The organism is Ruegeria sp. R14_0 (assembly GCF_017743975.1).
GTDB lineage: Bacteria > Pseudomonadota > Alphaproteobacteria > Rhodobacterales > Rhodobacteraceae > Ruegeria.
Genome location: NZ_JAGHRC010000011.1, coordinates 57,672 through 115,342 on the forward strand (window position 1 = coordinate 57,672; position 57,671 = coordinate 115,342).

General features: G+C 56.3%; 49 protein-coding genes and 1 tRNA gene (2 of these 50 cut by a window edge). 23 read left to right on the forward strand and 27 right to left on the reverse strand.

The features are described from left to right. Positions 1–1,294, reverse strand: the 5' portion of a protein-coding gene (locus J7416_RS21145) for a hypothetical protein (protein WP_209227600.1). 74 nt of this gene lie to the left of the window's left edge; only the first 1,294 of its 1,368 coding nucleotides appear in the window; its start codon is at positions 1,292–1,294; its stop codon lies beyond the left edge, outside the window. Positions 1,295–1,361: 67 nt separating this feature from the next. On the opposite strand from J7416_RS21145, the gene J7416_RS21150 reads away from it, so the two are divergent. Beyond that, positions 1,362–1,736, forward strand: a complete 375-nt coding sequence (locus tag J7416_RS21150) for a hypothetical protein (RefSeq protein ID WP_209227602.1) — start codon at positions 1,362–1,364, stop codon at positions 1,734–1,736. A gap of 372 nt (positions 1,737–2,108) precedes the next feature. On the opposite strand, the gene J7416_RS21155 is transcribed toward J7416_RS21150, so the two are convergent. After that, positions 2,109–3,119: a LacI family DNA-binding transcriptional regulator gene (locus tag J7416_RS21155; protein WP_209227604.1), complete on the reverse strand. Its 1,011-nt coding sequence runs from the start codon at positions 3,117–3,119 to the stop codon at positions 2,109–2,111. A gap of 338 nt (positions 3,120–3,457) precedes the next feature. Between J7416_RS21155 and J7416_RS21160 the strand changes: the two genes are divergently transcribed. From J7416_RS21160 to J7416_RS21175, 4 genes are read left to right on the forward strand one after another with little or no spacing between them, the layout of a single operon-like run. Next, entirely contained in the window at positions 3,458–5,548 is a 2,091-nt protein-coding gene (locus J7416_RS21160; protein WP_348540298.1) for a DUF1989 domain-containing protein, read from the forward strand. 35 nt (positions 5,549–5,583) lie between these two features. Further along, positions 5,584–6,552 (forward strand): glycine betaine ABC transporter substrate-binding protein, encoded by a 969-nt coding sequence (locus tag J7416_RS21165; protein ID WP_209227608.1) that lies wholly within the window; start codon positions 5,584–5,586, stop codon positions 6,550–6,552. Between the two features lie 59 nt (positions 6,553–6,611). Then, the gene (locus tag J7416_RS21170; RefSeq protein ID WP_209227610.1) at positions 6,612–7,661 is read left to right on the forward strand and encodes a betaine/proline/choline family ABC transporter ATP-binding protein; all 1,050 of its coding nucleotides are present in this window, start codon (positions 6,612–6,614) and stop codon (positions 7,659–7,661) included. Between the two features lie 10 nt (positions 7,662–7,671). Beyond that, positions 7,672–9,189, forward strand: a complete 1,518-nt coding sequence (locus tag J7416_RS21175; protein WP_209227613.1) for an ABC transporter permease subunit — start codon at positions 7,672–7,674, stop codon at positions 9,187–9,189. Between the two features lie 474 nt (positions 9,190–9,663). Here J7416_RS21175 and J7416_RS21180 read toward each other — a convergent pair whose 3' ends face one another. The 5 genes from J7416_RS21180 to J7416_RS21200 are packed head-to-tail and all read right to left on the reverse strand — an operon-like array spanning position 9,664 to position 15,968. Continuing rightward, complete coding sequence (locus J7416_RS21180; RefSeq protein ID WP_209227615.1) at positions 9,664–10,518, reverse strand: crotonase/enoyl-CoA hydratase family protein; 855 nt, start codon at positions 10,516–10,518, stop codon at positions 9,664–9,666. 2 nt (positions 10,519–10,520) lie between these two features. After that, positions 10,521–11,954 carry an aldehyde dehydrogenase family protein gene (locus J7416_RS21185; protein WP_209227617.1) on the reverse strand — a complete coding sequence of 478 codons (1,434 nt, stop codon included), beginning with the start codon at positions 11,952–11,954 and terminating at the stop codon, positions 10,521–10,523. 15 nt (positions 11,955–11,969) lie between these two features. Continuing rightward, the gene (locus J7416_RS21190) at positions 11,970–13,574 is read right to left on the reverse strand and encodes an AMP-binding protein (RefSeq protein ID WP_209227619.1); all 1,605 of its coding nucleotides are present in this window, start codon (positions 13,572–13,574) and stop codon (positions 11,970–11,972) included. After that, entirely contained in the window at positions 13,567–14,358 is a 792-nt protein-coding gene (locus J7416_RS21195) for a crotonase/enoyl-CoA hydratase family protein (protein ID WP_209227621.1), read from the reverse strand. Before J7416_RS21195 ends, J7416_RS21190 begins: the two co-directional genes overlap by 8 nt. Further along, entirely contained in the window at positions 14,355–15,968 is a 1,614-nt protein-coding gene (locus J7416_RS21200) for an AMP-binding protein (protein ID WP_209227623.1), read from the reverse strand. The genes J7416_RS21195 and J7416_RS21200 overlap by 4 nt, the downstream gene beginning before the upstream one ends. 92 nt (positions 15,969–16,060) lie before the next feature. Between J7416_RS21200 and J7416_RS21205 the strand changes: the two genes are divergently transcribed. Then, complete coding sequence (locus tag J7416_RS21205) at positions 16,061–16,957, forward strand: LysR family transcriptional regulator (RefSeq protein WP_209227625.1); 897 nt, start codon at positions 16,061–16,063, stop codon at positions 16,955–16,957. Here the strand turns inward: J7416_RS21205 and J7416_RS21210 are convergent. Both J7416_RS21210 and J7416_RS21215 read right to left on the reverse strand, forming a co-directional pair. After that, positions 16,912–17,934 (reverse strand): GlxA family transcriptional regulator, encoded by a 1,023-nt coding sequence (locus J7416_RS21210; protein WP_209227627.1) that lies wholly within the window; start codon positions 17,932–17,934, stop codon positions 16,912–16,914. The genes J7416_RS21205 and J7416_RS21210 overlap by 46 nt on opposite strands. Before the next feature lie 8 nt (positions 17,935–17,942). Continuing rightward, positions 17,943–19,151 carry an aminomethyltransferase family protein gene (locus J7416_RS21215; protein ID WP_209227629.1) on the reverse strand — a complete coding sequence of 403 codons (1,209 nt, stop codon included), beginning with the start codon at positions 19,149–19,151 and terminating at the stop codon, positions 17,943–17,945. 150 nt (positions 19,152–19,301) lie between these two features. On the opposite strand from J7416_RS21215, the gene J7416_RS21220 reads away from it, so the two are divergent. Further along, entirely contained in the window at positions 19,302–20,228 is a 927-nt protein-coding gene (locus J7416_RS21220) for a LysR substrate-binding domain-containing protein (RefSeq protein WP_209227631.1), read from the forward strand. A gap of 222 nt (positions 20,229–20,450) precedes the next feature. Here the strand turns inward: J7416_RS21220 and J7416_RS21225 are convergent, their stop codons facing one another. The 5 genes from J7416_RS21225 to J7416_RS21245 form a co-directional block, all read right to left on the reverse strand. Then, entirely contained in the window at positions 20,451–20,801 is a 351-nt protein-coding gene (locus J7416_RS21225) for a hypothetical protein (protein WP_209227633.1), read from the reverse strand. An 88-nt stretch (positions 20,802–20,889) separates the two neighbouring features. Beyond that, a complete protein-coding gene (locus J7416_RS21230) occupies positions 20,890–22,731 on the reverse strand; it encodes a TniQ family protein (protein WP_247744422.1) in 1,842 nt (613 codons plus the stop codon). Positions 22,732–22,766: 35 nt separating this feature from the next. Next, positions 22,767–23,759, reverse strand: coding sequence for an ATP-binding protein (locus tag J7416_RS21235; protein ID WP_209227637.1), 993 nt, complete (start codon positions 23,757–23,759; stop codon positions 22,767–22,769). Next, positions 23,752–25,890 carry a Mu transposase C-terminal domain-containing protein gene (locus tag J7416_RS21240; protein ID WP_209227639.1) on the reverse strand — a complete coding sequence of 713 codons (2,139 nt, stop codon included), beginning with the start codon at positions 25,888–25,890 and terminating at the stop codon, positions 23,752–23,754. The genes J7416_RS21235 and J7416_RS21240 overlap by 8 nt, the downstream gene beginning before the upstream one ends. Beyond that, entirely contained in the window at positions 25,887–26,474 is a 588-nt protein-coding gene (locus tag J7416_RS21245; RefSeq protein WP_209227641.1) for a TnsA endonuclease N-terminal domain-containing protein, read from the reverse strand. The genes J7416_RS21240 and J7416_RS21245 overlap by 4 nt, the downstream gene beginning before the upstream one ends. Positions 26,475–27,322: 848 nt before the next feature. Between J7416_RS21245 and J7416_RS21255 the strand changes: the two genes are divergently transcribed. Further along, a complete protein-coding gene (locus J7416_RS21255) occupies positions 27,323–27,790 on the forward strand; it encodes a hypothetical protein (RefSeq protein WP_209227645.1) in 468 nt (155 codons plus the stop codon). A gap of 177 nt (positions 27,791–27,967) precedes the next feature. Here J7416_RS21255 and J7416_RS21260 read toward each other — a convergent pair whose 3' ends face one another. After that, on the reverse strand, positions 27,968–29,338 hold the full coding sequence (locus J7416_RS21260) for a HEPN domain-containing protein (RefSeq protein WP_209227647.1): 1,371 nt from the start codon (positions 29,336–29,338) through the stop codon (positions 27,968–27,970). A 244-nt stretch (positions 29,339–29,582) separates the two neighbouring features. On the opposite strand from J7416_RS21260, the gene J7416_RS21265 reads away from it, so the two are divergent. After that, positions 29,583–30,188: a hypothetical protein gene (locus J7416_RS21265; RefSeq protein WP_209227649.1), complete on the forward strand. Its 606-nt coding sequence runs from the start codon at positions 29,583–29,585 to the stop codon at positions 30,186–30,188. Between the two features lie 119 nt (positions 30,189–30,307). Here J7416_RS21265 and J7416_RS21270 read toward each other — a convergent pair whose 3' ends face one another. The 6 genes from J7416_RS21270 to J7416_RS21295 all read right to left on the reverse strand — a co-directional run bounded on the left by J7416_RS21270 (position 30,308) and on the right by J7416_RS21295 (position 39,037). Beyond that, positions 30,308–32,647: a hypothetical protein gene (locus J7416_RS21270; RefSeq protein WP_209227650.1), complete on the reverse strand. Its 2,340-nt coding sequence runs from the start codon at positions 32,645–32,647 to the stop codon at positions 30,308–30,310. A gap of 72 nt (positions 32,648–32,719) precedes the next feature. Further along, the gene (locus J7416_RS21275) at positions 32,720–34,636 is read right to left on the reverse strand and encodes an AAA family ATPase (protein ID WP_209227652.1); all 1,917 of its coding nucleotides are present in this window, start codon (positions 34,634–34,636) and stop codon (positions 32,720–32,722) included. 704 nt (positions 34,637–35,340) lie between these two features. Next, positions 35,341–35,417: transfer RNA gene (locus tag J7416_RS21280), tRNA-Arg, on the reverse strand. 64 nt (positions 35,418–35,481) lie between these two features. Further along, entirely contained in the window at positions 35,482–36,864 is a 1,383-nt protein-coding gene (locus J7416_RS21285) for a HAMP domain-containing sensor histidine kinase (RefSeq protein ID WP_247744415.1), read from the reverse strand. Positions 36,865–36,882: 18 nt separating this feature from the next. Then, positions 36,883–38,301, reverse strand: coding sequence for an FAD-dependent oxidoreductase (locus J7416_RS21290; protein WP_209227661.1), 1,419 nt, complete (start codon positions 38,299–38,301; stop codon positions 36,883–36,885). 4 nt (positions 38,302–38,305) lie between these two features. Beyond that, a complete protein-coding gene (locus J7416_RS21295; RefSeq protein WP_209227663.1) occupies positions 38,306–39,037 on the reverse strand; it encodes a TVP38/TMEM64 family protein in 732 nt (243 codons plus the stop codon). 297 nt (positions 39,038–39,334) lie between these two features. Between J7416_RS21295 and rpmH the strand changes: the two genes are divergently transcribed. From rpmH to J7416_RS21365, 14 genes are all read left to right on the forward strand, one after another. Further along, positions 39,335–39,469 (forward strand): 50S ribosomal protein L34, encoded by a 135-nt coding sequence (gene rpmH, locus J7416_RS21300; protein WP_005980833.1) that lies wholly within the window; start codon positions 39,335–39,337, stop codon positions 39,467–39,469. Positions 39,470–39,494: 25 nt separating this feature from the next. Beyond that, positions 39,495–39,926 carry a ribonuclease P protein component gene (rnpA, locus tag J7416_RS21305; protein WP_209227665.1) on the forward strand — a complete coding sequence of 144 codons (432 nt, stop codon included), beginning with the start codon at positions 39,495–39,497 and terminating at the stop codon, positions 39,924–39,926. After that, positions 39,923–40,171 (forward strand): membrane protein insertion efficiency factor YidD, encoded by a 249-nt coding sequence (gene yidD, locus J7416_RS21310; protein ID WP_209227667.1) that lies wholly within the window; start codon positions 39,923–39,925, stop codon positions 40,169–40,171. Before rnpA ends, yidD begins: the two co-directional genes overlap by 4 nt. A gap of 66 nt (positions 40,172–40,237) precedes the next feature. Further along, entirely contained in the window at positions 40,238–41,854 is a 1,617-nt protein-coding gene (locus tag J7416_RS21315; protein ID WP_209227669.1) for an acyl-CoA dehydrogenase family protein, read from the forward strand. Positions 41,855–41,898: 44 nt separating this feature from the next. After that, a complete protein-coding gene (gene ttcA / locus J7416_RS21320) occupies positions 41,899–42,792 on the forward strand; it encodes a tRNA 2-thiocytidine(32) synthetase TtcA (protein ID WP_209227671.1) in 894 nt (297 codons plus the stop codon). A 71-nt stretch (positions 42,793–42,863) separates the two neighbouring features. Continuing rightward, a complete protein-coding gene (locus J7416_RS21325) occupies positions 42,864–44,396 on the forward strand; it encodes a bifunctional diguanylate cyclase/phosphodiesterase (protein ID WP_209227673.1) in 1,533 nt (510 codons plus the stop codon). A 122-nt stretch (positions 44,397–44,518) separates the two neighbouring features. Continuing rightward, complete coding sequence (yidC, locus tag J7416_RS21330) at positions 44,519–46,348, forward strand: membrane protein insertase YidC (RefSeq protein WP_209227675.1); 1,830 nt, start codon at positions 44,519–44,521, stop codon at positions 46,346–46,348. Then, positions 46,345–47,082 carry an MOSC N-terminal beta barrel domain-containing protein gene (locus J7416_RS21335; protein ID WP_209227677.1) on the forward strand — a complete coding sequence of 246 codons (738 nt, stop codon included), beginning with the start codon at positions 46,345–46,347 and terminating at the stop codon, positions 47,080–47,082. The genes yidC and J7416_RS21335 overlap by 4 nt, the downstream gene beginning before the upstream one ends. Then, entirely contained in the window at positions 47,079–47,732 is a 654-nt protein-coding gene (gene yihA, locus J7416_RS21340) for a ribosome biogenesis GTP-binding protein YihA/YsxC (protein WP_209227684.1), read from the forward strand. Before J7416_RS21335 ends, yihA begins: the two co-directional genes overlap by 4 nt. Then, entirely contained in the window at positions 47,729–48,097 is a 369-nt protein-coding gene (locus J7416_RS21345; protein ID WP_247744416.1) for a DUF2946 domain-containing protein, read from the forward strand. The genes yihA and J7416_RS21345 overlap by 4 nt, the downstream gene beginning before the upstream one ends. Positions 48,098–48,163: 66 nt before the next feature. Continuing rightward, positions 48,164–49,567: a PepSY domain-containing protein gene (locus J7416_RS21350; RefSeq protein ID WP_209227686.1), complete on the forward strand. Its 1,404-nt coding sequence runs from the start codon at positions 48,164–48,166 to the stop codon at positions 49,565–49,567. A 104-nt stretch (positions 49,568–49,671) separates the two neighbouring features. Beyond that, positions 49,672–50,535 carry an acetylglutamate kinase gene (gene argB / locus J7416_RS21355; RefSeq protein WP_170467614.1) on the forward strand — a complete coding sequence of 288 codons (864 nt, stop codon included), beginning with the start codon at positions 49,672–49,674 and terminating at the stop codon, positions 50,533–50,535. Positions 50,536–50,553: 18 nt separating this feature from the next. Further along, positions 50,554–51,240 (forward strand): ferredoxin, encoded by a 687-nt coding sequence (locus J7416_RS21360; protein WP_209227688.1) that lies wholly within the window; start codon positions 50,554–50,556, stop codon positions 51,238–51,240. Continuing rightward, entirely contained in the window at positions 51,237–51,734 is a 498-nt protein-coding gene (locus J7416_RS21365) for a histidine phosphatase family protein (protein WP_209227690.1), read from the forward strand. Before J7416_RS21360 ends, J7416_RS21365 begins: the two co-directional genes overlap by 4 nt. A 48-nt stretch (positions 51,735–51,782) precedes the next feature. On the opposite strand, the gene J7416_RS21370 is transcribed toward J7416_RS21365, so the two are convergent. The 6 genes from J7416_RS21370 to J7416_RS21395 all read right to left on the reverse strand — a co-directional run. Continuing rightward, positions 51,783–52,574, reverse strand: a complete 792-nt coding sequence (locus tag J7416_RS21370; RefSeq protein WP_280636880.1) for an amino acid ABC transporter ATP-binding protein — start codon at positions 52,572–52,574, stop codon at positions 51,783–51,785. Positions 52,575–52,586: 12 nt separating this feature from the next. Further along, on the reverse strand, positions 52,587–53,885 hold the full coding sequence (locus J7416_RS21375) for an amino acid ABC transporter permease (protein ID WP_209227692.1): 1,299 nt from the start codon (positions 53,883–53,885) through the stop codon (positions 52,587–52,589). Positions 53,886–53,888: 3 nt separating this feature from the next. Continuing rightward, positions 53,889–55,121 (reverse strand): ABC transporter permease subunit, encoded by a 1,233-nt coding sequence (locus J7416_RS21380; RefSeq protein WP_209227694.1) that lies wholly within the window; start codon positions 55,119–55,121, stop codon positions 53,889–53,891. 126 nt (positions 55,122–55,247) lie between these two features. Further along, entirely contained in the window at positions 55,248–56,264 is a 1,017-nt protein-coding gene (locus J7416_RS21385; protein ID WP_209227696.1) for an amino acid ABC transporter substrate-binding protein, read from the reverse strand. A 207-nt stretch (positions 56,265–56,471) separates the two neighbouring features. Beyond that, a complete protein-coding gene (locus J7416_RS21390) occupies positions 56,472–57,179 on the reverse strand; it encodes an ATP12 family protein (RefSeq protein WP_209227698.1) in 708 nt (235 codons plus the stop codon). Positions 57,180–57,183: 4 nt separating this feature from the next. Continuing rightward, positions 57,184–57,671 carry the 3' portion of an HAD-IA family hydrolase gene (locus J7416_RS21395; RefSeq protein ID WP_209227700.1) on the reverse strand. It continues 184 nt past the right edge of the window, so only the last 488 of its 672 coding nucleotides appear in the window; its start codon lies off the right edge, out of view; the stop codon is at positions 57,184–57,186.

Sequence of the window (57,671 nt, forward strand, 5' to 3'; positions counted from 1 at the left end):
ACTCAGATGGAAACTCCGGCCATGTCCTGCGCATCTCGGTAACCAGTCGTTGTGCTTCTTCCGAGTTGCCCAACTGATCCTGCGCAACGGCTTGGAACAAGAGCGAGGGTGCACTAACAGGCGCACCAGCAGCGGGCGCGCCTTGAAAAGCCTCGACAACCTTATCGTATTTCCCGAGCATGAGTTGCGACACACCCCAAATATTTCGTGCGCCAAAGCGGCCCGATCCTGATCTGAGGCGCTCTGGATCACTAACCTCGGCCGCAAGTTCGGGCGCGCTGGCCAAGATCGCCGTGATACCGACAAGGTCCAGAATATGGCCATCCTTCGGTGCAAGCTCGACGGAAAGTCTGGCGTATTTCAATGCCTGGACCGGGTTGTTTTGGGTGGCCAATACCCAACCATTTGCGCCGTTTGCCCAGGCATCTGTGGGCGATAGATCAAGCGCTCTGCCGGACATCTGCAAAGCTTGTCCAAACAGGTCATCTCTTTGTGCTTGATCCGGAGACAGCATAGCCAACGTCGCCAGGACCTGTGCCGATCCGGCATAACCATCGGAAAGTGCTGGGTCGAGCTCGGTGGCATGCCGAAACATCCCCAATGCTATTTGCTGGCGCTTGGCATCAAATACAGGAAAGAACATGCCTCGGGCTTGATCCGCCAGGTTCACCGCCTGAAGTCTCGTCAAAGAATGCTCGCCAAGTGCTGCACGCTCAGCTTGCTCGATGGATTGAGTCGCTGGCAAAACCATCCTGTTTTCCTGACTCATCCAGAGTCCAAGTGCGGCAACAACTGCAAGGACACCTAATCCTGCCGGCAGCAGTTGCAGCGAACGCCGACGCGCGCCCAGATCACCCTCGTTCCACGAACTTGCTTGCCGGTCTTCAATTGTGGGTTCGTAGGAAAACCGAGGCTTGTAACCGCCCGGATCAACAAATATGCGGACACCTTCGCCGTCCCATTGATCTTCGTAAAACGTGCGTAGCAGACGACGTAGCCGCCTGGCTTCGACGCGAACCAGATTTTGACCGCCAGTGCCGTCAATGCGCCGCTCATAGACCTCTACAGCGATAGCTTTGCCGCGAATCTGGGAACCGCGGCCTGCCAGCGTCTCTTCGACAATGTATGTAAGAAACTGCTGGAGACGGGGCGAAGCTTGAAACTCATCGCTTGATAGAACGCGCCTGAGTGCGTCCCGGACAAGATCTGGCGACACTTGCCCAACATGTTGATCTATCGGCAATTCACTAGCTTTGTTCAAGACAAACCCACTCCCCAACTCACGGTGACTCACTTGGCCTTTGCGGTCAACCGCACTTATATCGATGTAAGAATAGGTAGCGGGAACCGTGATTTATCCAGTGATCGTGGACCCGAATGATGAAATTCCACAGCTTCTGGATGCGTTGTCAGAGCGTGCCGAAGTGAACGCGTTTTTGAACGGCGCCATCGAAGACCTTAACAAAACCAGTGCTCTGTTGGAAAACGCGTCGATCACGGCTGCCGAGCGCGCGGAATGGACCCACATCCGATCTGAACTTGCGAACGAGCTTCGCCGGATGGCGAAGCACAAACCCCGAAACACAGTGGAATACGCGCCCGCTGAACAACGGCAAGAGGCTGGAAGAAATCTCTTCCCTTCTGGCTCCTGCACCATTGTCCGGACTCAGAAGTTCGCCAAGAAGGAAGTAGCTGATAAAGCACGGCAAATGCTCAACGCACGTAAAGTCGCCTGATCAAAAAGACATGGCTCAGCATCAAGTTACTATACAGCCAACGGCACTCAAAGCACCGCATAAATCACTGATTTCGTTGGATTGTGGGGCGACGCATAGGTTTGCCATTGCAGCACGGATAAGTCATTGTTTTTGCTGCGGTCGATTTTCCAAGGGCACACGGAATCTGCCATTTTCGACTCAGACCTTTTCCATCAAATCAGCATCTTTCCTGAAACTCATCAGGTATTCGCTGCGTTTCGATGAATGAGCAAACGTACTTCTCGCAGACATCCCCTACGGCTAGCACCGATTGACGATCAAAGCCTGCACGAGGCCTTCGGCATCATCCATTGTCTCGCTCGTGTCGCAAATCGTAAAGGCCCCGTTATCTCAAAATCGTTTTGTGGAGTTGCGAACAATGAGACGTGTACCAAGTTCTTCAGATTTGGGTGTCTGATTAGTTTCGATCCAATTGGCTAGCGCGTCTGCTGCTCGTTCACCCATTTGAGAAACGGGTAGATGTACGCTTGTCAGTGGTGGAACGGTCACGGACGAAATTGGCAGGTCGTCAACGCCCACCATAGAAATTTGGTCCGGGACGCTGATGTTTTGAGCCTGAAGACCAAGCAAAACCCCCAGGGCAACGACGTCGGATAGACATAGAATTGCCTCGGGTTTGGCGCTCAGACCGCCCAGATGCTGTGCAACGTCTACCCCGCCCTGATGGCTAATCTCAGTTTCGAAGGTTGAAAGCTTTCCAGCGAAGGGAAAGGTTGTAATGCCGGCAAGGCGAGCTCGTGTGCGGTCATTGTCGTGAACTGGGCCATGCACGACAGCAATGTTGCGATGTCCGAGCTCGACCAGATGCTGCAAGCCAAGTTGCGCTGCGGCTGCGTTGTCATATCCGATGGTCGGCAACGGGTTTTTGGGATCAAAGAAAGACGTAATGATTGTTGGCAACATGGTGCGCTCGATCAGATCGATGAGCGTAGGATTGTGCGTGGCTCCGGTGATAATAAGACCCTCGGCTCCGATATCCAGCAGGCTTTGGGCTTTCTCGGCTTCGATATCCAGACTTGCCTCGGTGGTCGCTACGATCAGCGACAATTGGTGGTCCGACAACTTACGCTCTAACGCCGCAAGAAAGCGGGCAAAGATTGCGTTGTCCAGAGTTGGGACCAATGCGCCGACAAATCTGGTACGTCCGGAGTTGATCGCGCGTGCGGCGGCACTTGGGACAAATTTCAAGTCAGCGATGGCAGCCTGAACTTTTTCCAGAGTGTCCTTCTTAACCACCTTTGGTTCGTTCAACACCCGCGACACTGTCGCAACGGACACGCCCGCAGCTTTTGCGACATCTCTCAGATTTGCGCGTTTTTTAGGCTCGGGGGCTTTTCTCATCTTAGGTTTTGGCGTCCGTTTCGCAGGTTTATGAGTAAAGAGTTGACATATGTAACTAGTTTCATCAACCTCTGTAACTAGTTACATTGTGAGAATTCAGCGGCGATATGCAGGGGTCATCTGTCTTACATGCGTTTACCAATTTGGGGTTCGACGGCCCTGGCCGTCTGTTCCCCGGGTTTCAAAAAGCGTCTGTCGCTCGCACGCACAAAATCGTCCCGCGCGAGGCTGTTCAACTGCTCGTAAAGCCCGGTGATTTGCTTTCAATAGAAGGGGTTGGGCCAGACCAAGCGCTAAATGTTGTGGCATTCACCAATGACGGGAAATCGGGACTTTCCGTGCTGAATTTGGCGGAAACAGGTCTTGTTGAATGGGACGAATTTGACAGCACAGAACTCCTTGCTTGGGTCACGACGCACGGCGGGAATCGGCAGGTTCCCTGCCACAGATTGGACCATGCGCCTGAGGCGCTGATTCTCCGCGCGGACCACACAGTTACGGTCTGGGTCATCCATACAACGGGGGTTGCGGGGGTGATCGAAGGCAGTGCGACCGGGAACATCACAGTTCTGCACAAACCAGCAACGATCGAAGGGCCGCATTTGCCACCCTTGCTGGGCGATACGCGGGACGAATTTACCGTACCACGCGGTACTGCGCTGGCGTATGAGCTAAAGGCCGGCGAATTTGTTCAGATCATTGATGTTGAGGGCCAGCAGTGTTCTGACTTCATGGCGCTTCGGGCGGCTGGATTGGACCAAGGGCAAGAGTGGATGATCGACTCGACCGCCACACGGTCGATGGTACGCCGCGCATATCCCGGGCCCGGTCTGCTGGACAAATTCTTTGATCGTGAGATGCGCCCGCTGCTGAACGTTGTGCAAGATACATGTGGTCGGCACGATACATTCGGGCTGGCCTGCACCGCCCGCGGCTATGAGGAGCGGGGATTCCCCGGCCATCTGAACTGTTCGGACAATATGTCGAACAGCTTGGCCCCCTACGGAGTGGGGCGGAGAGCGGCTTGGCCTGCGATCAACTTCTTCTGGAACACGTGGATCGACCCCACGAACCATCACATTCTGACCGAGGAATCTCATTCGCGCCCCGGTGACTATGTCGCCATGCGCGCGCTGGAGGATCTGGTCTGCGTCTCGACCGCCTGTCCGGACGATATCGATCCCATAAATGGCTGGAACCCGACCGATGTGCATGTGCGCATCTACCGTCCCGAAACGCCCATCCGCCGAGCGGTTGCCTATCGCGAAAAGGAAGACGCGCCCATGTCGATCAGTCAGGAGTCCGCCTTTCATGACCGTCTATCGCCGCTGACGCAGCATTTCGCCCCAGCGCGCGATCTGTGGGCACCGGTCAGCTATCCGGCCTATGGCACATTGGGCGAATATTGGGCCTGCCGTCAGGCCGTGACTGTTCAGGACATGAGCGGGTTGCGCAAATTCGACATCGTCGGCCCGGATGCAGAGGCTTTGATGCAATTGGCGACCACGCGTAACGTGGCGAAACTGCCGGTCTGGCGTGGCTCTTACACCCTGATGTGCGACGAGAGCGGTTCGGTCATCGACGATGGTACCCTGTTCCGACTTGCGCCCGAGATCTTCCGATGGTGTTGCGGCACCGAGGAAAGCGGGCGGGCATTGCAGGAACTGGCTAATGCGCGCGGCCTGCAGGTGCGGGTCCATGCCTTGCGCGGAGCGATGCCGAACCTCGCCATTCAAGGGCCAAAGTCTCGCGACCTGCTTCGCAAGATCGCCTTTACGCAACCGCATGTGCCCGGCTTGGATCATCTGAAATGGTTCGGCGTCACTGTCGCGCGACTATACGACCGCGAGGGCGCGCCGTTCATGCTGTCACGCTCGGGATATACCGGCGAGTTGGGGTATGAAGTCTTCTGTTCCAAGTCAGACGCTGTTGCCATCTGGGATGCAGTAATGGCGGCTGGCGAAGAGTTCGGGATAACCCCAATGGGCTCAGCCGCCCTGGACATCATCCGGGTTGAGGCAGGACTGGCCGCGGCCAATGCCGAGTTTGCACCAGGTGTCGATGCGTTTGAGGCCGGTCTGGGCTTTGCTGTCGATCTGACCAAAACCGAATTCACTGGAAAAGCCGCACTGGAACGCAACGCACGCGAGCCACGTCGCGTGCTCAAGGGGCTTTTGGTCGGCTGCGATGATGTGCCAGCGCACGGCGCCCCCGTCTACGCGGGTGAACGGCAAGTGGGAGTGGTAACGTCTGCCACCCGCTCACCGATGCTGGAACACGCAATCGCGCTGGTACGGTTATCCATCGAACACGCCGAAAACGGCACTCAACTCGAGATCGGCCAACTCGACGGGCGGATGAAACGCCTGCGTGCCACCGTCTCGGACATTCCATTCATAGACCCGCAACGTAAGCGGGCACGCGCCTGACGGCGCATGCAACTCAACACAACGGGAGAAAAGATATGAGAAAACTGACGCTTACAGCAACCTTGGCTCTGGCTTTGGGCGCAACAACGGCGATGGCACAGGAAAAGGTCATGGTGGGTGAACCCAGCTGGCCCGGAGCCAAGATCATGAGCCGGGTGATCGGTCAAGTCATCGAAACCCGTCTGGGTGGCGAGGTCGGCTATGCGCCCGGGGCCAACGCTGTGATTTTTGCCTCGATGGATGGCGGGCGCGGAGATATTGACGTGCACCCGGATGTCTGGCTGCCGAACCAATCGTCCTTCACCGACGAATACGTGGATCAGAAAGGCACTGTAGCGCTGTCTTCGGGCAGCTATGAAGGGCGCGCTGGGATTTGCGTGCCAAACTACATGGTCGAGGATCACAACATCCGCTCGATCTATGATCTGGCCACGCCGGTCGCGCAAGAACTGTTCGACTCGGATGGTGACGGCATGGGTGAGGTCTGGGTTGGTGCCTCGGGCTGGGCCTCGACCAACACGTTCAAAGTGCGGGTTCGGGACTATGGAATCGAGACCTTCCTGACGCCGACCACCGAAGACGAAACCGTGTTTTATTCGCGTTTGAAGGATCAGATCGACCAGAAGAAAGGCGCAGCGTTCTACTGTTATGCGCCGCATTACGTCCATGCGCTTTATGACGTGACCATTCTGGAAGAGCCCGAGCATGACGCGACCACTTACAAAATGGTTCAGCCCGATCAGGACGCCGATTGGTTCAACAAATCCCATGTCAGCACAGGTGAGCCGGTCAAAACCGTGACGGTGGCGCATTCCAAATCGCTGGATCAGCGCAACCCGGCGGCGGCCTCGTTCCTCGCCAATATCGACATGGATGCGGGTGAGCTGAGCGCGCTGACCTACGAGGTCGTGGTCAAAGGTCGGGACACCGATGAGGTCGTGGCCGAATGGATCGCCGCTAATGGCGATACCGTCGACAGCTGGCTGGGTCTGACCACCAACTAAAACCTGAGCGCCCCCGGTCTGTTGGGGGCGCAAACCAACACAAGTCCAATGGGGCCAATATGACAGCGGAAATCGCAATCGACGCAAAAGGCGTGTGGAAAGTGTTCGGCGCGCGCTCGCAAGAGGCTTTGAACGCTATCCACAGCGAGGGGCTGAGCAAGGCCGAAGTGCTGGAACGCTTCAACTGCGTGGTCGGCGTGGCCGATGCCAGTTTTGAGATCGAACGGGGCGAGTTGTTCTGCGTCATGGGCCTGTCGGGCTCGGGTAAGTCGACCCTCGTGCGGCATGTGAACCGTCTATTGGAACCTACCGACGGCCATATCTATCTGGATGGCGACGATGTGATGGGCCTGAACGATGAAGGCCTGCGCGACCTGCGCAACCGCCGCGTCGCCATGGTGTTCCAGAACTTCGGCCTGATGCCCCACCGGACCGTACGCGACAACGTAGCAATGCCGCTGGAAATCCGCGGCACCGGCAAGGCCCGCCGTTGGGAAGAGGCCGACCGGGTGCTGGAACTGGTCGAGCTGAACGGCTGGGAAGACAAATACGCCCATGAGCTGTCGGGTGGGATGCAGCAACGCGTGGGTCTGGCCCGCGCCATCGCTGCTGACCCCGAGATTTTGTTGATGGATGAACCGTTCTCGGCCCTCGACCCGCTGATCCGCAAGCAGCTGCAGGATCAGTTCATGGATTTGAGCCATAAGCTGAACAAGACTACGATGTTCATCACCCATGACCTGGATGAAGCGATCCGCATTGGTCATCGCATCGCGATCATGAAGGACGGGCGCATCGTGCAGATCGGCACACCGGAGGAGATCATCCTGAACCCAGCAGACGACTATGTGGCAGATTTCGTGGCCGGGATATCCAAACTCAACATGATCTTCGCCCATGCGGTGATGAAACCGGTCGACGAGTTCGAAGCGCATCACGGCGAAGTTCCGGATGACGCGAAAGAAGCGCATCCGGATATGGATTTGGCCGACCTGATGAACCTCTGCGTGGACGGCCACGGTGTCGTCGCGGTGACTCAGGATGGCAAAACCGTAGGCGTGATCAACCGTGCGGGTCTGATCCGCGCGATTCAGGACAGTCAGGCATAAGGGGACCGCTATGAAACATGTTGATTTGCAACAGATCCAACCGGAAACCGCCGACCGCCTGAATGGCCTGATCGGAGATTTCGTGGGGCAAGGACAGTCCTATTACCAGAAGACCTTCGCCTATATGATGCAGGCCCCCGGTTATCGCTTTACGCTGAACAAGGCAGCGGCGGTCCTTGGGCCTATCTGGTTCGGGGCACGGGGTCTTTGGTCGTGGTTCCTCGGGTTTTTGGTGCTGGAAACGCTGGCCTACATCCAGATCGGTCTGGGTTTGTTCGGCGATCTTGGGCGCGAGTTCCGCGAGCGGGCAGTTCAGATCGAGCAAACGCTGGAGCTGCGCAGACAGCAGATTGCTGCGGCGGAGCAATCCGGGTCGACAACGTTGGAATCTTTGAAACGTGCAGCGGAGTCGCTCGAAGGAGCTTTGGCGGGCGCGCAAGAGGCCGCGCGGACGGCGGATTCCACCGGCCTCACCTATCTGGTGATCGGGATCGTCCTTCTGCTGGCGGTTAAGTTTCTGGCTGCCTCGCTGGCCAACTGGACCTTGGAAGGGCAGTTCGCGCGCTGGCGTTCGGACCCCAGCGTTGCCCATGGCTGGTCGATCCCTCGGCTGATCGTAGCAACAGCGTTGACAGCTGTGGTGGTGATCCTGTCGATGATCAAATTTGCACAGCCGGACGCGGTGGCAGTGCTCAAAACTTTCCCCACCAACCGCGACTGGCGGCTGAACGTAGGTGACGGGGTGCAGGCGGTGTTCGAGTGGACCAAGACTGCAGGGCGTGGCTTCTTCGACGGGCTGACCTATGGGATGCGCACCCTGCTGGACTGGATCGAGGTCGTGCTGGTCGATACCCCATGGCCGGTTGTGGCTTTGGTGATCATCATGCTGGCTTACCTGTCGGCTGGTCCTCGTGTGGCGATCTTCACAGGTGCTGCGCTTGCCTATCTGGGCCTGCTGGATTTCTGGGAAAAGGCGATGACCACAATTGCCTTGTTGGGCGCGGCGGCTCTGATCTCGATCACGCTGGGTATTCCTCTGGGCATTTACTGCGCCCGCCGCCCGCGCGCCTTTGCCATCGTCAGGCCCATTCTGGATTTCATGCAGTCGATGCCGTCCTTCGTTTACCTGATCCCGGTTGTCGCGTTTATCGGATCGGGCAAGCCAGCAGGCGTGGTTGCGACCATGATCTTCGGCAGCCCACCGGTGATCCGTTTTACCGTTCTCGGCCTGCAACAGGTGCCCGAAACCGTGCGCGAGGCCGCCTTGGCCTTCGGTGCAACGCCCCGCTACCTGCTGTGGCGCGTGGACCTGCCTCTGGCACATAAGACCATCATGGCGGGTGTGAACCAAACCATCCTGATGTCGCTGGCCATGGTCGTTGTCGCCTCGCTGATCGGAGCCAAAGGGTTGGGCGAGGATGTGCTGGAAGCGCTGCAATACGCAGCGGCGGGCCAAGGCATTCTGGCAGGTTTGGCAATCTTGTTCTGCGCATTAATCCTGGATCGGATAGTGGCCGGAAGAAAATAACAATTACAGTAATCGCACGGTCATCCGCCTGAAGTTCGAGGTGTGTTTCCAAAGCCAGTTGTTGGTGGGCACTGCCCTCTTCATTGCCCCAACTTGTGTGCAACTTTTTTGGGAGTTTCGCTGCGCCAGCGAAACTCTGGATTGCGATTGTCACCAAACAGAATCTCAAATGGCGCGTTACTGCAACCAAGGGATGATTGGGCAGATCACAAAGAACCGAGAACATCTCTGAAGCGGTTTTATGTGAAGCGATCTCTGGTTGAGTGGCGGCCATTCAGTGGGACGAGTACAAAAGGCTGCCTCGCGGGACAAAGAGTGAGTACGCCGCGACCAAATCAATGGCTGCTTGCGACGCTTCGCGAACTCAGGTTAGAGCGCAACGGGCTGAAAGCTGACTTTCTTTACGTTTGCTATTAGGGCCTGCTTTTGAGGCGGAATAACTGTGATTACGCCTTCGGCCTGAAGGTGTACATCTCAATCGCCCAATACAAAGGGCTGGTTTCCCGTCCAGTCGAACGAACCCTGATCCCTTTCCTCTACCGCTTTTTTCCAGCCGACCTTTTCGACACGGGCCTTGAAGTTCATTCCCTCCGGGGAATGGCGCGTAATGCCGTCGAATACAGTCGCCAGACGTTGAGTCTGGTTGATCTTCTCCTCGACGGCGGAATTGATCACCATCTTCTGCATGGCCAGCTGGTTGATCGGCACAGTTGCCATACGCCCGGCCAAGGCCTCGACAGCTTCATCCAATTGATCATCCGGGACCGATTTCAGTATCAGCCCCATCTCCGCGGCCTCAACGCCAGAGATAATATCACCGGTGAACATCATCCGCTTCGCCTTCTCCGGGCCCAGGCGATGTACCCACATCGCTGTGGTCGGGCATCCCCAGACCCGAGTCGGCATGTAACCGATCTGTGCGGTATCTCCCATGATTGTCAGATCTGCGCAGAGCGCAATATCCGACCCGCCAGCGACAGCGAAGCCATGTACTTTGCACACGACTGGCTTCATCGCTCGGAACAGCGACATGAAGTTCTGAGTGTTCGCCCACATGAACTGGAAGTCCTGCATCGGATCCCAGGGCATCTCCTGCACAACTTTATTGGGGCCGTTGCCTTCGGCGTAGTGCGCCAGATCGTAGCCGGAGCAAAAAGCTTTCCCCGCTCCGGACAGTACCATCACATGCACGCCATGATCAGCATCAGCCCGCCCGACAGCGGCGGCAAGTTCGCGCGGCAGATCATCGTCAATCGCGTTCATCACTTCAGGGCGGTTCAGGGTGATCCGCCCAATACGGCCGTCTTTTTCATAAAGAACTTTGGGCATGTTCACCCCCAATCGCTGACAGCTTTGACCTCAAGGAACTCTTCCAACCCCCAGGGGCCGCCTTCACGGCCATTACCGGACTGTTTCATTCCGCCAAAGGGGGATCCGGCGCCGCCAAATTTGCCATTCATTTCAACCATGCCAGAACGGAGTTGCCGCGCCACCCGGCGTGCACGGGTCTTATCAGAGGTCTGAACGTAGTTGGTCAGGCCATAGGGAGTATCGTTGGCCAATTCGATGGCCTCTTCTTCAGTGTCAAACGGGGTCATGATCAGAACCGGGCCAAAGACTTCCTCCTTCCAAAGTGTCATGTCCGGTGTGACGTCGGCAAAGACAGTAGGTCTGACAAAGTAGCCTTGCTCCAACCCCTCAGGCAGACCCAGTCCGCCTGCAACCCATCTTGCTCGCTCATCAAAACCGCGCTTGATCAGGAATTGGATCTTGTCGAACTGGGTTTTTGAAACAACCGGGCCGATCTGTCGGCCTTCAACGTTTGCCGGTCCCACTTCGGTTTTCTCTGCAACTGAACGCGCGGTTTCGACGGCTTGTTCATAGATTGAGCGTTCAACAAGCATCCGTGTCGGTGCGTTGCAGGACTGGCCGGAATTATTGAAGCAATGGCGCACGCCACGTGTGACCGCCTTTTCATCGGCATCGGCAAAGATGATATTGGCGCCTTTGCCGCCCAGCTCAAGACTGACGCGTTTGACAGTGTCGGCCGCCGATTTGCTGATCGCCACACCTGCACGTGTCGAGCCGGTGAAGCTGACCATATCCACGTCCGGATGCGCGGTGAGGGCGCTGCCCACGCCTGCGCCATCTCCATTGACCAGATTGAAGACACCTGGCGGAAAACCTGCTTCGTCAATCATTTCGGCCAGCAGCATCGCGCTGAGCGGCGCCTGTTCCGCGGGTTTCAGAACCATCGTGCAACCTGCTGCCAATGCAGGCGCGACTTTGAGCATCACCTGGTTCATCGGCCAGTTCCAGGGGGTGATCAGTGCGCAGACCCCGACCGGTTCATGGAAGATCATGTCACCCGGTGCGTGATCCCCCAAGGGGTGCTCAAAAGCAAATGACCTGGCTGCACGGATGGTGTTCTTGAGATGCCCGGCCCCGGCGCCCACCTGTGCCGTACTTGCCAACGCTATGGGAGCGCCCATCTCCTGGCTGATTGCTTGCGCCATTTCCTTCGCGCGCCTTTTGTAAGCTTCCATCAGCCGTTCCAACGCGGCGATACGCTCCTGGGGCTCGGTCGCTGCCCAGCCCGGAAAGGCAGCTTTGGCAGCTGAAACAGCCGCATCTGTATCTGCGGCACCACCCAGCGAGATTTTGGCGATCTGTACTTCGGTCGAGGGGTTCACCACGGCCATCCCGCTCCCGTCGACCGAAGCAACCCAATCTCCATTGATGTAGTGTTTTGTCATGATGTTCATGGCGTTCCCTTTCGGTCAGAGTTCATGGAAATCTCCAGCGACAAAGTGGTCGCGGAGAATAAATTTCTGGATCTTGCCGGAACCGGTCAGGGGAAACTCTTCCAACTGCACCCAGACATTCGGGGTTTTCTGCGGTGACATGTTTGCGCGGCAATGTGTGTGAAGTTCTGCCTTTGCGAGCGGTTTGTTGCTGCGGATGAACGCGCCGATCAGCTCACCCCATTTAGGATCCGGCAAGCCGACGACTGCAACCTCGGCAACGTCAGGGTGCTCCAGCAGACAGTTCTCGATCTCTGCAGGGAAATGGTTTTCGCCGCCCCGGATGATCATCTCTTTGACACGGCCGGTGACGGTCACATACCCGCGCGCGTCCATCCGGCCCAGATCGCCGGTGTGCAGCCAGCCATCCGCATCCAACGTCTCGGATGTGGCCTTGGGATTGTCGTTGTATTCCAGCATGACGCAGGGGCCGCGGGCGCAGATCTCTCCGACTTCCCCTATGGCGACTGCACGGTTATCATCGACACTGCGGATCGAGACCTCGGTTTGCGCCACTGGTTGTCCTGCTGTGTTGCAAATGTCCTCAATACCATCAGACAGGTGGTGCTGTGTGATCACCGGGCAGTGTTCAGTCTGCCCGTAGAGTGTCGAGAACCCGGCCCCCATCAGGTTTTGCACCCTGCGGACCAGTTCCGGGGCAACCATGGAGCCGCCGCAACTTACCACCTTCAGCGCAGACAGGTCCCGCCGGCGTATTTCCTGCGCGTCCAGAAGCGCCACCACCATGGTCGGTACGCCAAGGATGATGTCAGCGCGGCACGCTTCAAGCTGATCCAGAACCACTTCCGGGTCGAACAAGCTGATCAATACCATCCGGCAGCCTGCCTGAAGGCATCCCAGCGTGACCATTCCACAGCCAGACGTATGGAACATCGGCATGACATTGACCCAGGATGTTTTTTCGGTCGCTCCGCACCGGGTGGCGTAGAAACGTGCATTGTTGACCAGTCCGCGGTGGCTGAGCACGGCCCCTTTAGGGAAACCGGTGGTTCCGCTGGTGTACTGGATCATTGCGGCGTTGCCCGGAGCAACCTGTGGCATAGAGACCGGGCGGGATCCAAAGGCAAACAGGGCCGGGCTCTCCATGTCAGTGACTTCCCGCACAGCCGGGATGCCAGAAGCAACGTCCGCCCCGATACTGCGCATTGGATTGCCGCGAAACTCCTCCACCAGAAACAAGGCAACCGCGCCGGATTGCTTCAGGACATACTCCAGTTCGCGCGCTTGAAAGGCCGGGTTCGCGGTCACCAGGACCAGCCCGGCCAAAGCACAGGCATATTCCATCAGCACCCATTCCGGGCTGTTGGGGGACCAGACGACGACGCGTTCTCCCGGAGTGAACCGGGTCGAGAGAGCCCGTGCCAGTTTCTCAGCCTCTGCCAGCAGTTCGCCATATGTCCAGCTCCGTCCCGGCGATCCATCCTGCCGGATCTCTGACAGGGCCTCGGAGTCTAGCCGCGCCTTAGCCGTCTCGCGCAGCATTGCTCCAATTGCTATCTCGCGTGTATCCATGTCGGACTGGGCCGGGATGTAGGACATCGTGAGGTTCAGATCATACATCGCGGAAATCTCCTCCACGGCCCTTGCCGCTGGCGAAACGGGTCGCGCCTTCGACACCTTTGGTGACTTCTGCCTTGCTGCCACGCCATTCCTGTCGAAGAGCGTCACGCACAGGCAGCCCGTGTTGCGCCCGCACAGAACGGCGATCCGCGCGCATGCAGCTTTGGGGAAAACGAGCGATGTCGCGGGCCAGGGCTTCGGCCTTTGTTCGCGCGTCACCTTCCGGCACCACATATTCACACAGACCTATTCGCAGGGCCTCTTCCGCATCTACACGGTGGCCGGTGAGGATCAGGTCCATAGCGCGGCCTTCCCCAACCAGCCGCGGCAGGCGCACCGTGCCCCCGTCGATCAGCGGAATGCCCCAACGGCGGCAGTAGACCCCCATGAAGGCGGTCTCTTCCATCACCCGGATATCGCACCAAAGCGCCAGTTCCATTCCGCCCGCCACGGCAGGCCCTGACACAGCGGCGATCACCGGTTTGGACAGCTCCAACCGGCTGGGTCCCATGGCCGCCATCGGTGGTTCACCTTCGTCGGGAAAGTCGAAAGGATCGAGCGCTTCGGCCCCGGCAAGCGAAGCAGCGTGTTTCAGATCCCACCCGGCACAGAAGGCTCCGCCTTCGCCCCAGAACACGGCGGCGCTGGCGGTATCGTCCGCGTCAAACGATTGGAAGGCCTCAAAGAGTGCCTTGGCGCTTTCCGGATCCATGGCATTACGAGCCTCAGGGCGGGAATGGATGACGGTCCAGACCGGACCATCCTTTTCGACGCGAACGCTCATGCCAATGGCTCCCCATAACTACCTGCGAGATACTGCTCCCGGATGGCGAACTTCTGTACTTTGCCGGAGCCGGTTAGAGGGAATTCCGGAACTTGCACCCAAACCGAAGGGGTCTTCTGCGCCGATAGATGAGCACGGCAATGAGCGCGCAGGTCGGCCACGTCCGGTGTAGTACCGGACAAGATGAATGCAGCAATGATTTCTCCCCATTTCTCATCCGGCAGGCCGACCACGGCTACTTGCGCCACGTCCGGATGGGTCACAAGAACGGCTTCGATCTCGGCCGGGAAATGATTTTCACCGCCGCGGATAATCATGTCCTTGACCCGGCCAGTCACCCGCACAAAGCCCTGGGTGTCCATTGTTCCCAGATCACCAGTGTGCAGCCAGCCGTCTTCATCAATCGCGGCGGCCGTTGCCTCCGGATTGTCGTTGTAGCCGATCATCACAGCGTAGGAACGCGCGCAGATTTCGCCTGCTTCGCCGACTGGGAGCACGCGGTTGTCCTCTGGAGAGCGGATCGAAACCTCTGTTTGAGGCAGCGGCTGGCCTGCCGTTTCCACGATCTGTTCAAGGGTGGCCTCGACCGGGTTCAGACAGATCATCGGGCTGTGTTCCGTCTGTCCGAATGCGCTGAGCAAGTGACACCCCAGGCGGTCCCGCACCCGGCGAACCAGATCAGGCGGTACAGGCGCGCCTCCTGTTGTGATGACCTCAAGCGAAGACATGTCTCGCGGGGTCTGTTCGAGGGATTCCAGCAGGTTGAAGAGCATTGTCGGGACCGCAAAGCAGGTTGTGACCCCCTGTTCCTCAATCAGCCGGGCAAAGACATCCGCATTGAAACGCTTGATCAGAAGCATCTTGCAAGCTGCCTGGAGGCACCCCAGCGCCCCCGTTGCACAACCTGCTGTGTGAAACAGAGGCATGAAATTGGCCCAGACAGAGTGCGCGCCGACTTGTGCCCGTCCGCAGAAGAGCCGGGCGTTGTTCACCAGGTTCTTGTGGCTGAGTACGGCACCCTTGGGGAAACCGGTTGTCCCCGATGTGTACTGAATCTGCGCGGCATCATCTGGCAGCACTTCAAGTAGCACAGCAGGCCGTTCCCCAGTGGCGTAGAGAGCGCCCGCGTCCTCCAGGTTTACGATCTCGCGTAGGCGTTTGTTCCCGCCGGTTGCTTCCAGCGCGATTTCAACCATCGGGTTGCCGCGGAATTCATCGACCATAAACAGGCCGGCTGCACCGGATTGTTCCAGCACATACTTTAGCTCAGAAGCCTGAAAGGACGGATTGGCAGTAACCAGAACGAGTCCCGCCAGACCGCAGGCATACTCCATGAATACCCACTGGGGGATATTGGGCGCCCATACTACAATCCGCTCACCCTGGGCGTAGCGGGAGGACAAGGCCAGTGCCAGTCGCTCAGCCTCTTCCAGAAGTTCGCCATAGGTCCACTGACGGTCGCAACTCCCATTGTCAGAAACGTCAACCATCGCAACTGAAAGTGCGTGTCTGTCTGCGATTTCCCGCAGCAAGCCGCCAACAGTGATGTTGCGGATTTCTGCGTCGCCCTGAGCGGGGAAATGTGAGGTCGAAAGGTTTGGCAGATACATTAAAGGCTCCCTGGTACAGCAAGATCATTGCACGGTCTGATCGCTTTGAATAATATCAATGCGCCATCAGGTGATAACTTGGAGATATCAGCTTGAATCTCACTCTGCGCCAATTTCTGGTGTTCAAAACCATCGTCGAAAGCGGCGGCTTCCGGAAAGCGGCAGAGGTTCTGAATACGTCGCAACCCGCCTTGTCCAAGACCATTCAATCGCTGGAAGCCGAACTTGGTTTTTCGCTTTTGGATAGATCCACCCAGACGGTGGAAATGACCAAAGCCGGTCAAGCGTTTTACGAACGCCTTGGAGAGCTCTTTGACCTGGTCGATCAGATCGCAAGCAATGCCCGGGATGTAGCCGAAGGGCAGCGCGGAAGCCTTTCCATCACCTACACAGATTTTGCCATTCTCGGTCAGCTGCCGGAAACCATAGAGACCTTCCGGCGGCAACAGCCAAGGGTCAAGATCGGTGTCCGGTTCTATCCAAGCCCTCGCCAGATTGAACTGGTTCTGAATGGGCAGGTCGATATCGCGTTCATCTGGCATTTCATGGGGCATGTGCCGCCGGTTCTCAACTGCCAGCCGATTTCGAGCGAAGGGCTCGCCGTCGTTCTGCCCGATCATCATCCTCTGGCCTCGCGCGACACGATTGATCTGGTGGAGTTGCGTGATGAGACTTTTCTGATCGGTGACACGCCTTGGCTTCCATTCACCAACCTTGTTAGGGATCTTTGCATCGAACGGGGATTTGTCCCAAAGACCGGGCAGGTCGCATATCTCCGGGATGAGTTCTTTACGTTTGTGCTGCTGGGCATGGGTGTCCTGATTTATCCAGAGAACGTTGTGCGTGCGCGCCGGGCCGGGCTCAGCGCTGTGCGCATCCGGGATGTGGGAAAAGTTGTCGATATTTCGGCGGTTTGGCTCAAGGAAGCATGCAACCCGGCACTTCATAGATTCCTGGACCTGTTGCCCAACGAGATTGCAGCATCCTGATATGGGGAGACGCCGAAGTGCCTGCGATAAAGTCTGGAAAAATGGGATTGGCTGCTAAAGCCGCTGGCAATGGAAATTTCGATGATTGGCAACGATGTTTGATGAAGCAAACGCCGCGCATGTTCCAGCCTTAGTTTTCTGTAGAATGCTTTTGGGCTTGTAGATAAAAACGCCTTGAAGAGACGTTCAAGCTGCCGCACGGAAATACCAACCGAGGCAGCTACTTCTTGAACTGGAATAGGTTCCTCCAAGTTCGACCGCATAAATCCGATTGCGCTTGCGAGCTTGGCATTTCGCTCTCCGGTATGCAGGAATTCAGCAACCGACTGCTCTTCTTGCCCAGTTCTATAAGAGCCGCAAACAAGCCTGTCTGCCACCCAGCTGGCTATACAGCTACCACTGTTTTCAGTGATCAGCTGCAACATCATATCCAAAGTCGCAGCCCCTCCAGCACAGGTCAGGCTTTTTTCGCCAATACAGAAGATGTTCTGCTCTAACTCCAAATCTGGGCAATGTTCGGCAATTACCCCCCTGTACCTCCAGTGAGCAGTTACCGGTTCGTTTGAAACTATCCCGGCTTTGGCCAAGGTGAAGACAGCGCTTCCCACCGCGCCTATGCGCGAACCTTTCCGGGAAACACTTCGCAACCAGGCCAGAACTGGCAAAGTAGATGCGTCGACGTATTCATTGCCTCCCAGCACGATCACCGTGTCTCTTCTGCTGACCGGCATCATCGGACCATCCACATTCATGGACAAACCGTTAGACGCCAACACAGCGTTTCCGTCTTCACTGAACAGAGACCACGAATATCTGGGCGTCTGGTCAAACTGGTTAGCTTCATTCAACACGTCCAGCGCAGCACAAAGATCCAAAGAAGAAAACGACCTCAACAGTAGAAATGCAAAGCGCGTGGAGACGGCCGAAGCCGCCTCTGGTTCGCAACTCCCGATGCGTGGTGTTGAAACGCCGGGCATGAAGGTCACTATGCTGCATTCGGTTTGGTTGGAATATCCACCAACTTGCCGCGCGGGATCAGGCGCTCGGCGTCATACATAGGCAGGGTGCAGAGCTCACCGCTCTGGGTGGACCCATCGGCGCAGAGTACATCGACCCGCGCACCCGGACCTTGCGCAGGGTCGTCCATGCGCACGATGCAGACACCGCAGCCCTGATAGGGCGAATAGCCCGAGGAACAAACACGGCCGACGGGCCTGCCATCAATTGTCATGACGCGTCCAAGCTGCGCCACACCACCAGTCACACGCATCCCCCAGGTACGGCAGGATTTGTCGGAGGCTTCCAGAGCCTCGCGGCCGATAAAGTCGCGGTCATCGAACTCAACGAATGCGCCAAGGCCAGCGTCGAAAGGTGTGGTCTCCGCTCCGAAATCGGATCCGGCATTCAGCAGGCCGGCCTCGATCCTCCGGGCGCGAAAAACAGGTGTGCCGGTCAGCAGGATATCGAATGCCGCGCCAACCTCCATGATCTTGTCGCCGATGGCAGGGACATCCGTATCAGGCAACAGATAGACCTCCCAACCCAGCTCGTTGGTGAAACCTGATCGGCTGATCCAGCAGGTCTGGCCTGCAATTGAAACCTCAGCACAATCAAAGTAGCGGAATGGGTCCGGCATCGGTCCGTCAAGCACAGCTGCCAGCAGTTCCAGCGAGCGTGGACCCTGGATTTGGCTGACCCAAACATTCGGGTCGTGGATTTTCACATCCAGGCCCTGGGCATGCGCCTTGTACCAGCTGAACAGGTCGCCATCCGCCTGCGCCATCCAGAACCTATCTTCCGCAAGCCGCAACAGCACTCCATCGGTGATCATGCCGCCATCGTGATAGCAGGCAAACTGATAGGAGCAGCGTCCTGGTTTCACTTTGCTGACGCTGCGGGTGAAGATCTTGTTCAGCAGGGTTTCGGCGTCAGGGCCGCTGATCTCGATCGGCAGTTCACCGGTGTGCCGGAAAATGACGTTGGTGCGCACGGCCCAGTACATCTCGTCATCCGAGGCCGTGCTCAATGCTTCCGGCGTCAGGCGAGAGTTGTAAAGCGTGTATTCCGGGTCGTAGGGCAGCTCCATGTAGCTGAGCGGATGGGCGGGCATGGTCCGCGCCAGTTCGCGTGGACGCGCGCCCTTGTTGGGCAGAGCTTTTGCCACGAAACGGAATTGGGAAAGATCGGCATTCATGATGTTCACCGTTTGGAATTGTTTGACACCTGCGGGTGCCTGCCTGGTGGCGTACGGTCTCCACGCATTACATTAGGCCTATCCCGGCCAATATGGTTGGCGCAAACCCAATGAATTGCACAGTCCGTTCGAAAATATTAGACAGATGAGATGCGCTTTCGTTCCTATGACGCCTTGAAGACCTTTGATGTTGTCGCCCGCAGGCTCTCGATGACGGCGGCGGCCGAAGAGGTGCATCAGTCCAAAGGATCGGTCAGCTATCAGATCAACAAGCTCGAGAGAGATCTTGGGTTTCAGCTGTTTGAAAGAGGCAACGCCAAACTGACCCTGACTGAGGCCGGGCGCAGGTTGTGGCATGTATCCCAGTCCGCTCTGAGCCAGATTGACCGGGAAATCTCGGATCTGCGCGGCGTCTCGTCGGCTACGGTGAACATTGGCGCGCTGACCTACTTTTCTTCCCGCTGGCTCTCCCCACGGCTCACGCGCTTTTTTGAGGCCAATCCGGGCGTCAGTTTGAGGATTGAACCGATCAACTCCGTCGAGATGCTGGAGACCGCCAGAGTGGATCTGGCAATCCTCTGGGGGCTCGGCGGCTGGGCGAACTACAAAAGCGAACTTCTTATACCCTGTCCTGCAGTCCCCACTGCCAACCGGGCTGTCGCCGGCCAAATTGAGGCGATGGGACTTGCAGATGCAGTACGCAAGCTTCCATTGCTTGGCGATAGCTCTGGCGATGCGGGCTGGCGGGAGTGGCATGATACGGCTGGGCTTCCCTATGAACCCAGCCGGTCAAGCCTGACAATCCCGGACTCCAACAGCCGGGTTCAAGCAGTTGTTGACGGTCAGGGGGTGGCTTTGTGGGATGATCTGGTCATCCCGGAAATAGAAGCCGGAACTCTGGTCAGAGTGTCGGATGTTTGGGTGGAAACGTCAGGCTACTATGTCGTCTTCCAGAAAGCCTCTCTCTCAGCAGGAGCAATAGCATTCTTGGATTGGCTTTGGGGCGAAGCTGAGAGCAACCATTCAGGCGGCCGCCCTGAACTGTCGCCTTCAACAACCCCTGGTGAAAAGCGCTGAATTCAATGGCTGCTTCGGGCTGGCCTCGCCATGGCAGTGTCCGCTCTGCACGCTTCGCACACGTTCATTCCTTGCGCGGCATTCAGCGGTTTGGGCTCCTTCGAGTCCTTCGCCGCGTCCCGCCTAAATGTCAGGTTTTGAGTGCTCGGAGGGAAGATCTCAGACAAAAGCCATTGGACATTGCGGAACGGGTGTTACGTGAACCACCTTCTAGTTACATCGTCACCCATCTGGGTCCTCATCGCTCCATTGTCCAATTTCGTAAACACCCTGCTTTTTCATGCGACGTATGAACGCTAGATAGTTAACTACGCGGTCGATCTCATCCAATTCTCCAGTGGCATAGGCGACCGCAATCATCTTGAATTGGGCCTCAAGATCTTCCGCAATTTTTTCGTCTCGTCGGGCGAGACCCTTTCCAGTCCCCAAAGAAACAGTAGTTGTTTCGTCTTCGCTCCACAACTCATCGAGATAGGCCCTTAGATTAAGCTCGGGACTATTCGCGCCCAGCTTGCCTACGGCCTCCCATATTGGTTGAAGCCGTTCAGTAAGATTTCTTCGACTGCTAGTCATGTTTCTCTACCTCGCAGTACAGCAGTTCAACGTAGTTGCCCCAATCGATAGACCGCCACTTTTACCGATGAGCATGTGTGGCGGAGCATCAACCTTTCTCCGCCGCCTGCTTATCTTGGTTCCAACTGTCGTGGAGACAGTTTGTTTGGATCGAAGTTTTGCCCCCCATCGTCATTTCCCGAACCACGTCCCGTGTCTCGTTCGGGTACGCACGAACAAACCCAGCCTCGCAGGGGATTGTCTCAACTTCTCTGCGATCCAGTGCCGGACCCAAATGGATCGCGGCGATCTCAAACTGCTCTGCCATTTGGCCCAGCGTTACATAGTGTTTTTCAAAAGCCTGAATACTCTCTTCAGTGATGTAGTAACGATAGTGCTGTGTGTCTGGGTTTCGCAGTTTTATCTGATTTAGGTATCCATCATCTCGCAATAGTCGGATTGACCCGATGCTAATTCTCAAGCGCGCCGCCGCATCCAGAAGCGACAGGTCGCCGGAAAACACGCGCTCCGATTTCTCCAGGATCTCAGCGCAGTCTATAAGAATTCCAGCCAACCCCTCTACGTCGGGATCTCTCCAAACGCCGGTCAGTCGGCCTGCTGCCCAATCGGCGACAACGCGAGCCAGGGCCACCCTGCTCTGTCGACTGTACTCCGAGAGGGGCAACCTATGACGGGCCCGAGAGGCAATGCGCAGGCCTTCAAGCCTAGTCAGCAAGGTCTGTACCGAGGACGATGGAACATAGCGCAGAGACGTTCCAAAGCGATAGGCTTCCAGAACATTATGCCGGATCAGTGCCTTAACATGGACCGGATGGATATTCAGCTGGACCGCGGTGGATTTGGTATTCTGCAACCCAGACCAGAAGTCGAGCACGGCAGCCAGATCCTCATGGCTGACATCTTTCATGTATGACAGGTCGCTCGCATTTATACCGCGAAGATGGGCGAGAATACCTCGCACCCGAACCTCGCCAACCCCATGTAGCTCCCGTGCGCGTTCAAGCGTGATGAGTTTGGGCGCTGAGATTTCCGTACCCAGAACTTTTGCGCCGGTCTGCAGCGGATAGTTTTCACGCACAAAATCCTGCACACAAGCCCTGAGGACTGCTGTCGCCGGGTCCTCTTCAGTTTCCTTAAGCCAGGTGTAGAATTCGCCCATATCTGTCGTGAAATAGGACCGCTTGGCGGAAGACCGGCGCCTGGCACGCTCCAACTCAGATTTCAGGGCTTCCGGCCCACTCTTCAAAACCTCGAAACCAGCCGACATGCAAGTACGCTCTTTTTCGAAGTCCAAATCCGAGCGGCCGACGCCGCAGTCCATGACAATCGCCATACCTAATGTCAGAGCGGCCTGATGAAGATGCGTTAGCTCCAGCGAGTCCAACCAGTCATCAGCGACCCCAAACTCAATTCGGCGGCTCAGGTAGGTTTCAAACGAGGATCGCCCAAGCTTTGTTGCGTCTTGAGCGGCTTCAAAGATCAGATCCTGGTGACGCGTCACTTGCTCAACCACGTCGTAGGTGAGATGCGCATGCGATGCGTTGGGGAGCTGGAGCAACGGTACGCCATGTTTGGCACAGGTCCCGATCGACAGCACCAACCACTCAAGAAGTTGAAACGCGCTCTCAGGACCCGACCCATCAATGACATCCACAATACACTTCGGACAGATTCGGGTGGTAGCCCGGCGGAACGAACGTGTGGTGGCAAAGGAATGCCCGACGCGGTACCGACAGGGGCCAACCAATCTGGCCGCCGCCAACTCCAACGCTTCAAGTGGCACCCCAGCCAGTTGTGACAGCCGCTCCAGCTGATCCGGATGAGCCGAGCAGATATGGGGCCATCTCAGACCCAGATCTGAACAGAACTCCCTCGTAACACTAAGATTGCGACGTGACAGCCGGGCGACATAGGAAGCAGGCGTCTCCATGTGATGATGAGGCAGAGTCAGAGCGAGTTGTCGTGTCACTGTAAACCTCCGTCCAACGAGGGGTCGCCGTGATCCAACCAGCCCATGATGATCCTGACATCTATGCTCAGGAAGTCTTCTGCAAGGAATGGGTTGAAAGCAGGTATACACCCCGACTTGCGCCGGAATGCTTCTGCAAAATGTCCAAGTCGGAGCTGGGCTTCTCCGTCGTATAGCGCCTCTTCTATCCCACTCAGACACATTTCGATGATCATTCCAAACTCATTGCCACCTGCGTGAACCAGCCGCTTAAGAAACTCTCTCTGTTGAAGTTCAATGGAAGGTATCAGACCAGACTTCCGAACGAACTCAGTAAAGATCTCTGTGATCTCGGGTTCGTGGGATATCCAGCTCACTGCACCCAAGTGCACAACATCTATGCGCCTTTTAAGCTGAACATCAGAATTGATCATCTCGATCAGATCGGGCGTGCCAGACAGAACAAGACCAACCGGCCAGTCCTTATCGTTCATAAGCGATTTCAGGGTGTTCACCACATCATTTCGGGTTTTGACGCCTTTGCTGATGTAGAGGTCCTGAGCCTCGTCCAGATGCACAAACAGGGTCCTTCGCAGTTGGAGAAACTGACGCACCTGCGTCCAGATGATCCCAACCGATTTGTCCCGAGCGAGCGGATATCCCAAACCGGACAGGATCGTCGTACCAACATTCTTTAGCGTCGCTGGTGACGGCACCAGTAGCCGGATCACTTCCGCCACATCCTGTCCCTCCGTTGGCAGGATCAGGTCCGTATGATTGTCAAACAAGCGGTCTGCGAGAGTGGATTTCCCACTGCCGGACGCCCCGATCAGAGCAAGACCACGCGCCTCGCTTCGGCTACCCAATCGGATAGCCGCCCTTCTTCGGCGGAGATGGCGATCAAAAACAAGTTTGAAATCGTGGAATACCTGGTGTGAAACGAACATGTCTCGAAGGCGCGCAATCTGAGCGTCAATCTCATCAGATGGATTGTCAGGGAGATCAGTCATCTTCAATCCTCCATTTCGAAGTTCTGGCACGATCCCCAGTGGGGCTTTGTCCCTGGTCAGCTGTGTCCTCGGTGGTGTCTTCTCCTTCGTCCAATGACGGGATGACATGGCCGAATAGATCTGGCTCTGGCGGAAGGTCAAAGCCTTCAGGATCATCCGTTTCGATGCTCAAACCAAGGAACAGATCTTCCCTGGCTCGTCTAAGCCCAGCAGGTGTCTGACGCTTCAAAACAGCCCCGAACCGGCGCTCTTCTTCTGAGTTCTTTTGAATGATGGCTTGCAATGCGTCAGAGACGATCTTCTCCGGAAGCACGGCCTCGGCCTTGTGCTTCAGCCGCAACTGACGCGCGGTCGCTTCCCAATGCTCATAAGACGCTCCATCGAAGCACTTCTGCAGAGCCCGCGCCGCAAACCATTCTTTTCCGATCTGAACCATGATCCAACCGAGGTCGTTCAGGTCAACTTTGATATGAACGTGACGGCGGCGGTCGTGCACATAAAACTCACGCAGTGCCTGGCAGGTGTAGTCGATGCCAAACAGCCTCACTCCTTTGCCAAAGACGCGTCGGCGATATCCCACACCAAAGGCTCTGCGTCGGGTGGTTTCCGCGAGCTGGGGGACAATACCCATTTTCTCGGCGAGGCGTTTCCAGCAATTATTGGGGGTTTCGCCATTCAGCCCGCGGTGCGGCATGTTGTGATACACGTCCACAACGAACCTGATGAGGATTTCCATCAACACATCATCTGAAAGAGAGGCCATCTCTTCCGAAGGATAGTCTCCTCGCTCTTTAGGATCAGAAAATGTGCGACCGGCGAGAAGCGGCATCAGGGCCGTCCCAAAGGTTCGAAAGATCCGCTCCACTCGCCCCCGTAAACGTGGTAGCCCGCCGCGAGGCGTCTCAACAACCCCATGCGCATCAAAGACCGCACTTCGAAACGCATCGTCCACAAAAGCAACGCCAAGATCGGTCACCAGGGAACTCAACCCGCCGTAGTGATGCCAGGTCGACTTGCAGCCAGCCGCTATCGCAAGGTCCGTTTTGTCGCGTGTGATGTCAGACAAAAGAGCCATGGCGTCTTGGCAATTAGGCTTTTCCGCCAGTCGCATGCCCACCACACATCGCGTAGCACAGTCGATCGCGAGATAGAGCCAACGACGCCCACGGTTCAGCTTGGCGAGCTCTTCAGGGTTCAGATGGTCCAGGGCTCCGCGCTCGGCGAGTATCGTGATCAGATCAACGCACCATTCATCGATCTCAACACGCTCCATTGGGTAGCTGGCTGTTACACCTTCCTCATAGAGTGCGAACTTGCGATTGGCGTAGTCGACGCCATGCCTTTGGACACATGTGTAATACGGATCAAGCTCAGAAATTGCTCGCTCAACTTTCCGCCGCGACGGAATTGTGAGTTCCGGCTTGCCCTCCACCATTCGTTGCTCGTTTACGGCCTTAAACCGGTCTCGGCACACATCAGCGACGTTCTTCTTGGTTAATCTTTTTCGGGTCAAATAGGCTTCGAGGCATTCGCCCAGCAATCTCGAAGCCTCGAGGCAGAACCGCGCAGTCCGGTTGCCGGATCTATGTGTGCCCGGGATCAAACCAAGCGGAGAGCCGCCTGCTTTCTCGTATCGTTTCACCCATTCTCTTAAGGTTCTTGGACTGGGTGGGTCCCGATAAACGTTCTTCTTTCCGGCCCTCGGGTTCCTCCAATTGCTTTGGGCCGCACGCGCCTGTTTGTTCACATGGGCTTCGATGGAAGGAATGACGCTCTGAAGGGAGAAATCTGTCCGTTTCGCTTCATCGATACGCTCGAATTGATAGAACCCGTCTACCCATGAGAAGCGCCAGACTACTTCGGATCTCACGTCATCTGGCAAGCTTGCTATTGTTTCAACACCCGCACTCATTCGCACGTCCTGGCGTTCAGGCAGAAAATACCCGGGATCAAAGGTCACATCAGGCCTTTGAAGGAGGTCGGCAAATTCGTCGAATGTGAGAGACAGGTTCCGGCCAGTCTCATCAAAATCTTCGAAGTGGTAACCAAAGTCTGTTTTCCGGTCTAATTTGTACTTCCGACCATCTACCGTCAGAAGGCCAAAGACACTTACTCTGAAAGGCAGGTTCATTTTGCACCTCCCTTCGAAAGCAAAGTGTCGAGATCAATCAGGTGCTTTCTGTCGGCCGTTAGAACGTTTTCAAAGACCGCGATCACGATGCTCCTGAACCCTGCGCCTCCGAGCGCCAACAACTGGCACAGCTCGTCGACCGTTACTGGAAAACAAACGTCACGGATGATGGATTTGAGATGAGCCTGATGCTCTGAATTTCGCGCCTTTGAGAACTCAACGAAACGTTGTGCGTTGAGGGCCTCTGCGCGGGTGAAATCGCGCTCCGTCACCAACACAATGTCATCGGCAAAGTCCTTGCTCATAGCCGCGCGAATCTGCTGAAGCTCGCGTAAGAAATTCTTCTCCAACACCACCTTCCACGGCTTCACCGCTATGGCCAATCGGCGACCGCTTTTTAGCTCAACCAAAAAGTCAATGAAGTGGGTTTTGCGATTGCCTGATTGATCGCGGTAGCTGATGAATTGTGGCTGCTCCCACAAGTTTGCCACTGCAGGATTAGCCAGCACCAGGAAAAACACCCGCTGTTCCAGCTTACTTTCATATTGAACGATCCTCGGACGAATCTGCCCAGGCAATTGCATAACAGCTCCGCCTCTGGAGCTATGTGTCGACCTCCTTGGAATACCCCGTGTTGCAAGGCTGGGCTCAGGCGACATCTCGCCCGTTAATGTGAACTCTTCATCTTTCATGTCTGTGATATGGAGCGCCGACCAGCTTGGGCCGATCGTGCCTCTCTACCCTCTTTTGGTGTTCTTTGGGCAAAGCCAAACCATCTCATCGCCAATAGACGACGACGAAACAGTTGACTTTGAGATCATGGCGGGGGAAGAAGGTGTATCGGTTACGTATCGATACAGAATAAGGGGTCTCGCGGTGTAGTGGCTTGCGAGGCCTTTTTCTTTTCTTCCTATGAAATTGTTACTAGCTCATCTTTGGGCACCTCCGTTGTCTATAACGTTCCGGCCACAGAGCCTCGGGAGTGGTCCCAAGCTTCTCTGCTATGGCTTTCTGAACATAATCGGAGCGCCTGTATCCTTGAGACACAGTAGACACCGAACTGATTGAACGACCGATGTCTCGGCTTAGCTTAGCCAGTGAACTGCCCTTGAGTCTAAGGTCACACTTGATCTGCTCATGTTTGGCGAGATCGACAATCAGATTCCCTGTCATGTCAAATGTTCCGACTGATTCCGGTTACCGAAACCTAACAAATGAACTTACAGGTGTCATTTTTATTGTTTATTAGCAATATGTTGCACATTAATGCCTCAAATTTTCAATGCCATGTCGAAAGACAATCAGCTAAGCTGCTGAAACGCCGATGGCTTTGCGCCAAGAGACGCAAATTGAGGTATCTGACGTTGAAGGAACTGGGTAAGGCTTGAACACAGTAGTCGAAATAAAGTGCGGCCGAGTTCCGACTATTTTCGTGAGAGAGACGCCAAATGCGTGGCAGCCATACCTGCGCCGCAAACTCCTAGCTCTACTTAAACTTAGCAAATCCCATAAGGAATTTGCTGAGCGGCTCGGAATTAGCCCGTTGGTTGTGCGACGGCTCCTGGATTTGCTTGGCGTCGACTATGTTCAACGCCTCTATAGGCAATATGAAAGGGGAAAGGCCTGTTCAGATATTGCCAATGCAAACGGGATGAAGCCAGCAACGCTGTCCAAACTCTTTAAGGAACGCGGCTTTGAGGTGAAGCGCGGGGTTCGCAGACCCAATGTCCCAAAACATAAGCTGCGCCGTATTTGGACGGAGACCCCAGTAATCAACAGGGTGGCGCGAAAATTCACAATCCATTGGCAAACGGCGCTGCGTCTGCTTGAGGACGAAAAGCTGATCGTGGGTTATAAAGGTCGACCGAGAAAACTCTCAAAACCATCACAGCCACCGTAGGTTTTTCGTATGCGTCTCAGGGGTATCCTAGCAGACCAAAAAAACTCCTGGTTCGGCCCTTTGCGGACGCAGGACATATTAACCTTAGCTGCAGTGCAGCTCGAACAAAGCTGACGGTGAAGAGTTGTGCTGCTATGGTGCCGACGAAGCTGTTAGCCGCCCATTCGTGGAATTTGCTCAATGGATACGTTTCAAAATTGCAGCGCGGGCTATCGGTTCCCCGTCCTCCCACGCCTGCCCGGCCTGACTGATTAGGCGTCTGCGTTTGTTATCACTTGGGCCATGAACGATAGCCGAACGGACCTTGTAGAAGTGCCTCATCTTCTCTCTAATGGATGCCTTGTCCACATCATTTGTTGCCAAGAGGTCGGCTGCTGCTTTCTCAAGATCTCGACTTAGCGAGCGTCCGCGAGGTTTGAACAAGCGCTCAAACACAATCGCCAAGTCCAGTATTTTGTCCTCAGTAGAAAACCGTCCGTCGCGCCGATGGGATTCAGCAAGCCTTTGGATTATGGCCGCCATTTCTGGATACTCGGTTTCCCTCCTCCGTGCGAATAGGTCTTTGACTGACAGGATCTGCCCAATATCGACGGCCTCAATCTCATCAAACGCAGAGAAAAGGTGGCTTATTGAACGGCCACTATGGGTTTGAGCTGAATCGTGGTGCGAACCGAGTAAACCGCTTGCACGACGCGGAATACATCCTTCGAATGTGGCTAGCCACGAGACACGTTGGCTCAGGGTAATTGAAAGTAGATTGGCAAACTCCGTCGCCCAACGATGAAAGAGAGGAGGAAGGTTTCGTGTTTGAAAACGAGGGGGATTGTGCAAGTCTCCAAATCTGGGTTTCCAAGAAAACTGGCGAGCAATCCCAAATACGGCCTCCAGTCGCCGCCAATTGACTTGCTTCGCGGCAACTTCCGTCAGCCATTCGGGTTCAATGTGTTCCTGCAACTGTTCGAAAGGGACAAGTGAGTATCCTTCCCCAAGTTCAACTGTGTTTTCTACAAAAACGCCATGATACAAAGCGACGTCTATCGCTTTACCCAAATAGGGTTGGGTTTCACCGTCGCTATTCTGAATTGCAAGTTTCAGGATAGTGTTCAAATCGCTTGCAGGTCTGAGAAAGGGATCATTTGAGCTTTCATCTTGCGCCTCCATGAGACCAACTATCAACTGGCTCAGAGTCGTCATAGAGGTGTGGTTCAAGATCCCAACCTGAAACTCGTCTCTACCGAGGTTATTGCCCAAAGTGCGCGAAAGTGTGGGATGATATCTAAGGACCCCACGAACCGGGTCTATTGCTGCCTTCAGCTTCTTGAAGTTCTCAGTATTTTTGTACCGAGCCTCGAATAAGGCATCATCGTATAGCTTCTGGATGGCTTCACTGGGATACGGCGTCTCATCACGACCGTTTCGAACAATCCGTGTGTAACCAGTTGCACTGAAGTACCAATCCAAAAACGGTCTCTGTGCTCGTTCGAGCTTGGAAAGAGCAGTTGATAGTCTTTTCGTCCAGTCGGTTTGGTCAAAGTCTTTGAATAACATGACGAACTGTTAGGCTAGTCGTAGGTGGAATGCTAGGATTGGAACGCCCTTGCCTGTTAGGAATTCCGTTCTCGCCTATCGCGATCCATTGCTGCCGTTCGCCTTAACTAACCGTTTCCGCATTGCGCACCATCTGAGCGTCCATTCGTCGCGAGTGTAAAGCCCAAGGCTTGCCATACTTGCAGATCATCACCGTATTCACATTGATAGTATCAGACGGCCCTAGGCTAACAGGAGTGTCTACATGTCAAACTTGGATGAAGATGTACGCAAGGAGCGAGAGACTTTGATCGCAATAGAGTACCACGGCATCTATCCCGTATACGAAGCGTTCTACATCCACTCAATCATCTATGCCGCGGAACGTTCAGAGTTGGCTTTCGAGCGTTTTGATGAATCTGTTGCCGCAGGCCAGTCGCCAGAGTTGGTTTTCGCGACTATTCAAGAGGCTTTGACTCACGCGGGCGCGCTATCTCGCTTTTTCTGGCCAATGAAAACCGAGAAAAACGTACTTGCGGCCGCACGCGGTGACAGATTGCGAAACGCCTTCACGCTTGATGAAAAATCACCTTTGAGATGGCGCAAGTTGCGAAATGCATTTGAGCACTTCGATGAAGATCTTGACCGCTTTCTTCTAGAAGATCGCGCGGGGTACTTTTTTCCAAGCCCGCTAGTGGACGATCAGACGCTCGCAGACGAAGCCATCGGGCATATCTTCAAGCTTGTTGATCCGAAGCATGGCATTTGCATTCTGCTTGGTGAAAAATTCGAATTTCGGCCAATTAGAGGCGAAGTGCAGCGAGTTTTGTCTCGCGCTCGCAAGATGGACGAGCAAGGCAGTCGTCTTTGAGGTATACCGGTAATTGGCCAGTTTGTCTGATGCCACAGTGCTGCTCATCAAGACGAGACGTGCGTCAACGGCTAGTCGTTCCAGAAAAATCAACCAAGTTACAGAAGAAATCAGTATCTCTACGCGCTATCCACATCCTCAAAGATTGATCTTTGGCTTGGTTCCGACGACTCGTCGCGCTCGGTCAGTGCGGAATTGGTAGGCGAAAACACATCCCAATCACCATCGTCCTCTTGCTCGGCGCGGTGTTCTTCTTGTTCTTGAAGGACTTCATTGATCTCTTCTCGAAGCAGATAGCCAGCTGACTCAACAATACTGTCAATCTTAGCGAAACCGCTTTCGACAAGGAGGTTTTCGAGTATATGCAAACCAGAAGAAATGACATCGTACTGATCCTCGATATCAAATTCCAGATCGATGTCATTGCGTTTACCGTCGAGCACCTCCTCGAAGCCATCCACAACTTTGGACGATAACACAGCTCCCAAAGACAAGAGCATGCGAGGTCCTACAAGTGACAATAGATCATCATCTTCGACCCAGGATAGGTCGAACTCGTCTGTAGCGCATTGAATAAGCTTGCGTGAAATCTCTGATCGGTCGAAATCGCTTAGCGCGCCCAGCATATAAGCACGGGCTGCCGCCCGGTTTTTAGCGCTATTGCTGGCTCGAGACGAAGAAAACACCATCCGACCCATCAGGCCATCATGTTCTTTAAACTGGTGCTCAACGACATCATCGCTCGCACGGGATGACAGGAACTCAAAAAGGATACTGTTGGTTCGCCAGTTGTTCGGCACCTCTTTCAGTCTGCGATTCAATACATCGTTGAGCGAAGCTGGGATTTTGGCCGCGTTTACCGTGGCAGGACCGTTCTCACAGACGAATTGGCCCATAACTTTCTCAATCGGCCCGCCACGGACTATTGCCGTCGTCATGTTTGGCAGAGTGTCCAATATGGCTGTGATCGCATCCGCGATTGTCGGATGATCAAACCCCCAGACCCGATCGGACGCTTCCGACACTACTTTTGTGAAGGAGCCCTCTAACTCGGGCAGCCGTGCGAGGATTCCGGATTCGCTATGACCCGTTGTTTCCACAAGAGCTGAAACTGCGTCACGGTCTAGTTCGTTCAAGTCCACCCAGCCACGATGGACATAGATCAAAACTAGTGCGGCAAACTGCTCAGATTCCAGTTCATTGATAACCTCGATAAGGTGCTCTTGAGGTTTTGCCATGAAATCGCATAACGCGTCTTCCGTTAAGTTCAGCTTTTTTGTGAAGTTCGGGTTACCGAGCCGCTCTGAGATACCTGGCAAAAAATCTTTCACCTGTGCAACGGCATTTAAATACCGTTTCGCCTTCTCTTTCCAAGCTTCCGCCTGTTCTCCATGTTTGACGTGATTATAGAGAATTTGGCGTTTCTCATCGCTTGATAATTCACCGACATTAACGACGGCGGCTTCCGTTTTAAAGAGCGGCATATTCCTAGATCCGAGCCTAGTCGCGGCAGCCCGATAGATGTAGCTGCGCGACGTGAACAGAAAGCGGTTGCCACCTGTGATAGCTGCAGAGACCTTAGGAAATTCCCGCGCCCATGCCTGAACATGGGTGGTGTCCATAACGTTCGAGCCGAAAGCATCATCAATCCAGAAGAACCGATTTTTTTGGTCGGGGTTCCAGTGGCTTACAAACTCTTCCGGAGATGAAACTTGAATCACTGAATGCTCATCGTCTTCGATTGCCATTGTAGACAATATCGCACCGATAGTAGACTTTCCGCTCGCCGGGTTCCCGAGCAACAGAACTAAACCGTGTTCGTCCAGAATTCGGACAGCGCGGTCGTGCGATTTGGTCGGTACATAGGTCTTAAGCTTGGGTAACCACGTTCTTAAGATCACCTTGGTTTGCTCGATCGCACGCACGTCCAGAATAGTGGTCAGATCACCTAGTCCGTACACTTGTGGAACCAGAGCGCGAAGCTTTGCGCTTTCGCGGATGGTTTGGACGATCTGCTGTTTTCCCCAAACCTCAGGTTTGGTAACTCCGTAATCACGTAGCTTGTTTCGGATCAGTTTCGCATTCGGGCCTGATACCGACATGTTCGTTATGAAGATGTAGCTGTCCGCTTCACCAGCGGAAACGAGTTCTTCAAGCTTCTCAAGCTCCGGGGTTAAATCCGACAGAGTCAGGCTGCCTTTCGGGTCAGACGAAAACTTGACTTGGACTGTGCCCGTAGGTGGTGTTTTTTTTCGCGAATTAGAAATGAGGAATACAGCATCCTGACCACCATCTTTCGCCTCGTGGTGGATCGTAACTCTTGTTTTCAATCGCTCTTCACAGACCTGAGCGGCCATGTCTTGAAAGGCCTTCCAACCGATAGTGTGGAGAGCAAGATCGGCGTAGGGACCCTGTGCTTGCAAGCGTTCAAATTTCTTTTGGTCTTTGACGGTTTTCATATGACGGTTCACATTTGCATCTGTCCAAGAAGGTTTAATACCCAAACGGTAATTGGGTTAAGCGCTTTCGCATTACCTTTTTTCGCTCGGAAGATTTGAAACCGTTTGGAGCAAGCTGCCATCTATGATTTTGTCGACCATCGTTCCCAGCCGTTCGAACCTACACCCTTTATCCCAAGCGACCTGCATCATAGCAGCTATGAAAATGGGATTCTTTCGGCAGTCCTTAAGATGACCGGCTGCGCGTCTACCGGCTTCCAAGCACTCTTCTCGTAATGCTCCTAGATCTTCGTCCATCGCGTCTTCGATGTTTGTTTTCCACGCAGTGAACCGCTCATTGTAGATATCGTCTTGGGGAAAGGCGTTAGTGGTTTCGTGCCCCACTAGCCCAAAAGCTGTCAGATTATCCTTGCTATGGCGAGTACGCTTTCCAGCGTCTTGCTCCTGACCGTCGCAATCAAAGACCAGATAGTATGGGATAGCAAACTGCTGAGCGAGCAACTGCAGCATTATAATTGGACTTTTCCCGCCTGCTTCAATGATGTTGCAGCCTCGCCTTTGGAATGTTTTCAACTTATCAGAGAGCGAGAGATATGAGAATATGCACGCTTGGTCGGATACGCCCTCTACGAGTACCACGTAGTCGGAGAAGAAAATCTCATTGGTTTTGGGTTGCATCTGAATGCTGAGCTTCGCACGCAATGCCTCGATCTTTCTTTCTGCATCATCGAAATGAGTGTTGTATGCTTCGGTGATCGACTCGATGCTGCCACCATGCGTTTCCGTGAAACCCTTGTGATTTTGGGTTTTTCGCAGTCCGGTCAGCGAACTTACATCAACAAAATACGGGCTATGAGTGGTTAGGATGATTTGTGCTTGACCCTTGGAAAGTTGGGAGAGAACCGACGCTAGGTGCCGCGCTTGAGGCGGGTGTTGATATAGCTCTGGCTCTTCACAACCGAGAATAAGCGTTGGTGTTTCATCGCTCGCCGAGCGCAGCAACTCTTGCAAGATCACGAGTAAGAAAGCTCGTTGAAGACCATGCCCAAACTTACCGACGTCCCCCTTGAACCCTTTGTCTTCCAATTGGACGGCGGCGCTTGGTTCATTAACAGCAACCGATTTGTCATCTGAACGCCATTTGAGCTCGATACCGGCATCTGATGTAACACTACCCTTCAACCGCTCGCCAAGCCTGTCTTGGAGGCCGCGTAGGTGGTGCTGTTGCTCCTGAAGCAGTAGGTCGTAGCGTGCCCTGGCATCGGCTCTGATTTTAGCAAGCTCTTCTTCGTAGTTCATTGATGAGCGAACAGTGTGCTGGATCAGTTGCCCAAGATGGGTGTTCTTTCCTTCTTCCGACTCAGTGGATGCGTCCTTGACGGCTGGAACGTAGACCCAAGTAATAAATTGCCTAAATCTGTCCGACCCTTTGCTGACGCCAAAAAACTCATCGGCGCTTCGCAGCACTTCCTTTTCGTTCTCCGGCATTGCTTCTTCGAACTTTCGAAGCGCGGCTTCCATGGCCGCGCCAGAGCTCTCTTTAGGTAGACCTTCGAATTTCCGTTGAAGGGTCTCGTACATCTCTTTTCGTTTGCTGACAGGCGACTTTGGTAAATCAAAGAACTTTGCGAAATCTGGGTTGACGAGCCGCTCCCCCAACATGGTTAGTTGGAAACCGCTCTCTCCACTACGAACAACTTGCGCAGTAACTGTCATCGCCCCATGTCGGATGTAATGCTTAAAAACATCTTCTGCGGCCTTTGAGAAGTCGCAGAAAGTTACGGTTATTTCGATTGGCTTCGTAGTGTCCCGATTCCAAAAGTCGTCTTCTGTGAAGTTGCGAATTTCACCAAAGAATAAATTTAGTGCATGCAGGAAAGTAGATTTGCCTGAGCTATTAGGGCCGACAAAAACATTGTAGTTTTGGAAATCGATTTCTTGAGACTTAATTGATCGAAAGTTCCTGACCTTTAGTCTTTGGATTTGCATTACTTTTAACTCTAAATTCCTGCGTGCTTCTCAAACGGGGTTTGAGGCTCTTTTGGCCAATTTCCAAGACGGACGTTAGCAACCCATCTATCATAGCGCCACCGGAATCCGATAGTTCGTGGAAGCCCATACAACCTCAGGAATCCAACAGTTAAGGGTCAAATTTAGACGTTTGGATGTCAAATCTAAGGACCTTCAAGCTTTGTCAGGCAGCCGGCTATAAGTCTGCTTTTGCGCCTGATGGAAACGATCGTCACAACTACGGCGATAGTCTGTTCCTCACCCCATTTGACCTCATCTGACGAGGTTTGCTTGATTGTAGATAGTAACTGTGCAAGCTGCCACTCCGCGCTCGCTTTTTGGTCAGCGGAATTTGGACAAGCCAAACGCCTCAGGCCATCAGGGGTAAGGCACCACCTTCCCCCTCGGGCAACCCTATTAGGCAACACCGTGTCCTCGGCTGCGCCTGCGGGCCGCACCACTATTGTCGAATAGCATTGCCTCGCCCCCATCCGCGTTCGCCACGTAGCAGATCAGCAAGAACAGGCGCCTTCGGCTTCTGATCTGCAAATCAGCTCTGATTTTCCGAAAGGGAAGTCAGGATCATTGAAATCGGTCTAGGTGCTGGATGAAGGAATTGAGGCGAAAATGGTAAGGTTCTGTCGCTGGTGGCAGAACTATGTGTCGCCCTACATGGATACCAATGGCGGACCGAGGAGGATTCGAACCCCCGACCCCTTGATTCGTAGTCAAGTACTCTATCCAGCTGAGCTATCGGTCCGCGTTGGTGAGGCGGTATGTAGACCCGGCGTTCGGGACGTGCAAGTCGATTCTTCAAAAAAGTTTTAAAAAGTCCCAGCGCCGCGGGGAAGCCTGATTTCGAAGGTTGTTCCTTCGGGCCCAGTTTCCGCCAGCACAAGATCGCCACCGTGCCCGCGCACCAGTTCTTGTGAGATCGCAAGCCCCAAACCGGAACCGCCTTTGCGGACCCCACCCTGGAACGGAGTGAACAGGTTTTCGCGCGCTTTCGGGGGCAACCCGGGGCCATTGTCACTGATCTCGATGCACCAGTTGGTGTCATGCTCACAGCCCGCGATGGTGATCCTGCCGGGTTTGCCGGACGCGACAAGTGCCTGGCGCGCGTTGCGGACAAGGTTCATCATTACACGGAATATTTGCTCGGGGTCCGCTCGGGCCACGAGGTCTTTGGGCACCTCGTTCACGATCTCGACGCAGGCATCCGCGACGGCCAACTGTTCACTGGCCACAACGTCTTCGGCGATGTCGCGCAGGGGCACCATGGTCAGGGTCGGCGCGGGCTCTTCCGCGCGTCCGAATGCCAACGTGCTTTCGCACAAGGACACCGCGCGGGTTATCGAGTTCACAAGTTTGGGCGCCATCCGCCGCACCAATGGATCATCGCTGGTTTCGATCCGGTCGGTGAACAGTTGGGCCGACGTCAGAATATTTCTCAGGTCGTGGCTGACCTTTGCCACCGCACCGCCCAACTGCGCCAGACGTTCACGTTGTTTCAGCGCCTGGGTCAGTTCCGTCTGCAACTGCTGCAACGCCTCTTCCGCCTCGCGGAGTTCGGTCACCTTGGAATTGGGTGAGATGATCCCCCGCGCGTCTTCGGGTGCCCCGGCATAGCGCTGCATATAGCCCACGACGCTTTTGATCGGCTTGACCAGAACGACCCGGACAGCAAGGAACAGAAAAAACGCGGTGATGATGGAAATCACAAATGACAGGCCCAGAATGCGAAGGCCATAGTCGGTCATCGCCATGCGCAGCGGCATGCTGTCAATTGTAACCTCAATCAGCAAACCGGCCCCTTTGACCGGCTCACCGATCACGCGAATAACCTCGTTTTCCGGGGTAAACAGACGTGCAAGCGCATCACGGATCAACACCAAGGGCCCGGCATCCCGCAAATCGTAAGTCATCGTAACCTGTTCGGGGATGGCGGAGGACAGCATAAGTTGTCGTACCTCATCGCGGCGCAATACCACGTTGTAGACGCCCGCATTGGCCAGCAACTCAGCCTCGAGATCTTCTGCCAACATGTCGTCCGCCAGCAAAGCCAGTGAGGCGATCTGGGCGCGTTCAAGTCTGTTCAGCAGGAAGTCTTCGCGAAACCGCGCGATGGAAGGAACAAAGATCAAAATCTCGGCCAACATCACGAAGACCGTCGTCAGGATCAAAAATCGGCCCGACAGCGAGTTCAATCTGCTCTCCCTTCCTGATCAGGGCAGCCAGCGCTGGACGAACCTGACCACGCGTTTAACCGTCTGATTCTCAAACAGCCTTGGCGAGAAATAGGCACCCGCGACCCTTTTGTTAAGCTCTCCGATCGTCGGATAGGGTGAAACCATCGCGGCGATCTGGCCCATTTTGAGGTTATTGGCCAATGCCAGTGACCACAAGTTGATCAGTTCTCCGGCCTGATGCCCCACGATTGTAGCCCCAACCGGTCGGCCCTTTACCACCATGACCTTGATAAAACCCTTGGTTTTCCGTTCGGAAATCGCCCGGTCATTGTGGTGATAATCAAACCGCGCAACTTCGACGTTGTCGCCATGTTGTTCACGGGCCTGAGCTTCGGTTAGGCCAACCTGCGCCAGTTCGGGGTCCGTATAGGTTGCCCAAGGAATATGCGCGGTCTTTGCCTTAGAGGGCAGCCCGAACAAGGCAGAGCGGATAATAATTCCAGCGTGGTATCCGGCCACATGCGTGAACTGCAGTCCACCCGCGACGTCTCCGATCGCATACACTTTGCGGTTTGTAGTGCGCAGCGTGTCATCCACCTTGATCCCGGTGCGGGTCGGTTCAATCCCGGCTGCCTGCAGGTTCAGGCGGTCTGTATTGGCCTTGCGTCCGGCTGCCAGCAACAGATGCGAGCCTGTGTAAATCTCGCCCTTCTCGGTCACGACCTCAACAGCGCCATTGTTGTCCCGAATCTGAGCCACCATCGCGTTTTCGTGGATTTCCACGCCCTCGGCGCGCAGCGTATCCAGCACGATCTCGGCCGCCTCAGGGTCGTCTTTGCCCAGCGCCTGCATCCCTTCGATCACCGTGACTTTGCAACCTAGCCGGATGTGGGCCTGCGCCATTTCCATGCCGATAGGGCCGCCGCCGATGATCAGCAGGTGTTCCGGCTTGTCCCGCAGGTCGAAGATGGTTTCGTTTGTATAGAACGGCACCTGATCCAGCCCCGGGATCGGCGGCACCAAAGGCGACGAACCGGTTGCAATCACAACCCGGCGCGCAGTGATCAGGTAGTCACCCGCCTGCACCTGGGTCGAAGAGACAAAACTGCCGAATTCGCGGATCACCTTGACGCCGAATCCCTCGAACCGCTCCTGACTGTCCATCGGTTCGATCTGTGCAATCACGTCATGCACGTGGTCCTTGGCGGCTGCGTAATCCACCTGCGGCACCACGTCCGCCACGCCCAGCGCCGCAGCATGCGCCTGCCCATAGGCCGCCTTACCGCTGGCAATCAGCGCCTTGGACGGAACGCAGCCAAAGTTCAGGCAGTCTCCGCCCATCTTGTGGCCTTCCAGCAAGATCACATCGGCGCCCATTTGGCTGGCACCGGCCGCAACAGACAAGCCACCCGACCCGGCCCCGATCACCAGGATATCGGTTTTAAGTTCTTGCATGGATTCAGGCGTCCTTTTTGCCGCGCAAAGCTTTGATGACTATTGGCAATGCCGCCAGCACACACAAGCCTAGGATCGGGCCGATAACGAAGGGCTCCCACAGCAGCGAGACATCCGGCGTCCCGCCCCGATCGAACACACCGCCCAGACCAACGCCGATCCAGGTGTAGACGATGCCGCCCGGAATAATGCCCAGCGCCGTGGTGATCAGGAAATTGCGGAACTTCACTCCCACCAGCGCAGGGACCAGATTTGCGACGAAGAAGGGCACCACCGGCACGAGGCGCAGCAGGAACAGGACCGAGATTTCATTCTCGCGCAGACCGTCCTTGAGCTTTTTGATCGTCCCTTCAGACGATTCCAGTCGCGCGGTCAGAGACTCGCCCAGTCCCCAACGCGCCGCCAGAAAAATCGCAGAGGCTCCTATTGTGGCGGCAAAGACATTGAAAACGGTGCCTGCAAACAGGCCAAACAGGAACCCACCGGTCATCGATGCGACCGCCGCGCCGGGCAGCGAGAAGGCGACGATCACGATATAGACCGCGATAAACACTGCAGCCATCGACCAATAATGCGTGTCACGCCATTCCAGCAGGGCCTCGCGGTTGTCGCGCAGGGTCTCGAATGTCAGGTAGTCGCCCAGCATAAAGAAGCCCAGCGCAGCCACGGCGAGAATCACCAGCAAAGGTATATGTCGCGTAAGCCCACTGCGTGGGGTCTGAGTTGTATCGCTCATGACGCTGTCCGGTTTTGTGCGTTTCATCTTGCACCCAACATGCGCCGTCAGCGCGCCGCGCAACAGGGGCCTCACGCGGCGTTGATCTTTACGGAAGGGAATGTGAGGGATAAGGCTGCGAAAACCGGTGTTTTGAAACCTTTTGCCCGCTGTGGTTACAGAATTGTTGCAAAAGGCGCGAAAACCCCCACCTAGGGGTTTGACTTACCCCCCGCTACCCAGTAGAGGACGGGCTTCGAACACTAGGGCCAGGCGAATCCGCGCCGCACCCGACCGCTATAGATTGGAGACGGAGCGATGAAACGCACCTATCAGCCTTCAAACCTGGTTCGCAAACGCCGCCACGGTTTCCGCGCGCGCATGGCCACCAAGGCCGGCCGCAAGATCCTGAACGCACGCCGCGCACGCGGCCGCAAATCGCTGAGCGCGTAAACCGCTCACCGATCAGGTTATGAACATGACGCCGCCGGAGGCCCCTGTGGATGGTAAAAACCACCCCGGGGACAAGCCCCCGGCGGCGTCCGTTTGCGCGCCTGATACTTTGACCGTTCTCAAAAAACGGTCCGATTTTCTGAAAGCGGCCCGCGCGCGCAGGCAAGGCACGTCGTCGATGATGGTGCAGGGCCGCAAACGCGCCCCTGATGAAGATCAAGAAGCGGTCATTCGCGTCGGGTTCACCTGCTCCAAAAAGGTCGGCAATGCAGTCGCCCGTAATCGCGCCAAGCGCAGATTGCGCGAGGCCGCACGCGCTATATTGCCTGAACATGGTCGCGCGGGGTGGGATTATGTTCTGATTGGTCGGGCAGGCTCGACGTCAGACCGACCCTATTCCGCCTTGCTAGACGACCTTCGATATGCGCTACGAAAAATCCACGGCGCGCAGAAATGACTTTGCTCTCTCATATCATCGCCCTGCCGATCCGGATTTACCGGCTGGTGCTCAGCCCCTGGGTCGGCTTCAACTGCCGGTATCAGCCAACCTGCTCGGCCTATGCCTTGGAAGCCCTCGAAAAACACGGTCCGATAAAAGGCACTGTGCTTGCGGCCCGCAGGATCGGACGGTGCCATCCTTGGGGTGGTGATGGATATGATCCGGTCCCGGACAACAAGGACGACAAGGGGTGCTGTTCGTGACCCCTCGTCAGACTTGACCAGCCTAAGGCTGCGCTGAACACTTGGACTACGCAACCCGAGGTTCAGATGACATCCCAAGCTCGCCACACACTTCCTACACATGACGTTCTGAACCAGCCGCCGTTGCGAGGAGATACGAACGTGTGGTCGTCCGATCCGGTGCTACAGAACGCGGCGCGGTTCACCGGTGCGCGCACCGATCCGCTGGCATCCTATGGCGAGATCCTAGGCCGCGCCGAAACCCGGGAATTGGGGCGCGAGGCCAATCAGCACCCACCGGAATTGCGGCTGTTTGATCAGGGTGGCCGGCGTTTGGATGAGATACGCTTTCACCCTTCTTACCATAGGATCATGGATATCAGCCAATCCGCGGGTTACGCATGCTTGGCCTGGGACGAGCAGCCCGGAGGCCACGCCACCCATGCCGCGATGATGTATATGGCCGGTCAGATTGAACCCGGCCATTGCTGTCCCCTGACCATGACATATGCAGCGATCCCTGCGCTTGAGGCCAACAGCGACATTGCTGCAATCTGGCGGCCCAAACTGATGGCCCGCAGCTATGATCCGTCGACGAAACCCATCGAACAAAAAACAAGCGCCACGCTGGGTATGGCAATGACCGAAAAACAGGGTGGTTCAGACGTGCGCGCCAACACTACCATCGCCACACGGGATGGCGATCATTGGCGGTTACGCGGTCACAAATGGTTCTGTTCGGCCCCGATGTGCGACGGTTTTCTGACTTTGGCGCAGGCGCCCGGCGGGCTGACCTGTTTCCTCGTCCCCCGTTGGCTGGAAGGCGAGCGCAATGCGATCCACCTGATGCGCCTAAAAGACAAGCTGGGGAACAAGGCCAATGCCTCGTCTGAAATCGAGTATCATGACGCCCTTGCCTATCAGCTCGGGGACGAAGGCGCAGGCGTCCGCACCATCATCGAAATGGTGCATCATACGCGCCTCGACACAGCTGTCGCGCCCGCAGGTCTGATGCGCGCTGCCCTTGCTGAGGCGCATCACTGGGTCTCACACCGCAGCGCTTTTCAGCGTCGTTTGATCGACCAACCCCTGATGCGCTCCGTTTTGGCGGACCTTGTGCTGGACTGGGAAGGCGCGCTGACCTTGGGCATGCGCGTTGCACAGGCCTTTGACGGGCAGACGGACGAAGACAAAGCTTTTGCGCGCATCAGTGTCGCCCTGGCCAAGTTCCTGAACAACAAACGCTGCCCCACAGTCGTCGTCGAAGCGATGGAGGTGCTGGGCGGCATGGGCTACGTGGAAGACACTCAGATGCCCCTCCTCTACCGCGAAGCGCCGCTCAACAGCATTTGGGAGGGGTCAGGCAACGTGATCTGTCTGGACATTCTGCGCACCATCGCCCGCGACCCATTGGCGGCCGAGGCGTTGCAGGCGGAACTGGACAAGGCAACCGGGACCGACCGGCGTTATGACCAGGCGCTGAAGGCCCACCGCGAACGCTGGCCCGGAACGCCCGCAGAAGCCGAAGCGCGCTGGTTTGCCGAGAATACGGCGCTGCTGCTGACGGCCTGTCAGTTGTTGCGCCACGCCCCTAACGCAGTGGCGGATGGCTATATCGCGGCACGGCTCATGGGCCATAGCGGGCGGATCCCTGGGGCGGTGTCCGGTTTGGACACGGATGCCTTGGTCGCACGCCTGGGCTGACCCGAATACTTGCCCGTTTGCGTCAACTGCTGTAGGGGCAGCGCATGTTTGACGAAGCTGACGATATCCACCCGCTCTTTGCTGGCGCGCCCTCGACGACCGAGTTCAAGAAGCTGCGCAAGCGAATCGTGCGCCAAACCCGTGAGGCCATCGAGCAATATGGGATGGTGGACCCATCGGCTCACGACAAGGATGGCAAACCGCCTCGCTGGCTGGTCTGCCTGTCGGGCGGCAAGGACAGCTATACCCTGCTGGCCGTTCTGTACGAGCTGAAATGGCGCGGCCTTCTGCCCGTTGACCTGCTGGCCTGCAATCTGGATCAGGGACAGCCCGGCTTTCCGGCCACCGTTTTGCCCGAGTTTCTGGAACGTATGGGCGTTCCGCACAGGATCGAATATCAGGACACGTATTCCGTTGTAATGGACAAGGTCCCGCAAGGTCGGACCTATTGTGCACTCTGTTCTCGTCTGCGTCGCGGCAACTTGTATCGCATCGCGCGCGAGGAAGGATGCAGCGCCGTGGTGCTGGGCCATCACCGCGATGATATTCTTGAGACGTTCTTCATGAACCTCTTCCACGGCGGCCGTCTGGCTACCATGCCGCCCAAGCTGGTCAACGAAGAAGGCGACCTGTTCGTCTTTCGCCCTCTTGCCCATGTGGCTGAGGCCGATTGCGAGAAATTCGCCAACGCCATGAACTACCCCATCATCCCCTGCGATCTTTGCGGCAGCCAGGACGGGTTGCAGCGCCAGCAGGTGAAACAGATTCTCGACCAGTGGGAAAAGAACAGCCCCGGCCGCCGCCAGGTGATGTTCCGAGCGTTGACCAACGCGCGTCCATCTCATCTTTTGGACCCGAAACTATTTGATTTTCAGAACCTTATGCTCAATTCGGGTGAAAAAGACCTCAATTCGGACGAGATTCCGCAGCTGCGTTAACGAGTGACTCAGAATGGTTTCCTAGGGTCGACCAGAGCGTTTTGGACGCAAGGTAGAGGCCCGAACAACCGATGTGGAAACATATCTCACTCAACAAAACCTTTGACTCTCTGACCGCGGCGCTAAGCGGACCCCCCGCTTTGGCATTTGCGCCAGCGATCAGTCTGGCTGCCTACTGGACGGGTGGGGAACGTGCGTTGATCGTCGTGGCCCTTGCGCTGCCGGTCGTATTTGCATTGGCGGCGTCGACCGCGAACCGGGCCGGGAAACACGCCGGAGCCGATGGCGGTCTTACCCCCATCGAGACCTTTGCGCATGAGATGGGCACGCTGATAAAAAATCCACGCACAGATCATGACGCCGCATGCATGATTGTCGAACTGGACGGATTCCCCGACTTTCTGGATTTGCATGGGAATGCGGCCGGCCAACTGATGGCCGATCAGTTCCGCAGCCGGGTTCTATCGGTCATCCGTTCGCAGGACATTGCCACGGGTCTGGATCAGGGCAAGATCGTCATTGGCCTGCCTGCATCACCTACTCTTGATCTCGAAGCCTGCATTCAGATGTCAGGACGTATTCAAGCCGCGGTTGACGAACCGATCGTTTTGAACGGTACAAGTGTCTATGTGTCTTGTTCGATCGGATTCTGCCTGCAATCCACGCTTTCAGATCACACCTTTGCCGACTGGATCGAAGCCGCAAGCGCGGCCTTAAGCGAAGCGCAGCGGAACGGCCCCGCCACTATCCGTGCTTACACGCCAGAAACATATCGCCGGGCCCGTGTCCGTGCGAATCTGCGCAGCGAGTTTCTTGCAGCTTTGGACAGCGGCGAAATCCGTCCTTGGTTTCAGCCGCAAATCTCGACGGACACTGGGCAAATCACGGGATTCGAGGCTTTGGCCCGGTGGGAACACCCACAAAAGGGTGTGCTGGGGCCGCAGGTTTTCCTGCCGTTTGCCGAACAGGCTGACCTTATGGAACGGCTGGGCCAGGTTATGCGCCACCACGCGTTTGACGCGATGCGCGAATGGGACCGGGCAGGCCTTATCGTGCCGCGGATTGGGGTGAACTTCTCGTCGGACGAACTGCGCGACCCGGCGCTGATTGACCGTTTGAGATGGGAGCTGGACCAAAGTGACCTGACCCCTGATCGACTGGCCGTGGAAATCCTTGAAACCGTGTTCTCCCGCCGTCCGGACGACGTGATAACACGCAATGTGACGAGCATGTCAAAGCTGGGCTGCTGCATTGACCTGGACGACTTTGGGACAGGTCACGCGTCCATTGCGTCGATCAAACGCTTTGATGTGTCACGCATCAAGATCGACCGCTCATTTGTGGCCAAGGCAGACCGCGACGCCAGCCAACAGCAACTGGTGAGTGCGATTCTGACCATGGCAGAACGGCTGAGCGTCGAGACCCTGGCCGAAGGGGTCGAGACGCCCGGTGAACATGCTCTGATGGCGCAGCTGGGCTGTGATCACGTTCAGGGCTTTGGGATTGCAAAGCCCATGCCGTTCGAAAAAACGATGGATTGGATGGCTGCACATCAGAACAAGCTGAACGGAATGCCGAAAATCGGACGCAAAGCAGGCCCATAGACGCGAATTAACACTATGGAACGCTGATCCGAGGTGAAATAAAGGCGATTCCGCTTGACCTTTGGCCCTGCACTCTGTTGAACCCAGCGGGTGTCTTTCACTGCTCAAGGTGGCTGTCCCAGATGGACGATCAGAATAAGAATCTCATCCTCGCAACCGCGCTCAGCTTTCTGGTGATCCTGGTTTGGTTCGTGCTCTTTCCTCCGCCCGAGCAGACCACTCCTCCAGAAGCGACCGAGATCAGTGCTACGGACGGAACCGAGATTCAAACGCCCAGCGCAGCGGGAACGAACACCGTCGGCGAAGCCACAGCAGACGCAACCGAAGTTGCACCTGACGCGCAGGCCCCACGGATCGACATTGAAACGCCGCGCCTGAAGGGCAGCCTGTCCTTGTCCGGTGGCCGCATCGATGAGCTGTTCCTGAAGGACTACAAAGTCTCGATCGACGAAGGCGCGCCCATCGTTGAACTGCTTTCGCCCGTGGGCTCCGACTCTGCCTACTACGCCCTGTACGGCTGGGCACCGGGTGCAGGTGTCGCCGGAGCTGATGTACCCGGCCCGAACACCCTGTGGACCGTCGAAAGCGGCGAGACACTCGGGGTAGATGCGCCCGTGACGCTGAAATGGGACAACGGCAAGGGTCTAACCTTCCGCCGCACCATCGCGGTTGACCAAGACTATATGTTCACCGTCACCCAGTCCGTCCAGAACGACACCCAGGCCGAAGTCGGCATGGCCCCCTATGGGATTCTGGCTCGCCACGGCATTGGCGAAGACGGCGAACTGCCGGGTCTGAAGAACTTCTTCATCTTGCATGAAGGCGTGATGGTCATGGCTGATGGCGTGCTGGACGAAATCGACTATGGCGACGTGCGCGACTTTGACATTGATCCGAACGAACGTGCGCAGGCCGAGGTCTTTCAGGTCAAAGAAGGTGGCTGGGTCGGCTTCACCGATCACTATTGGATGACGACCCTGATCCCCGAAGAAGGGGCCGCCTTCAAGGCCGCTGCAAAATACGACGCACGTCGCAAGATCTATCAGACAGAAACCGTCCTGCCGACCGTCGCAGTTGCACCGGGCGCGACCGAAGAGGTCACGACGCGGCTGTTTGCGGGCGCAAAGGAATGGGAGACGATCCGAGAGTATCAAGCCGATGGCGTTCAGAAGTTCATCGACAGCATTGACTGGGGTTGGTTCTATTTCCTGACCAAGCCTATCTTCTGGCTGCTGCACTACCTCAATGCCTTGATCGGCAACATGGGTTGGTCGATCATCGGCCTGACCCTGATCATCAAGGCGATCCTGTTCCCGCTGGCGTTCAAATCCTACGTTTCAATGGCGAAGATGAAAGAGCTGCAGCCGCAGATGGAGGCCTTGAAAGAGGCCGCAGGCGACGATCGCCAGAAGATGCAGCAAGGCATGATGGAGCTGTACAAGAAAGAAAAGGTGAACCCGGCCGCGGGCTGTTTGCCGATCCTGATGCAGATCCCGATCTTCTTCTCGCTGTATAAAGTGATCTTTGTCACTATCGAACTGCGCCAGGCCCCTTGGTTTGGCCCCTTCCGGGACCTCAGCGCCCCGGATCCGACCTCGATCATGAACCTGTTTGGCCTTCTGCCTTGGGCTGGGCCGCAGCCTGATACGTTCATGGCACTGATCTTCATCGGTATCCTGCCGCTGCTGCTGGGTATCTCGATGTGGCTGCAGCAAAAGCTGAACCCGGCACCAACCGACCCGACGCAGGCGATGATCTTTGCCTGGATGCCGTGGGTGTTCATGTTCATGCTGGGCAGCTTTGCAAGCGGGCTGGTGGTGTACTGGATCGCAAACAACACGATCACCTTCACGCAACAGTATTTGATCATGCGCAGCCAGGGTTACAAACCTGATGTGTTTGGCAACATAAAATCCGGTTTCAAACGAACGCCGAAAACGGATGACAAATGACCGGTGAAGTGACCAGCCTCTGGCGGCATCCGATCAAAAGCCACGGTCGTGAAGCTGTGCAATCCGTAACCATGACCCCCGGGCAGACCATGCCCGGGGATCGTGTTTGGGCGGTTGCGCATGAGGCGTCCAAAGCGGACGGGTCGGATTGGGTGCCGTGCGCCAATTTCAGCCGTTGCGCGAAGGCGCCGCAGTTGATGGCGATTTCGGCCCGGACCAACGGGAACAGCCTGACCCTGTCTCACCCAGATCGTACCGATTTGACCTTTGACCCGGATCACGAGGCTCAGGCCTTTCTGGACTGGGTCAAACCGCTGATGCCCGCGGACCGCGCTGCGTCGGCGCGAATCATCAGGGTCCCGGGGCGCGGCATGACCGACAGTGATTTCCCATCGATCAGCCTGTGCAACATGGCATCGAACCGCGCAGTCGGGCAAAAGCTGGATACCGATCTGTCGATCCATCGCTGGCGCGGAAACATCTGGTTTGATGGTTTGCCGCTGTGGGAAGAATTCGACTGGGTTGGTCGCGAGGTTCAGGTTGGCGCGGTCGTGTTCCAAGTGCGCGAACGGATTACCCGCTGTTTGGCTACAACCGCCAACCCTGGCACAGGCCAGCGCGATGCTGACACTCTTGGCGCATTGGAAACATGGGGTCATCAGGATTTCGGCGTCTATGCCGAAGTTATCCGAGGTGGCGAAATCTCGGTCGGCGACAAGGTGCATCTGTTATGAACACTCTGCCTTTCCCGTTGGCCGAAGACCCGGATGAATTCGCGTTGGAGCGTGGCCGCAAACTGTTTGCGGGACCGTCCGAGTTCGTCAAAGGCGTGGTCGCTATGAATGGCCTGCCGGCCCCTGACCGGCTTGAGGTCTGCTTTGCAGGCCGGTCCAACGTGGGAAAATCCAGCCTGATCAACGCCCTGACCGGCACCAAAGGTCTGGCGCGCGCGTCAAACACGCCGGGCCGCACACAAGAAATCAACTTTTTCACCCAAGGCCCCGAGCTGTATTTGGTGGACCTGCCCGGATATGGATACGCCAACGCCCCGGTGAAGGTCGTCGAAAAATGGCAACGCCTGCTGAAACAGTACTTGAGCGGTCGTCAAACCCTGCGCCGGGCCTTTGTACTGATTGACTCGCGTCATGGGGTGAAACCCGTTGATGCCGAAATCATGAAGCTGCTGGACACCAGCGCCGTGACGTTTCAATGCGTGATGACCAAGGCCGACAAGGTGAAGGCCAACGATCGTCAGAAAGTTCTGGAGCAGGTACGCGGTGCGTTGTCCAAACACCCCGCTGCGTTCCCCGAGATCGTCCTGACCTCGTCCGAGAAAGGTGACGGCGTCCCGACCCTTCGTTCGATTATCGCGCATCTGGAATGAGTTTCGTAACCCCCATTTTCCCTGTGCTGACGGTGTTGGCGCTGGTGCTGACCAGTGCAATCCCGCAGGGCTGGATGCCAGCAATGGGCAGCGACGGGAAAGTGCTGCTGGTGATCTGCACCGGCGAAGGAACGGTTGAACAATGGGTTGATCTGGACCCGGACGAACCCACACATGACGACACGGATCAGCGCATCCTGTGCCCTTTCGCGGGTATAGGCGCTGATACTGTCCTGCCCTCGGTCGGCGCGGTTGTGCCGTTCGCTGCATCAATCCAGCCCCGCTGGGTTCATCGTGACTTTACCCATCGCAGCGCCGGGTTCTACGCCCGCTACGATGCCAGGGCTCCGCCCCTCTTCTCCTGATTCACTTCCTTCCTTGTGAACCTGCGCAGGCGCTGCGCGGGGCAATTTTCGAATCCGGAGACTAAAATGGCATTGGATAGCCAATCCCTGGGGGACACCCCGGCGCAGAATACTGCTGCGCAAAAATTCTATTTCGCCGCCTGGCGGTGGCATTTCTATGCGGGGATTTTCGTCATCCCCTTTTTGATCGTTCTGGCCGTAACGGGGCTGATGATGATGTTCATCACTCAATTTGACGGCCGTGACGGTGAAAAAATCGCGGTAGAGGTTCAGGGCACCGCCCTGCCCGCCTCACAACAAGCCGAAATCGCCCTAGCCACGGTGCCCGGTACAGTCGTTGAGTGGATCGGCCCCAAAGCGACTGATCTGGCCACCGTGTTCCGTATCAAGACCGAAGAAGGCCAGCGCCTTGTGGCCGTTGACCCCTATGCCGGGGACGTTCTGCAAGTTTGGGACCGCCGCGCGGGTTGGTATGATCTGGCGGACAACATTCACTCGACCCTTCTGATCGGCACAACCGGCGACCGCATTCTTGAGATCGCCGCCGGGTTGAGCCTGTTGCTGGTCTTCACTGGCCTCTACCTGTGGTGGCCGCGCGGCAACGCAATCGCCGCGTTCGTCCCGAATCTGCGCGCGCGGGGCCGCGCTTTTTGGAAGTCCCTGCACGCGGTGGTCGGGTATTGGATGTCCGGTTTGCTGGTGGTCTTCCTGATCTCGGGCCTGTCCTGGGCGGGCGTCTGGGGCGGCATGATCGTGCAACCATGGAGCAGTTTCCCAGCCGAGAAATGGGACAATGTTCCCTTGTCTGACGAGACCCATGCCAGCATGAACCACGGTCATCAGAACGACGTCCCTTGGGCGCTGGAACAGACACCTATGCCTGCCTCGGGTTCTGACGCCGGAATCGACGGCGTACCCCAAGGCACACCCGTGGACATCGATGCCCTCGTGGCGCTTGGCACCGCGCTGGACATGACTGGACGTTTCCGGGTCGCATATCCGGGCGGGGAAAATGGCGTCTGGACGCTGAACCGGGACAGTATGAGCAGCGACTCGACCGATCCGGTGAATGACCGGACAGTGCATGTGGATCAGTACACCGGCAAGATCCTCGCCGACGTTCGGTACGAAGACTATTCGCTGATGGGTAAATCCATGGCCCTCGGTATCCCGTTTCACATGGGCCTGATGGGAACGTGGAACTTTGTCCTGAACCTGGTCTTCTGCCTGTCGGTCATCTTTGTCTGCATCTCGGGCGCGATAATGTGGGTCAAGCGTCGGCCACAGCGCGCAGGGCGACTGGCGGCACCACCAATGCCATCTGAGATGCCGTTGTGGAAAGGGGCCGTTCTGATTGGCCTGTTCACTGCAATGGCCTTCCCCTTGGTCGGGCTGACCCTCCTGGCCGTGCTGGCGCTGGACTTGCTATTGATCAGCAATATCCCGGCTGTGAAACGCGCCATGAGCTGACCTAGATGGGCCGTCCCGGACCACCCGAGACGGCCCATTCCCCGATCCGGTCTTGGCAGCGCGTCACAAACCTCCTAACACGGAACCTCAAAGGGACAGCAGCCATGAAGACACGAGACATGAACCGGGACTGGATCGCCACCGCCGCAACGCTGAACAGCGCATTGCCCTATCTGCAACGCTATGACGGGGCGATTGTCGTCATCAAACTCGGCGGCCATGCCATGGGCAGTGACGAAGCGATGGAGAGCTTTGCCCGCGATGTCGTTTTGATGCGCCAGGTCGGGGTGAACCCGGTGATCGTTCATGGCGGCGGTCCGATGATCAATGCCATGCTGGACAAGCTGGACATCCAGTCCGAATTCGTGAACGGCAAGCGTGTCACCGACAAAGCCACTGTCGAAGTGGTCGAGATGGTGTTGTCCGGCCTTGTCAACAAACGCATCGTTCAGGCGATCAACGATCAGGGCGGCATGGCGGTTGGCCTGTCGGGCAAAGACGCGCAGCTGATGCTGTGCGATCAGACCGATGAATCTCTGGGTTTTGTTGGCAGCCCGGCTGAGATGAACCCGAAAATCCTTCACAACCTGTTTGCCCACGATGTAATCCCGGTGATCGCACCGCTGGGCGCGGGACGGAATGGTGAGACGTTCAACGTCAATGGCGATACAGCCGCCGGCGCCATTGCTTCTGCGCTGAAGGCGGATCGCCTGCTGCTGCTGACGGACGTCTCTGGCGTCAAAAATGCCGCAGGGGACGTTGTAACCGAGTTGAAAGCCGGTCAGATCCGCGAGATGACGCTGGATGGCACGATTGCGGGTGGCATGATCCCAAAGACCGAAACAGCGCTGGATGCGCTGCACAGTGGCGTTCGGGCGGTTGTCATTCTGGACGGACGCGCGCCCAATGCGGTCCTGCTTGAGCTATACACAGAACACGGGGCCGGATCACTGATCCGCCCGGATTGAGCATCAAGAGGAGGAGACATGCCAGATCGCGCCCACCCCTCCTCTGACGCTGTGACGATTTCCTATGAACAGGTGGAACAGGCTGCAAAAGCGGCTGGTTTGATCGTCATGGGCGCACTTCATCCGCGCGTTACTGACGCCAAACAATTGGACGGCGGTACGCTTCTCCTGCTGGGTGCAGGGGCCGATTTTTGGCCCACTCTCAAGACCTCGGACGAGTGGCAGAGCGACGACCCGGTTGATCGCTGGTCGCTGCGCGTGATCGGGCAAATGGCGCAGGACTTGTCGGCCCAAGCTCATTTCCCGTTTGGTGGCCCCCCGTATGCGCCGTTTATTGACTGGGCGTTGAAATCAGGGCGCACCTTTAGCAGCCCGGTTGGGGCATTGGTACATGATGAGGTCGGCATGATGATCTCATTCCGGGGCGCGCTGCAATTCGAGCATGAGTTCCCGATCCCCACGCCGAAGGGTGCATCACCTTGCACCACCTGCGCTGCGCCTTGCACCCAAACCTGCCCGGTGAACGCGTTGAACAGTCAGAGTTTCTATGACGTCGCAGCCTGCCACGACCACTTGTCCACAGACCAGGGCCAAACCTGCATGACAGGCGGATGTCTTGCGCGGCTATCCTGCCCGCTTAGCGCGGGTGCCGGACGCGACCCCGAGCAGTCGGCCCACCACATGAGAGCGTTTCACCCATCATGAGCCGCAGACTGATCCTGACCCGCCATGCCAAATCCAGTTGGGACAGCCTGGTCCTGGCCGATCATGATCGCCCACTGAACAAGCGCGGTCGCAAGTCTGCCCCGGCAATTGGGGCCTGGCTGCGTGAAAACGGATGGTTGCCGGACGAAGTGCTCAGCTCGACTGCGACCAGAACGCGGGAAACCTGGGACAGGATGGGGCTGCAAGCCGACAAGCTGTGCTTTCACCGCGCGCTCTATCACGCAGAGCCCGCGGATATGCTGGTCGAACTGTCCGGAGCGACGGGGCAAACCGTTTTGATGCTGGGGCACAATCCCGGTATTGCAGCCTTTGCCGATCAAATCGTCAAACAGCCGCCGGGCCATGCCAGATTCTACGACTATCCCACCTGCGCGACCACGGTGATCCGATTTGATATCGGCGATTGGTCGGAAATTCGCTGGCACGGTGGCCAAGTCGAGGGGTTTGTCATTCCGCGCGAGTTGCTGGAATAGAAAAAGGCGGGAACAAAGGCCCGCCTTTTCTTTGTACTGTGACCCGGTTCAGTGACCCAGAATTTGGCTGAGGAACAGCTTGGTCCGGTCACTTTTGGGGTTGTTGAAGAACTCTTCCGGTTCGTTCTGTTCCACGATCTGACCGGCATCCATAAAGATCACGCGGTTTGCGACCTGACGGGCAAAGCCCATCTCGTGCGTCACACACAGCATGGTCATGCCTTCCTCAGCCAGTTCGATCATGGTGTCGAGCACCTCTTTGATCATCTCGGGGTCCAGCGCCGATGTGGGTTCGTCGAACAACATGATCCGCGGCATCATGCACAGCGAACGAGCGATCGCCACACGCTGCTGCTGACCACCGGACAACATGCCCGGGTATTTGTTGGCCTGTTCCGGGATTTTCACCTTTTCCAGGAAGTGCATGGCGCGTTCTTCGGCCTCTTTCTTGGGCGTCTTGCGCACCCAGATTGGGGCCAGTGTGCAGTTTTCCAGAATGGTCAGATGCGGGAACAGGTTGAAGTGCTGAAACACCATCCCAACCTCGGACCGGATCTTGTCGATGTTTTTCAGGTCATTCGACAGCTCGATCCCGTCCACAACAATCGAGCCCTGCTGGTGTTCTTCCAGCGCGTTCAGGCAACGGATCAATGTGGACTTCCCCGAGCCCGACGGGCCCGCGATAACGATCCGCTCGCCCTGATTGACGGTCAGATTGATGTCGCGCAGCACGTGGAAGGACCCGTACCACTTGTTCATTCCATTGATTTCGATGGCGACCTCGTCGCTCACCTGCATCTTGGAGCGGTCGATTTCGCGGTCAATTGCAAGTTCAGACATGCGTTGAACTCCTTAACGGTGATCGGTGGCAAGGCGACGCTCGAGCCACTGTGAATATTGAGAAATGCCGTAGCAGACGACAAAGAACAGAAGCGCGGCAAAGCCCAGAAGCTCCCAATAGACGCCGTTCCATTCGGTCGACGCCAGAATTGGACCCCGGATCATACCCACCAGGTCGAACATCGAGATGACCGAAACCAGTGTGGTGTCCTTGAACAGGCCCACGGCCACGTTCACAATGCCTGGGATCGAGATCTTCAAAGCCTGCGGCAGGATGATCAGGCGCATCGCCTGCGGGTAATCCAACCCCAGACTATCTGCTGCCTCGTACTGTCCACGTGGAAGCGCTGCCAGACCGCCGCGGATCACCTCGGCGATATAGGCGGCCGAGAACATGGTGATCATGATCACGACGCGCAGGAACAGGTCGACCGTGCTGTCAGGCGGGAAGAAGTACGCCAGCATCACCGAAGCCACAAACAAAAGCGTAATCAGAGGTACGCCGCGGATGAATTCGATGAAGATGACGCAGACCCACTTGATCAGCGGCATATTGGACTGACGCCCCAAAGCCAGCGCGATACCTAGCGGCACGGACAACGACACACAGGTAACACCCAGCATGAGGTTGAGCATGAAGCCGCCAAGATCCCGGCTGGGAACGGCTTTCAGCAACGCATTTTCTGAGGCCCCTTCGGGGATCAGAGCTGCACCGATGTTCCAAACGACCAGCGCGACGACGATTGCACCAAAGAATCCGGCAGCAAAGCTGTTTCTGCCAAACTTCTGGAATACGGCGCCCGCAGCGACAAAACCCACCAGCGCCACCAGAGGCGCAAGAATGGTGCCCCCCCAGATCAGCCAGAACGCAATGAACGGATAAAGCGCGGTGAAGATCAGCAATTTGCGGGGCAAATCGAAGAACAACACTGGCGCTATCGCGACCAGCATCAGGATGAAGGCCAGATTTGGACGCCAGTACGCGTCTGTGGGATACTTGAACCCATAGATGAGCTGCGGCCAACGTTCGGTTAGAACAGCGAAACATGCACCGGTCTTACCGGCCAGAATCTCGCGACATTCAGCCAGGGACGAGGCATTCCACACCCCGTTGAAAATCCACGGCAGAGTGTTTTTGAGCAGCAGATAGATCAGGACCAGAGACAGAACCGTCAGAATCGTGTTGGCAACGCCAGAGAACAGGTTTTCACGCAGCCACTTGACGACACCCGTTTCACGCGCTGGTGGCGGTGAGGGTGGAATAGGGCCTTCGGCCACGAAAGCGATCGGATTGGTTGTTTGATCGGTCATGGCTCAGCGCTCCTTCAACTTGACGGATGCGTTGTAGATGTTCATCGCCATCGAAATCAGCAGCGATGCGGTCAGGTAGAACAGCATCAGCAACAGGACACATTCGATCGCGCGACCGGTCTGGTTCAGCGTGATACCGCCCAAGGTTGCGGTGATATCAGCGTAGCCCACGGCAATCGCCAGCGACGAGTTCTTGGTGATGTTGAGGTACTGCGAAATCAGCGGTGGAATGATCACCCGCAAGGCCTGAGGCAGAACCACAAGGTTCATGATCCGACCCGGACGCAAGCCCAGCGCCGCGGCGGCCTCGGTCTGGCCTTTCGAAATCGCCTGAATACCCGCGCGGACGTTTTCCGCGATGAACGCACCTGTATAGATGGAAAGTGCGAACCAAAGCGCGATCAGCGGACCACCTACTTTGATGCCTCCGCTAAAGTTAAAGCCCTTTAGTTCAGGGATATTCCATGTCAGGCCCATCAGCAGCATCAACACAATAAACGGACCAAACCAAACAGCCAGTTTGGGCAGCAAGGTTTTTGGGCGAATGCCGGTTTCTTCCTGTTTGTGTGCTGCCCGTTTTTCGATTTCACGAGCGACGAACCAGGACGCGACCAGGCCAGCAATAACCACAAGCCAGTTGAGCAATGTCACGCTGAACAAACCGTGTGCAAACTCGGGACGCGGGATATAGACACCACGGTTTGTGAACGCGAAGGCATCAAACAGCATGCTCGATGTCGGGTTGTCCCCCCGGAACGCACGCGGCCCCGGCAGCACAGCGGTCATGATGGTGAAGATGATGATGATCCAGATCAGAACCGGAATATTCCGGAAGATCTCGACATATACAGCCATCAGTTTCGACACGAGCCAGTTGTTCGAAAGCCTCAGAACACCTGCGATCACCCCGAATATTGTCGCGGTGATACAAGCAAGAAAGGCAACAAGAAGCGTGTTGAGCAATCCGACAACAGCTGCACGCCCGTGTGAGGACTGGCTGTCATACTCGATCAGACGCTGGTTGATGTCGTACCCGGCAGAGTCACCAAGAAACGAGTAGGAAATGTTCAGGCCGGCGGCCCGGAGGTTCTGGATCAGGTTGTTGCCCAGATACCAAATGCAAAGCGCAATAACGATGGCCGCAATCACCTGAAACGTAAGTGAGCGATAGCGGGTATCGTTTATGAGCATCGACAACCGAAAATCAGCTTTCGGCGGGTCAGTCATAGTCGACATGTTTTGGGATCCCCGTAGCTTGCGGGCTACTTAATTTCGGCGAGGTTGTCCCCGCTCTGCATCTGCCCGCAGCAGTTTATTATAGAAGAGGGCGCAAGTTTCCTTGCGCCCTCATCCGTCTATGTTTTAGCGGAACGGCGGCGAGTACAGCAGGCCACCTTCGGTCCACTGGGCGTTCAGGCCGCGTGCCAGACCGATGGGTGTTTCTTCACCGATGTTCTTGGCGAAGACTTCACCATAGTTACCGCCAGCTTTGATCGCTTTCGCGGCCCAGTCGGCGTCAAGTCCCAGCATCTCGCCCAGGGTGCCTTCGGTACCCAGCAGGCGGTTGATTTCCGGATTGTCGGTACCAGCGCTCAGCTCGTCGATGTTTGCCGAGGTCACGCCCAGCTCTTCAGCCGAAACCAGCGAGTTCAGAGTCCAGCGAACAACGTCACCCCACTCGTGGTCACCGTGGCGGACCAGCGGGCCCAGCGGCTCTTTCGAGATGATTTCAGGCAGCAGGACGTGATCACCGGGGTTTTCGAACGTGGCGCGGGTTGCGGCCAGGCCCGAAGCGTCGGTGGTGTAAACGTCACATGCGCCAGCCAGGTATTGCTGTTGCGCTTCGGCGTTGGTTTCGATCGGAACCGGCTCGTAGCTGATGTTGTTGGCACGGAAGAAATCGGCCAGGTTCAGCTCGGTGGTGGTGCCGGTCTGGATACAAACGGTCGCGCCGTCCAGTTCCTTGGCCGAGCTTACGCCCAATGCCTTCGGAACCATGAAGCCCTGACCGTCATAGTAGTTGATACCAACGAATTCGAACTTCAGGTCGACGTCGCGGCTGAAGGTCCAGGTGGTGTTACGGGCCAGCATGTCGATCTCGCCGGATGCCAGCGCTGTGAAGCGTGTTTTACCGGTGGTTGGAACGAACTCGACTGCGTTCGCATCGCCCAGAACAGCTGCAGCAACAGCGCGGCACAGCGAAACGTCAAAACCTTGCCATTCGCCATTTGCATCGGGTGCCGCAAAGCCGACCAGACCAGTGGTCACACCGCAGTTCAGTTTGCCGCGCGCTTTGACGTCGTCAATCGTCCCCGCAGCAGCAGCGCCTGCAGCCAGACCGGCAATCGTTGCCGCGCCCAAAATTACGGATTTTTTCATTTTTACCTCTTCCTGATTTCCCGCCCCGTTTCGGGACGGCTCTGTCCGGCGCCTCTGGCACCAGAAAGGTTTACCCAAAGGCGTCTCCCCTTTAGTGCGCACGAGTTTGGTCGCATTCATAAACAAACGTCAAGGGTCGGATCAGGGAAAACGATGAGTCAATTCAGAGATGACCGTCTCTGCGTCGAAAATTGGCGCAGAATAGGCTCAAGCCGAGATTTCAAAGAACCGTTTAGCGTGCAAAAATGCCGCCCTTTTTGTTTCCGAGGCGGCGTGAGCCTCGTCATCATGGCCCCATTGTTCGATTTGCCACAGCTCGTCAAGCCTTGAGATTTCCCAAATCTCGTCCGCGCTACGCCAGTCCATCGCCGCAGCAAACCCCAAGACCAACGAGCCGGACAGGCTGACCAGATCATGAAAGGCGGCCAGCTGGAAGTCGTTGAAATCGTGCACGCGGCTGCGCAGCGTGGCCAATGATTTCGCCGATTGCGGCTGATGCAGAACGCCCGCCACAGGTACCAGTCGGGCGGCCAGCGTTTCTGCCGCCCAGTCCAAGGCCGGATCCCAGCTTTCGGCCTGGCGTTTTTGCAATTCCTGTGGGTGAGTCGCCCGATAACACAGCAAATCGGAGTCACCGTAGTCGGCCAGCATGTCTGCAACCTCGGCGTGCTGATGGTGGACTTTATCGATGGCGGCATTGGCCGAGCGGGTAAAGGGCATCTGGGTCGGGTCGACCTCTTTTTCCTGCGCGTCCCATTCTGCCGCAACCTCTTGCGCCATGGCCAGTGTTGGCAGGATCAATCCGGCCTTGGCTGGTGTTTTGACGCAACGACCATCCAGTTCAACCGTGTATCCGTCATCCGCTTGGACGACCGCGCTTGCGGTCCAAAATCGCTTAGGCTTCCAGTCGCTCATGATTTCAGGTCCAGATGTGATCCAGTGCGCGCGGCAACTGATCAAAGGTTTCAATAATACAAGCCGCGCCGTTCAATACGGCCCGGTCGTGATAGCCCCAGGAAACGCCGATACCCGCCACCCCGGCCGCCTGCGCCATATCCATGTCAAACCGGGTATCCCCGATCATGACGGTGTCCGAAGCCTCAACTCCGGTTTCGGACCGGGCCGTGTCAATCATTGACGGGTGCGGTTTCGACGGATGATGGTCTGCGACTTGCCGAGTCACGAAATAGCGCTCCAGTTCATGGGCTTCGATCAGCGCATCCAACCCGCGTTGTGATTTCCCGGTTGCCACACCCAGCAGAATTTCGGGCACCGCGTGTAAGGCTTCGATCACGTCACGTGCGCCGGGATAAAGCGGCGAGCTTGCTGCACCCATCTTCAACCGGTTGGCATGGTAGGCCTGTTTATAACCTTCAACCAAACTGTGCTGAACGCTATTGGATTGGT

Coding starts and splice junctions, on each gene's coding strand:
- rnpA (WP_209227665.1), top strand. CDS start 39,495: ATGACGCCGCCGGAGGCCCCTGTGGATGGTAAAAACCACCCCGGGGAC.
- J7416_RS21260 (WP_209227647.1), bottom strand. CDS start 29,338: ATGTTATTCAAAGACTTTGACCAAACCGACTGGACGAAAAGACTATCA.
- J7416_RS21210 (WP_209227627.1), bottom strand. CDS start 17,934: ATGCCCGGCGTTTCAACACCACGCATCGGGAGTTGCGAACCAGAGGCG.
- J7416_RS21200 (WP_209227623.1), bottom strand. CDS start 15,968: ATGTATCTGCCAAACCTTTCGACCTCACATTTCCCCGCTCAGGGCGAC.
- argB (WP_170467614.1), top strand. CDS start 49,672: ATGAAGACACGAGACATGAACCGGGACTGGATCGCCACCGCCGCAACG.
- J7416_RS21385 (WP_209227696.1), bottom strand. CDS start 56,264: ATGAAAAAATCCGTAATTTTGGGCGCGGCAACGATTGCCGGTCTGGCT.
- J7416_RS21365 (WP_209227690.1), top strand. CDS start 51,237: ATGAGCCGCAGACTGATCCTGACCCGCCATGCCAAATCCAGTTGGGAC.
- J7416_RS21370 (WP_280636880.1), bottom strand. CDS start 52,574: ATGTCTGAACTTGCAATTGACCGCGAAATCGACCGCTCCAAGATGCAG.
- J7416_RS21195 (WP_209227621.1), bottom strand. CDS start 14,358: ATGAGCGTTCGCGTCGAAAAGGATGGTCCGGTCTGGACCGTCATCCAT.
- J7416_RS21295 (WP_209227663.1), bottom strand. CDS start 39,037: ATGAGCGATACAACTCAGACCCCACGCAGTGGGCTTACGCGACATATA.
- yihA (WP_209227684.1), top strand. CDS start 47,079: ATGAACACTCTGCCTTTCCCGTTGGCCGAAGACCCGGATGAATTCGCG.
- J7416_RS21360 (WP_209227688.1), top strand. CDS start 50,554: ATGCCAGATCGCGCCCACCCCTCCTCTGACGCTGTGACGATTTCCTAT.
- J7416_RS21170 (WP_209227610.1), top strand. CDS start 6,612: ATGACAGCGGAAATCGCAATCGACGCAAAAGGCGTGTGGAAAGTGTTC.
- ttcA (WP_209227671.1), top strand. CDS start 41,899: ATGTTTGACGAAGCTGACGATATCCACCCGCTCTTTGCTGGCGCGCCC.
- yidD (WP_209227667.1), top strand. CDS start 39,923: ATGACTTTGCTCTCTCATATCATCGCCCTGCCGATCCGGATTTACCGG.
- J7416_RS21315 (WP_209227669.1), top strand. CDS start 40,238: ATGACATCCCAAGCTCGCCACACACTTCCTACACATGACGTTCTGAAC.
- J7416_RS21390 (WP_209227698.1), bottom strand. CDS start 57,179: ATGAGCGACTGGAAGCCTAAGCGATTTTGGACCGCAAGCGCGGTCGTC.
- J7416_RS21325 (WP_209227673.1), top strand. CDS start 42,864: ATGTGGAAACATATCTCACTCAACAAAACCTTTGACTCTCTGACCGCG.
- J7416_RS21180 (WP_209227615.1), bottom strand. CDS start 10,518: ATGCCCAAAGTTCTTTATGAAAAAGACGGCCGTATTGGGCGGATCACC.
- J7416_RS21225 (WP_209227633.1), bottom strand. CDS start 20,801: ATGACTAGCAGTCGAAGAAATCTTACTGAACGGCTTCAACCAATATGG.
- rpmH (WP_005980833.1), top strand. CDS start 39,335: ATGAAACGCACCTATCAGCCTTCAAACCTGGTTCGCAAACGCCGCCAC.
- J7416_RS21375 (WP_209227692.1), bottom strand. CDS start 53,885: ATGACCGATCAAACAACCAATCCGATCGCTTTCGTGGCCGAAGGCCCT.
- J7416_RS21345 (WP_247744416.1), top strand. CDS start 47,729: ATGAGTTTCGTAACCCCCATTTTCCCTGTGCTGACGGTGTTGGCGCTG.
- J7416_RS21155 (WP_209227604.1), bottom strand. CDS start 3,119: ATGAGAAAAGCCCCCGAGCCTAAAAAACGCGCAAATCTGAGAGATGTC.
- J7416_RS21245 (WP_209227641.1), bottom strand. CDS start 26,474: ATGCAATTGCCTGGGCAGATTCGTCCGAGGATCGTTCAATATGAAAGT.
- J7416_RS21380 (WP_209227694.1), bottom strand. CDS start 55,121: ATGTCGACTATGACTGACCCGCCGAAAGCTGATTTTCGGTTGTCGATG.
- J7416_RS21335 (WP_209227677.1), top strand. CDS start 46,345: ATGACCGGTGAAGTGACCAGCCTCTGGCGGCATCCGATCAAAAGCCAC.
- J7416_RS21215 (WP_209227629.1), bottom strand. CDS start 19,151: ATGAATGCCGATCTTTCCCAATTCCGTTTCGTGGCAAAAGCTCTGCCC.
- J7416_RS21220 (WP_209227631.1), top strand. CDS start 19,302: ATGCGCTTTCGTTCCTATGACGCCTTGAAGACCTTTGATGTTGTCGCC.
- J7416_RS21275 (WP_209227652.1), bottom strand. CDS start 34,636: ATGCAAATCCAAAGACTAAAGGTCAGGAACTTTCGATCAATTAAGTCT.
- J7416_RS21230 (WP_247744422.1), bottom strand. CDS start 22,731: ATGGAGACGCCTGCTTCCTATGTCGCCCGGCTGTCACGTCGCAATCTT.
- J7416_RS21235 (WP_209227637.1), bottom strand. CDS start 23,759: ATGACTGATCTCCCTGACAATCCATCTGATGAGATTGACGCTCAGATT.
- J7416_RS21270 (WP_209227650.1), bottom strand. CDS start 32,647: ATGAAAACCGTCAAAGACCAAAAGAAATTTGAACGCTTGCAAGCACAG.
- J7416_RS21185 (WP_209227617.1), bottom strand. CDS start 11,954: ATGAACATCATGACAAAACACTACATCAATGGAGATTGGGTTGCTTCG.
- J7416_RS21240 (WP_209227639.1), bottom strand. CDS start 25,890: ATGAACCTGCCTTTCAGAGTAAGTGTCTTTGGCCTTCTGACGGTAGAT.
- J7416_RS21165 (WP_209227608.1), top strand. CDS start 5,584: ATGAGAAAACTGACGCTTACAGCAACCTTGGCTCTGGCTTTGGGCGCA.
- J7416_RS21350 (WP_209227686.1), top strand. CDS start 48,164: ATGGCATTGGATAGCCAATCCCTGGGGGACACCCCGGCGCAGAATACT.
- J7416_RS21265 (WP_209227649.1), top strand. CDS start 29,583: ATGTCAAACTTGGATGAAGATGTACGCAAGGAGCGAGAGACTTTGATC.
- J7416_RS21175 (WP_209227613.1), top strand. CDS start 7,672: ATGAAACATGTTGATTTGCAACAGATCCAACCGGAAACCGCCGACCGC.
- yidC (WP_209227675.1), top strand. CDS start 44,519: ATGGACGATCAGAATAAGAATCTCATCCTCGCAACCGCGCTCAGCTTT.
- J7416_RS21190 (WP_209227619.1), bottom strand. CDS start 13,574: ATGTATGATCTGAACCTCACGATGTCCTACATCCCGGCCCAGTCCGAC.
- J7416_RS21290 (WP_209227661.1), bottom strand. CDS start 38,301: ATGCAAGAACTTAAAACCGATATCCTGGTGATCGGGGCCGGGTCGGGT.